This is a genomic window from Variovorax sp. 679, assembly GCF_003952185.1.
In the GTDB taxonomy this organism is placed as follows: domain Bacteria; phylum Pseudomonadota; class Gammaproteobacteria; order Burkholderiales; family Burkholderiaceae_C; genus Variovorax.
Genome location: NZ_RXFS01000018.1, coordinates 1 through 57,671 on the forward strand (window position 1 = coordinate 1; position 57,671 = coordinate 57,671).

The window sequence follows — 57,671 nt, forward strand, 5'->3', positions numbered from 1 at the left end:
CGCGTAGTCCCCTGCGACAGCTGAGTTCGTGATGGCATCGTCGCCGCTCGCTGTTGGATTCCGCCGATCTCTGACCCTAGATTGGAGTAATGGGATGGTCACCCCCTTCTTTGGCATAGGAGGGGGTGACCATCCCATTACTCCAGCCAACACCTCTCCGCATAGGCAATCAGTTCTTGGTCGGCAGAAGTATTCCTAGCCAGATCGGTCGTCGGCCAACAATGACCCGAGCCCTGCCAGCGCCAGTTGTCTTCGCAGATCGTATCCAGATCCCTTTGAGCGACCCATCCCAGGACAGCGAACGCAAGGGATGAATCCGCCCAGCATGCAGGCACATCTCCAGTCCGGCGTGGGCCGAACTCGCACGCGACTTGCCGCCCACTGGCACGCTCGACGGCTTGAACAACATCCAGCACCGAATGCCCCTTGCCGGTTCCCAAGTTGAACGTCCCTAGCCCCCCCCGCCGTTGCATGTGGTCCAGCGCTAGGACATGGGCCTGTGCAATGTCCATCACGTGAACGTAGTCCCGGATCGTTGTGCCGTCCCGCGTTGGGTAGTCGCTACCTTGCACCATGAACGCCTGGCGCAGACCCGCTGCGACCTGACAGGCGGCAGGCACCAGATGCAGAGGTTTCCCGTGTGGGAATTCCCCGATCCAGCCGCTTTCATGCGCACCGGCAGGATTGAAGTACCGCAGCACCGTCACGCTCCACTCCGGGTCTGTCAGGCAAAGTGCCGTCAGCGCCTGTTCCATCACGCGCTTGGCACGACCGTAGGGACTCGCCGGCCTGCACACGGCAGACTCGAGAATGGGACTGGCATCGGGAGAACCGTACACCGTTGCGGACGATGCAAAGATCAAATTCTTCACGCCCGCCGCACGCATCGCCGCGATGAGCGTGAAAGAGCCCACGACGTTGTTCTCGTGACAGGCGATCGGATCGCTCAACGAGTCGCCGAGGACCTTGAGACCACCCAGATGGATCACCCCCTCGATGCGCTCCTCACGAAACAACCGATCCAGCAGCGCGCGGTCGCGCACATCACCTCGGATGCATCGATGGGCTCTGCCGGTGATCCTGCCTAGCCGCTCGACCACGCCCGGATCGGCATTGGCCAGGTTGTCGAGGATCAGCGGCGCATAGCCGCTGGCGCTCAGCGCGACGCAGGTATGGCTACCGATGAAGCCTGCGCCACCAGTGACGAGGATGCAGGAACGCATACGTATGGTCAGTCGATTCGACAGACCGGTGATCTGGCTCGAGGGCGGGCGCGTGGCCCTTCAAACCAGATCACCGGCTTTCCCGTCGTCAGTGCCAGTTGGCCGCAATCACGGTGTTCAGGCTGCCCTGGTAGTCGGACGGTAAGCTGATCTGCCCGGCCGCCGGAGGTGCGAAGCTCGCCATGGCCTGCACGAGGTTGTGCACCTGGCTGTCCAGCAGCACCAGGCCATCACTGGTCTTGAATTGCTCGATATGGTGCTGATCGCCCAGGTACCAGTCCTTGATCGTCATCTTGTCGTCCGCGCCGATGATGCTGACTTCCAGACTGTCGCCAACACGCTGGAACCAAAGCTGGCTGGTCGAGATATCGGCCCCGAACGCCACGACGTCGGTCTTGTCGACAGTGGCGTCGTCCTCGATCACCACATCCGCGCCGCCGCCCCGAGCGAAGAGGTATGTGTCATCTCCCAGTCCGCCTTCGAGCTGGTCATTGCCTGTGCCGCCGTCGAGCACGTCGCCGTCCTCGCCGCCCCGTAGGGTGTCGTCACCCGCCCCGCCCATCAAGGTGTCATAGCCGGAGCCCCCAAACAGAATATCTGAGCCTGCCCGGCCATCGAGCACGTTGTCAGCAGAATTACCCACGAGCGTATTCGCTAGGCTATTGCCAATCGCGTTGATGGCATCCGTTCCTGTGAGCGTCAGATTTTCGAGATTGGCACCGAGGGTGTAGCTCACACTGCTGCGAACCGTGTCGACCCCACCATTGTTGGCCTCGGTGAGCACGTTGTCGGTTGAGTCGACCACATAGGTGTCGTCACCGCTGCCGCCTTGCTGCGGGATGGTGCTCAGCAGCACATCGAGGCTCAACACCTTGCCGTCGGCAAACCGAAAGAGCTCGACACCGGCTGTGGAAAAGTTCGCTTTCGTGACTCCGGCTTGCTGGAGATCCCACTCACTCAGCTCCCACTTGGGCTGGGCTTCCTGGGTGTGATAGTCGATCGACAGGAAATGGCGTCCGTTCTCGAGCAGCTCGAGCGTCCTGTAGCCGTTGTCGGCCTGCTCCAAGTTCCATTGGTAGCTGAGATTGCCCAGTTGCACGCTGCCATCGAACTCCACGGCGTCCTGGTTCGACCGGCTCAGATCGCCGCCGTAAATGGCAAACATGAATGCGCTCGTGTCGGTGCCAAACTCCGCAAGATCACTGATGTGATCGACCCCATCCTGGCTGGCATCGACGATGTAGGTGTCGGCGCCAGCCTGGCCGTCGAGCCAATCGTTGCCGGCTCCTCCGATCAGGATGTCGTTGCCGTCCGACCCGGTCACAGTGTCGTTGCCGTCGCCAGCATCGATCCAGGCACCCAAGCCATGGTCTCTCATGCTGGCAGTCTGAAAACCGATCGAAGCATCTGGCTTTAGGACTGCCCAGTCCCAATTGCGGCTGCGCGCGTTGCCTTGCGCTTGCCCATCCCAGTCGAGAGCAATATCCACCGACTGGAGTTGGATGAAATCGTCGCCACCGCCTGTTTCGATGACGCCTCGGAATGCCTTGGCACCCTGAAATTCGCCTCGAGTCGCACTCTGCACCACATCGGCCCCCTCGGTGCCGGTGATGAGCTGTTGCGTGGCTGTATCGGTGGTGGTGACTTGCGTCTGCTGCTCGGTGATGGTCTGCCAGCCCACAATTCTTGGGGACGTAGTTGACGTGGCTTGGACATTGGGAATGAGCCAGCCAACCAGCCCCAGGCTGTTACCAGCGGAGCCACCGCCGCTGGTGCTTTGAGACGGCCCATACACCGGCTGCGCATTAGCTGGAAGGTCGACATACCCGTTTCCGCTCGAGACGAGGCCAGATATCCCGATGAATCTGCCAGTCACTGGTTGCTGGGTCGCAGTCGACCTCACTTCGGAATAGACGGGGCGCGTCGTCTGTACGAGCGTCGTTGTCGTGCGATTGGACAATGCGAGGTAGTGCTCGTAGTTCAGCGTGACGCCATCCGTCATCTGCACAGAGGACTGCGAGACGGTTGCGGGAACAGCCAGGCCACTGTCGCCGTTGATACCCCATCCAGACCAGTATTGCGACATGGAGCGCAGTTGCATCTGCTGCTGGTCGATGAAGGCTTGCTTGCGTGCTACTGGGGCTTCCGGCGCCGGAGCCGACACCTGCTGAAGGAAGTCAGACACCACCAATGTGCGATCCCCAGTCTGAACGCTCCACTGCTTGGTCATGGCCGCCGTGAAGCCAGTGACATGCACCTGATCGCCTGCGGTGGTCTGGATCACAAGGTCGCCATCACGCCATGAAGCGCTCAATGCGGCCAATTCGAGACCGTCGAAGCGAAGCACACCTTGCTCACCGGTAGTTGGCAGTATCACGTCCAAACCACTGCCGGCCTCGAACACATAGGTGTTGCGGCCAGTGCCGCCAATCAGCAGGTCGCTGCCACTGCCGCCTCGAAGCTGATCGTCACCGTCCAGGCCTCTGAGCTCGTCATTGCCCGCGCCGCCGTCGAGTGTGTCGGCGCCCATGGCCCCGATCAGCCGGTCGTTGCCGATGGTTCCGATCGGCAGAATGGCCTGAACCAGGCTTTGCATGTTCAGCACGGTGCCGTCGGCAAACGTCAGGTCCTTGATCTGCGCTGCGGCCCCCGCATCGATCTCGATCCGGTCGTTGGTGCCATAGGTCAGCAGCAACGCCACGTTGCCCAGGCTGTCGCCGCTCAGGCGCGTGATCTGCAGGCCTTGTGGCTGGATGCCCGCTGCAAAGCGAATGCCATTGCTGCCGCTCGCCTGGGTGCTGTCGGCCAGGATGCGGTCGTAGCCATCCCCGGCATTGAAGAAGAGCAGGTCGGCATCCGCATCGCCGCCGCCGCTGAGCTGCAGGGTGTCGTCGCCCGTGCCGCCCGTGAGCTGGTCCTGGCCGGCGCCACCGTCCAGGAAGTCGCTGCCGGCGCCTCCGCTGAGCGTGTCGTTCCCGGCCAGTCCGGCAATCCTTTCGTTCCATGTCGTGCCAGTGATGACGTCGTCGCCCGACGTACCCTGGATCCATTCACCCTGGGCCAGGATTTCCGCATAGGTGAAGGAACGGCCGTCCGCGAACTCGAACCGGATGTTGTCGAATGTCTCCGATTCGATGACATCGCCCGCATCGCTGCCGACCTGGATCACCACGGAGGCGCTGCCGGTTCTGAGCCGCAGGCTCTCCGGCGTGATTCCTGCGCCGAATACGATGCGGCTGAACACGTCCGCGCCTTGCGCGTCCTTCCTGGCGCTCGTGTCATGGATGCTGTCGAAGCCATCTCCCAGCCCATAGAGGTAGGTGTTGTTGCCGCCGCTGCCCTCGAGCGTGTCATTGCCCAAGCCGCCGCTGAGGGTGGCGTAGCCAGTGGTCGCGACGATCCGGTCATCGCCCTTGCCGCCGAGCAGGTGCTGGTTGCCCTGTGCATCCGTGGCGGTCGCGATGCCTTCGGAGAACTTGCCCATCAACTGGCTGGTGGAGTAGATGCTGCCGTCCGCGAATTGATAGGTATTGCCGGCGCCCGCGACCCCGTTCACGATTCCTACTCGATCGGTATCCGAAGTGTCGATGCGCAGGTTTCCTGAACTGTCATACCGCACCATGAGCGTGCCAGGCTGTGCGCCCTGCAGGATGATCCTGTTGTTCCCTTGGTTATCGTCGATAGCCTCGCTTTCGCCGGCGGCGTTCACTACACCGTCGCCGCTGGCGATGATGTAGGTGTCATCACCTGCACCACCTTTGAGAAAATCGGTGCCGGCGCCCCCAACCAGTGTGTCGTCGCCTTCATCCCCCCAGAGTTCGTCATCGCCCTCGCCACCGAGCAGGTAATCATTGCCACCGCCGCCCATCAAGGTGTCGTTGCCTGCCTGGCCGCTCAGGATGTCGTCGCCATGTGCCTCCAGCGAAACGTTGCCCACTTCGTCATCGCCGAACAGGACGTCGTTGCCCGCGCCACCATCCAGGGTGTCGCGACCACCACCGCCTACGAGTTGGTCGTTACCGTCGCCCCCGTCCAGGTAGTCGTTACCCTGGACATCCAGCGGCGTGACGGCCTCGCTGTCGTCACCCCATAGCAAGTCGTTGCCGGCTCCACCCAGAACTATGTCGTCGCTTCCGCCACCATGGAGTTGATCATCGCCGTCGCCGCCATCCAGGTAGTCCTTACCTTGGTATGTGCTCGGTAGCGCGGTGAAGATGCTGTTGTCGCCCCACAGTCGATCATTCCCAGCGCCGCCGACAAGAATGTCGTCCCGCCCGCCGCCTTCGAGTCGGTCATCGCCATTGCCGCCGTCCAGGTAGTCATTGCCATGGGTACTCCAGAGCGTTCCGCTCTCGTCCTCGTCGGTGTCATCGCCCCAGAGCCAGTCATCGCCGCTGCCCCCAAGCAGTTGGTCCGAGCCCCCTTGGCCGACCAGGACATCGTTGCCCGCTCCGCCGGACAGCATGTCGTCGCCATAGGCATCGGCGGGGGTGAAGGTGACAGAGGAAGCGCGCTCACGAGGATCTCCGTCGCCCCAGATGAAGTCGCTGCCCGCGTCTCCAAACAGCAGATCGGAACCTCCCAGCCCCCTGATATCGTCATCATCGTCACCGCCATGCACGACATCGTCCGCATCGCCGGCGGCGATGTAATCGTTGCCTGCGCCTCCATCGATGATGTTGCCTGTCGTTTCTCCTGTATATACGCCGAACGCACCGACGCCTCCGACCGGGCGCAGATATGCGACGTCATCAGTCCATCGCGGTAGCACGTCTCGGAAGACAGCCCAGGAAAAACCTCGCGAAACCTCCTCCTTGCCGCTAGGCAATGCAGGAGGTGTGAAGTCCACGCTACGAGGAAGTTCGAAATACCCAGCAGCACTGCCATAGATGACGTCGTTGCCATCCCCTCCGAGGACCGTATCGCGTCCGAACCCGGCAAAGATCAGATCATCGCCATCGCCTCCTTCGACACGGTCGTCCCCATCTCCTGCAGAGATTCCGTCGTTACCTCCAAGGCCTTGGATCCGTTCTGAATTGACGGTGCCAACGAGGATATCTGCCGTATCGTCCTGGGCACCATCGCTGGCATAGCCGCTCGGCGTGGTTTGATAGACCCCTCCATCCAGACGCTTGATGAAATCCCCGCGCAGTTCGGTAGTCTCGGCAGATTCAGGCGATGTGGAAGGCAGCGTGATGCCGAGACTCTTGCTTGCGCTCCAGTTGCGCACAATGATGAGATCGGTGCGGTCGGAGAAGGTGATGTACAGGTCGTTGTGATCGCCCTCTGCAGGAACCAGGACGTAGCTGATCTTCTTGTCGTCCGTCTGCCAGATGTTCTCGGCGACTTTCTTGGTGCCGAATCCAGTCACAGTGCCAATGCCTGTGACATCGATCACGCCGTTGCCGTCGCTGTCCTCGATGATGTCTGTGCCCCAACCGGGGGAGAACTTGTAGACATCGAAATCCACTCCTCCGACGAGGGTGTCATTGCCGCTGCCCCCTTCAAGCCAATCGCTGCCAGCGCCGCCTTCAAGGTAGTCGTTGCCGCCTTTGCCATAGAGCTTGTCATTGCCCGCCATGCCATAAAGTGCATCCGATAGCCCGGCGCCTTCGATGACATCGGCGGTCTTGGTGCCAAAGACGATCTGGTGATCACTCAGCGAAATTCCCGTGCCATCAATTGCCAACGTCAAAGGCTGCCCACCAGGGATGTGGGTGGTCAGGTCTACGAAGTCCCAGTTTCCTTGAATGGAGTTGGTGTCCCAATCCTCGTTGTAGGGCTTGGCGCCAACGCGTGCCCCGTCGTCATCGTCGCGCGCGCCATTGACTTCGTATTGGAGCTTCCATGCCAACATGGCAGCCCGGTCCGCCAGATAGCGGTCGGTCATCGTTCCCACACCAGTCTGTGAGTCCAGCAAGTCCAGTGACCCATCGGTGTTGTGACGCGAGTAGTCGACGTCTGTGACAACGAAGCCATTCAGCTCTCTAAGTGCATAGCGCCAAGCGATGTCGGTCTTTGCCTTGGCAACCATCTCGTCACGACTAAGGCTGGCGTCAATAGTGAACTGCGCACCGTCCAGATCCGCAGGCAACGGCGTCGTGATGGTTGAGTTCGCCCCAAAGAACAAGTTGGAGAGGCGATCGACGATGTCGCGACGGCCATTCTTGTCCCGGTCATCCATCAGGTGATACAACTCGGTGGCACCAGTGCCGCCAAAAAGTCCACCAAGCAATGTTGCGCCGAGTATCAAGGCGCCTGAGACCGGGGCAGTCAAGGCCGCGCCGACCGCAGCCAGTGCAGCTACAGCAACCCCGCCAACGGCGGCACCAACGATCGCGCCAATGCCGGAGCCTGTGGCGTCAACCGCCCACTCCTTCATGATCTCGGTAGCCCGCTCTGTGTTGCCTTGAGCTTCCGCCTCCGAAGAGGCTTTGGCAGCCATGACAAAACCCAGAAGACCACCAAGCACACCCAGCTTGTTCAAAGCCTTGGGGACTCCGCTCAGGCTTGCTGCCTTCGCGCCTTCCTCCATGCTTTTGATACCAGCCTGTAGGTTGAGCTTTTGATCGGAGGTAAGCCCATCGATCATCGTGTTGAACGCTGCAAGCTTGACTGGATCTTTAAGGGCTGCTTCTAGGCTATCGGGGTTGAACTTGAGGTAATCAGCCGAGTTCGTCGCGGACAATCCGCTGAAATGAATCTGCTCTAGGGAGTGCGCAGAAATAGCACTCTTGACAGCATCCAGGCCACCAGAAGAATCTCTCAACCGCACCAGATCTATGCGGGACACGCCATCAATGGTCGTGACATTGGAATTCGCAAGCAACGCCGGCAATTCGCTTTTCGCAAAAATACTCATGTCATCTATTTTGCTAGGAGCGATGATGCGAAACTCGCCTTTAGCTTCCGCAACGAACTGGTTCGACGCAAAATCCCAGAGCGAAGACGAGCCGACTCTATTGCCTGCTGGATCTCTCCCACTCTTATATAGATCCGCTTTCTCTTTGATTTGACTCAATTGCTCTGGAGTTGCGTCCTGAAGGACTATTCCCAGTTCGTCTGCCACAGCAGAATTTAATTTGGCATCAAATTCTGGTAGATCCAGCAACTTTCCCACATCGCTGGATAGAAGGTCGTGCACGCCGCTGGGTGCGCTAGTGACGACAGCGTCGGCAATAACTCCAGTTGAAGTCCCATCCGGCATGTTCCCAGTGAACAGAATGTACGTATCGCCCGGATTGGCGTTACTGACAGCGCCAGACGTACGAGCAACCAACTCGAACAACGAGCTAACGGTATGTTTGATCGACGAGTCAGTCAGCTCGAGCTTGGCCGAAAGAAAACTGATGCTCATTGCTGGCTCCCATCAGTCTCGTCGAGATTGAGAGCATAAAGCGGCACGTCGTATTCCGACTGAAGAACCAAGAATGCCGCCTTCAATTCATCAAAAAACTCATCCCGAATAGCTTCTGGCGGCAACTGATCTAGTTTTGCTGTCTCTTTTTGCCCGAACCTCTTAACCCTAAGCTCATAGACAGTTGATTGAAAATGAAAGTAAAAATGTACATAATCTGATCGCGCCCCAACTGTAGGCGCCCTCAGCAAATAACTCCCTCGCCCCCTGTCAATTGCCCAACTAATATCACTGCAATCGAAAAAAAATCCACCGCGCGCGCGCAAACGACTTTGCTTGGTCTCATCTGCATCTGAAAAAATTTTCTCCACGTCATTGCTGGTGATTTTTTCAAGCTTGTACGACATAAATTTCTCCAAGTTACTCAATTCAATCCGGGAAACGCTAGTAAAAATCCATTTTTCTTTTCAAGAGCCCTACACATTGAGCACACCCCCGTCCCTTCGTTTGTTGGCCTGCATGGTCAAGAGGTCACTCTCCTCAGCGTGATACACCGGCGTGGTTCTGGAACGCGCTGAGATTCATCGCGGTTTTTCAACAACCGGTCGTACCCTGCCAGCCCCACCTCAAGGCTGTAGCGCTGCGCATGCTCTCTGGCATTGCGCCCTGTCTGTCGCGAGCGCTCCGTACTTGCCAGACCGTCGAGTACGGTCTGCACGATGCGCCCGGTATCGAAGAAGTCCACCAGTTGGCCAGTCTTGCCATCCTCTATCACCTCGCGCACCGGCGCTGTGTCCGAGGCCACGATCGGCACTCCGCAGGCCATCGCCTCCAGCACCGACCAGCTCAACACGAAGGGATAAGTCAGGTAGACATGGCAGGCTGACACCTGCAGCACGTGCAGGTAGTGCTGGCGGGGCAGGCGGCCAAGAAAATGGGTTCGGCAGGGATCCAGCGTCACTTCCTTCAGCATCCGCTCCCGCCAGTGGGCGGCCCCCTTGGGACGCCGCCCGTAGCTCACCTCGTCGCCGCCGACGATCAGTGCATGACAGCCTGGGTGCGCGCGCTGGATCTTTTCGAGGGCACGCATGAACACGTGGAACCCTCTGTACGGCTCCAGGTTGCGTGCCACGTAGGTGATCACCGGATCCCCCGCCCGGAGCGTCACGCCGCTGGGCGTCGTGAAGGTAGCTCTGAAGTCGGGCCCCAGGGCTTGGGTGTCGATGCCTTCGTGCTGCACCACGATCTTGTCGTGCAGTGCCGCCGGGTAGCGGCTTTTCTGCCAATGCGTGGGGCTAATGGCCGCATCGCATTCGAGAAGATTCAGCGCATGCTGCGCGTTCCACGTGCGCACCCGCGCACGGTCATCCAGGCTGATCGGGAATTCAGGATCGAAACCCACGTCCGCGCCCTCGGCGCTGTAGTACCACTCGCACAGGTGGATCAGGCGAGCATCGGGAAACACATCCCTGGCATAAAGACTCTCGCCCCAGCCCGGATGGGCCAGGATCACGTCGGGCTTGAAGCCACCCTGGCGCATCTCAAGCATGGCCCGCACGGCGCTTTGTCCATGGAGCACGGCGTTCTCGAACTGGTGCAGGTAGGGATGCTGATTCGCACAGCCGGCCCGCGGAAGCGGGTAGCGCACCAATTCCCCGAAACCCTGCAAGCCCGGCGCCCCTTGCCGCCCCAAGGCACGCACCTGCCAACCCGGCCGTGCGGCCCAGGCACGCACGAGGTGGCCGAACTGCCCCGGAAAGTTCTGATGGATGACGAGGATCCGCACTAGGGCACTCCCACGCCTTCGGCATGGGACACACACTGCGTGCCCTGTGCATTGCCCGTCAACTGGTCCAGAAACACGTCCCGCTGGCGATCAAGTTGCTGCTCGTCGTAGCGGCGTGCGATGCACCGGGCCGTGTCAGTCAGCGCCGGGTGGTTCAACACCCAGTCAATGGCCCACCGCAGATTTCCCTTGGCGGCGTGCCATGCGAGGCCGGCCCCTTGCCGCTCGACGCGCCGCGCGAACATCAATTTCTCCATGTCCGTCGGCAGCATGAGTTGAGGCTTCCCTACAAGCAAGGTCGCGTTCAGAAAGCCGGAGGAGCCGTAGTTGATGACCGCATCGGCCCGGCCCAGCACCATCGACAGGTTCTGCGGCTCGCGCGTCACCCGCACCGACGTCCCATCGAATCGGCTGAACTCGCCCTCGGAAGCGTCCGGCCACAGACAAAGAGTTGCCAGTCCCCATGACTGCAGCACCTCCAACACAGCGACCGTCTCCCTGCCTCGCAGGTAGACGAAGACCCGCTTGCCCTTTTCATCTTTCTCTTCGCCTGGCCAGCTCGGCGCACAGGCAGGGGCCGATGACGCAAACGGACCGATGTAGAGGGCATTGGCACGCGCACCGTAAGGATCCGTCTCCGGGATGCCGTCGACCACGACGCTCGGCCAAGCCATGAAGTCGGCCAGACGCAGGCCCGTCGCACCCAAGATCCGCCCCACGCGGGTCACCGTCTGATCCAGTTGCGCGATCTTTTGCGCATTCACCCGCTCCAGATAGGGACCGCGCACGGTCGAATCGAACAACGGGAAGTCGACCGGCGGTGCATCGAAGCCGTTGGTGATCTGCGTTGCGGGAATGCCGGCCACGCAGGCGGCCAGCAGCGCAAGAGGCGCGTAGTCGCACAGGATGGCCGTAGGCTGAACTGCTGCAAACAGCTTCAGCCATCGGGTGACGGCGATTTCAACGGCCAGTGCGTCGTGAAACCCCAGCGCCAGCAACACGTCGGCAAAGGAGGACAGACGCTTCGTTGCTTCCTGGCCGGCTACAGCGACACCAGGGATTGCCGGCTGGGCGAAGGTGGGAGCAACATGAACCGATTCGCCACGGCCGGCAATCATCGGGTGTCCGACGTGCTGCGGAGGAACTGCCCAGGCGACCGTTCCCCCGCGCGTCCTGATCAGGTTGGCGATCTCCGACGAGCGCACCAGATGACCCAGATTCCTGCCGTGCTCCCACGCCACCAGAATGTGTGGGCTGGCGATGCTGTTTGAAGTCATCACCGCTCCCTCAAACTCTCGCTGGTCGCCCGCTGAACCGGGCTGAGCAGGAACTCGATGATTCGCCGCTTGCCCGTCTTGATCTCCGCCGTGAGATTCATCCCCGGGCTGAGCTTGATCGGCCTGCCATCCACATCGATGGTTGTGCTGTTGAGGTTGAGCGTCACCGGGAAGATCGCCCCACGCTTCTCGTCATTGACCGCATCCGCCGTCACCGTCTTCACGGTCGCGTTCACCGTCCCGTAGCGCGTGTACGGAAACGTCTCCAGCTTGATCGCCGCTTCCTGCGTCGGACTCACGAAGCCGATGTCCTTGTTCTCCAGCGTCACCTCGGCCGCCACCTGTGCCCCGTCAGGCACGATCACCATCAGTGGCTGCGCTTCCGTGACCACACCGCCTTCGGTGTGCGTGGCGAGCTGCTGCACCGTGCCCGCCACTGGGGCCTTGAGCGTCGTCAATCGCTCTCGCTGACCCGCCTTGGTCAGGTCCTGCGTGCCTTGCTGCCGCTTGAGCTCAGCCGCGGCTTCCCGTGTCCTCAGGCTGTGCTTGGTCTCGGCGATGTAAGCCACCCTCGTGTTCTCGCTCTCCCTCAGCGCGGCGTTGGCTTCTGCCAATCTCGCTCGCTGCGTCGCCAGATCCCGCTCCATCTCGATGCGCTCGCGCGTGCGATCCTGGTTCGCATGGCTGGACATGAAGCCCTGGTCGGCCAATTGACGGAAGTCGGCCTCCCGCTGCCTGGCGATGGGAAGCGTCGTTTCCAGCTTCGCAACCACCTCGCGCGCGGTCGCGATCTCGGCCTGACGCCGGTTGATCTCCGCTGTCGCCTTGGCCAGCTTGGCCGTGACATCGCTCCATTCGTCGTTCAGTTCCGCGCGGGCTGAACTCAGGTCTTCATCGGTCCAGCCTTGGGGAATCGTCTTGCCCAGATCCGGAGCATGTGGCTCAGCGGCGTTCAACGCCTTCAACAGTGCGCGGGTGCGCATGACCTCGGATTGCACGGACTTCAACAGTTCATTGACGTTGGTCCTGTCGGCCGTGGCCATGGTCGGATCGAGCTCAACCAGCGGTTGACCTGCTTCGACGTGGTCTCCGTCCCTCACCAACACCCGCTTGACCACGCTCACCTCCAGCGGCTGGATGATCTTGGTGCGCTCGCTCACGATGATCTTGCCCGGCGCCACCGCCACGATGTCGACCTGTCCGAAGATGGACCACGCCAGCGCGATGAGGAACAGTGCGATCAACGCATAGGCCAGTCGTCTGGGCGCCGGGTGTACCGGGGTGTCCTGCAGGCTGAGTGCGGCAGGCAGGAAGGCCGCCTCATCGGCCAGGCGCTTCGGACCTGCAAGTTCGTGGCGGTGCTTCCAAGCAGCCTTGAAGATCGCGCCATAGCGGCCCAGCAGCTCGAACACCGGATGGCGCGTGTCTCGCGCGTGTGGTGCGTTGGCCGCAGGAGCAGTGGTGGAGACTTCCGGCGTCATACCGCCACTCCCGATCCAGTCCCTTCGGTCGGATGCCCGCCATCCTGCATGTTCCACAGGTGCGCATAAATGCCCTTAGGCCGACTCAGCAAGCTCTCGTGCGTGCCGCCTTCGACGATCTTGCCCTTGTCCATCACGATGATGCGGTTGGCATGGCGCACTGCAGAGAGGCGGTGGGCGATGATGAAGACCGTGCGCCCCCTGCAGATGTGCGCCATGTTGCGCTGCACGATGGCCTCGCTCTCATAGTCCAGCGCGCTGGTGGCCTCGTCGAAGATCAGGATGCGCGGGTGGGTGAAGAGAGCCCGGGCAATGGCGATGCGCTGGCGCTGCCCGCCCGAGAGGCTTGCCCCCTGCTCGCCGACCATGGTGTCATAGCCCTCGGGCAGCTCGCTGATGAACTCGTGGGCCCCGGCCAGCTGGGCGGCCTGGATCACCGCATCCAGCGGCGCCGCCGGATCGACGATGGCGATGTTCTCGCGCACGCTGCGGTTGAAGAGGGTGTTCTCCTGCAGCACCACGCCCACCTGTCTTCTGAGCTGCGCCGCGTCGATCAGGCTGATGTCGATGCCATCGACCAGCAGGCGTCCTTGTTCTGGGGCGTACAGGCGCTGGATGAGCTTGGTCAGTGTGCTCTTGCCCGAGCCCGAGCGCCCGACGATGCCGATGACTTCGCCGGGGCGCACGTCCAGGCTGACGCCGTTGAGCACGGGCGCCGCTTCGGGACGGTAGCGGAAGGTCAGGTTGTCCAGGGTCACACGGCCCTTGAGGACGGGCAGCTGGGCCGCGGTGCTCGGCGGCACCTCGGTGCGGGTGTTGAGGATGTCGCCAAGCCGGGCCATGGAGATGCCGGTCTGCTGGAAGTCGGTCCACAGTTGAGCCATGCGCATGATGGGTTGCGACACGCGCTGCGCAAACATGTTGAACGCGACGAACTGGCCGACGGTCAGCTCATTGTTCATGACCAGGTGCGCGCCGTACCAGAGGGTGGCGGCGTTGACGAGCTTGCCGATGAGGTTGACGCCTTCATGTGCCCAGCTGGCGAGGTTCTGCGTTCTGAAGCTGGCCGAGATATAAGCCGCGAGCTGGTTGTCCCAACGCCGGCCGAAGGCGGGTTCGAGGGCGGTGGCTTTGACGGTCTGGATGGCGCTGACGGTCTCCACCAGCATGGCCTGGTTCTCCGCGCCGCGTGCGAACTTCTCGTCCAGGCGACGGCGCAGGATGGGCACCACCGCGAGGCTCAGCCCGAAGTACAGCGGCATGCTCGCGAGCACGATCAGGGTGAGCGGCACGCTGTAGAACAGCATGACGGCGATGAAGACAATGGAGAAGACGACGTCCAGCAGCACCGTGAGCGCGTTGCCGGTCAGGAAGCTGCGGATGTTCTCGAGTTCGCGCACGCGGGCGACCGAGTCACCGACGCGCCGGGCCTGGAAGTAGGCCAGGGGCAATTGCACGAGGTGGCGAAACAGGCGTGCGCCAAGCTCGACGTCGATGCGGTTCGTGGTGTGGCTGAAGACGTAGCTGCGCAGGCCATTGAGCAGCGATTCGAAGATGACAACGACCAGCAAGCCGATGACGAGCACATCGAGCGTGGTCATGCCGCGATGCACGAGCACCTTGTCCATGACGACCTGGAAGAAGAGAGGACTGACCAGCGCGAACAGCTGCAGGATGAAGGAGATGAAGAGCACTTCGCCCAGCAGCTTCCTGTGCTTGACGAGGCTGGGGATGAACCAGGAGAAGTCGAATTTGGCGAGTTCGCCTGCGAGGCTCGCGCGGCTGGTGATGAGGATGAGTTCGCCTGTCCAATGCGTGGCGAAGACTTCCAGGGGTTCAATGACGGGACGGCCGTTGGAGGAAGAGGGGTCTTGCAGCAGGACGCGCTGAGTGTCGCACTGGGCCAGGATGACGAAGCGTTCGGCACCATCTTCGCCTCGGAGCACCGCCAATGCGGGCAGTGGCGTCAGGGACAGGCGCTCAAGGGTTGCGCGGGAAGACTTGGCCTTCAGGCCCAGGTGCTTGGCTGCGCGCAGCAACGTGGCAGTGTCGACAGGCTCGGAAGGCGTCAGGCCCAGTTGGTGCGACAGCAGGGATGCGTCGGCTGCGATCTGGTGGAAGCGGGCGATGGTGGACAGCGCCACAAGAGACGGATGCGCAACGGCCCCGGCTTCAGGGGCCTTTTGCGCCGGCGCGCCGACCTCTCCGTGCTGCTGCACGCCCCTCTCCTCCACTCCCATTTGGGAACCCTCGAATGTCGTTATGAAACATCAAGATACCCGAGTAGGAATTGGCTGACAAGCTCGACTTTGCGACGCATTCAACACAGCAAATGAAATGAAAACCAAAGGACTCCAAAAAGAGGGAGAGGTTGGCTGAGTGCAACAAACAGGTGCACATTGATTCGCACCGAATGCGTTCACAAGCACGCTTCAACGTTTGATCGCCCGCATTGATGAAGGCCCAAGGTACCTCGACTATCTTCACTATTCGGGCATCTTGAATCCCACGGAAAGCGCAGCACGCGCTGCGACATGAAGGGTCAATCTACAGGCGCTGGTGCAACGCGATATCGATCAGCAGCGCATGGGCAACTTGCTCGCAGCAGATGCGACGCACGAAACAGCTCCAGCGAAACCTCGATCCGAGCGAAATTGTGGCGTGCTTAGCCGCGCGATAGAGCGCAACAAAAGGTGAGGTGGCAGGGTCTGGACCTGCGCCATCCAAGGTTCCTCAGCGGATTCGCATCTAATGACAGTAGATCTGGGTCCATTCGCATTTATCGACGTTGCTTACACCCACATCGGGCATCCGCATCGCTGACTGACGGCCGTCTCCAGACGGCGTCAATCAACTGGATCACAACGCCTTGAACCGCGAACCTGACTCTGGCACGCAGCCAATCGTTACTTCCTGTTCTAAGCTTGGAACCTCATCGCGCGCTCTCCGATGCCATGTGGCTCGACCGAATGACCGGCGAGGGGCCTAGTTGCAGTTCAGTGCCAGCGTTTTATTGGCGTTGATCTTGTAGTCACAGCGTGCTGTCTTCGCGGGTAGCGCGACGTCCGAGGTCTGGCCGTCGGCATATTTGCAGCGCACCGTGACGGTGCGGCCGGCTTCGTAGATGTAGCCGAGGCTCCAATGCCCGGAGGACTTGCCGGTCTCATCCGGGACCAGGGTCGCCATCTCCTCAGGTTTTCCGTCGAACACGTCAACGAAACGCAACGGTTGGCCGGCGCGTACCGGGCAAACCTCGGCCGACACTGCGGGCACGGCCGAACATGCCACCAGCGAAGTCAGCAACAGTGCGCCGAGGCCCCTAGTCGACAACATAGAAATTGTCTCCATTATTCGAATTGCCGGGCGCTCCCCAGCGTAGCAGTCGAGGACCCACAGCCTTCGGGCTCGGTGGCGTCACATATTGGTCGTAGACGTTGATGCCGGCTGGACTTTGACCGACATAGATGGCGGCATGGCCCTGATAGTGACCTCCGCTGTTGAAGGTCGCGATGACGGTGCCGGGCTGAATGTCCTTGTTGTCCTTGACGGCAGCACCCTTGCGCCAGTTCGTGGTTGCTGGAAGCGCCGGGCAGACCTTCTTCACATAGGAAACACATTGGCCGCAGAGATTGATCCCGGTGGTCTCGCTGGCGCTGGGGACTGTGCCGGATGGTGCAAGGCTTGAGGTCGGGGCACAGGTCCATTTGCCGACCGGCGCACCGGCGTTGTTTTGGTAGTTGCTGGATACGTAAGCCAAGAAAAGACTCCCATGATTGAAGTACCGAGGCGCAATTTAACCGAGGTCATGACGTTCTCTACACGCGACTTCGACAAATGCAAGCTAGCTGGGATTTGCTGTCAGTAAAAGAGCTGCACACCGTGTCGGTCTTGCGATCTCGTGAGGCTGCATGTGAAACCTGCTCACTGTCGATGAGCTGCAAGCAACGTCGAGGAATGCAACTGTCCACTCCCGGCGTGTACGGTAACCCCTTGCGATTCACGAACAGCATTGCTCGGGAAGCGAGGAAGCGGGTCGGCATTCCAAGGGCCTTCGCAAGACGATCTAAAGGTCAGATTTGCGCCACCTTAGTCCCGCGGCGACAACAGGAATTGCCTTCACATCATCTTCTAAACGCATCGCAACGCTCATGTCCCAGTCCCGTCGCATAAAAGTTCTCCATGCTCGGGTTTGAGAGGATGCAGATCCAAATGGCACTTTTCCCGTCGACATACATGCCATCCAGAATGGTCACGAAGGTGAGAGATTTGTCCTTCGGTATCAGCGTCCTCAGGGGATTCTTCTCGATGAACTCTCCAGCATTGCCGACTCGATAGATCTCAGCACCATCCATCTGCGTTGCGAAATGTTTTGAAAGCGCCGGCGGCAGTTTGTGCGAATCGAATTTGTCGTAGGGACTCAGCTCGAGCTTCCCCTTGAATGAAGGGTATTTCAAGTACGACCGGCCGAGACTCGCCTTCATGCCCACAGCCTTGCCATTGTCGGAGCGGGCAATCGCCTTGAGGTCTATCGGCCTGTTCAGGGTCTCAAGGTAAAAGCCCGAAGTAGAGGAGGCCGAAGCAACAGGGAGGATGCAGAAACAAAGAAGAGCAAGCGCTGCGAGACGGCCCGAACCCGGGGAAAAGAAATTTGATCTTCCAATCATGGGGTCACTTTCTCACCTTTGTGCCGTGGTGTGTGGTGATCATCGTGTAGCCGTTGGTGGTATCGCCGGAAAACATACGGGCATCCATGTCCCGGCGGTTCTGGACCCCTCCCATCCAGTTCTTGTTTGCCGTATTGAAATGGGTCTTGAGATAGTCCGGCACAAGGGAATAGCGTCCGCGATTGAGGAGCTCTGACAGGTTTTGCTTGTTCGTATTGGCGGGATTCTGGTTCCCGTTCTCATCGAACAGCGAGGATGCCGATGACGTCAAGGCGCCTGGTCCGCCATTGAAACCAAGATCAAGGATCGCATCGACTTCATACGGGTAAAGCGGAACAAAGACATTGTTTCCGATCTTCTTGCCGCCGTTCTTCTCGATGTCTTCGTCCTGCAAGGCATTCATCTGAGCATCGTCGAGAGGTTGCTTCCAGGCGCCTTGCGTGAATCGGTTGCTCTTGATCTCGGCATCCGTGATCTTGTGGCCGATCCCGATGGTGTCATTGCCGCCTTCGGGCGACGGATACTGGGTTGCGACCCGCCCCTCCGCGGTCTCCAGAATTCCCTTGTACGTCGAGGATGCTTTCCAAGGCTTCCATTTTCTTTGGGTCTTCACGTCGTAGGTGACTTTTTCCGCGACCGGCTTGACCTTGCCGACGCCCTGGCACAACGGCGCCTCGTCCGTGGTATCGGGTGCGGCCGCACGGGTTTCCGGATAGCCATCGGCCGTCTCGCGATGCCCCATGTACAGGTAGACGGTTTCATCCGCATCGTCAGTGAAGTACCGCGAGGTAAAGCCTGCGGTCTCTTCCGACTTCTCGGTTTCCGCGATGGTTCCGAAGATCGTTTCACCCGAATTCTTCAGATGCACCGTGTAGTACATCCCGATGCACAGGCGGTCGTCCACATCCTTCACTCTGAATGCGACGCTGTATGCCTTGGTGGAGTCGCACGCGGCACACACCTTGGGAGGCGCCGCGGGAGCGGCCGCGGCCTTGGCGGCCTTCGCATTGCGGCCGCCTCCGCCTTTCTTCTTCGCGGCGGCGGCGGCCTTCTTCTTTTTCGACATGAGTATCCTGGCGCTGTTGGATGTTGGTTGTTGCGGATCTCGTCGCGAACCTGCATGGCTTTCAAGTCTGCGTGTCTGCGAGTTCGCTCATGAGGTTGTAGATCTTGTCGTCCGGTGTGCCTTGGTCGGGGTCGGAAACGATGTAGTCCAGCACTTCCGGATCCTCGGCAATGCTTCCCCGGCTGTTGAGCAGCATGTAGGCCCAGAACTGCTGGGCGCGCATGGTCGTCAGGCCGAGCGCACGTCCATTCCTTTCGCAGTCGAGAACGAACTTCCCGAGTTGATGGTCATTCATGGCGGCGCAGGCATCGCCCGCCACCTGCCGCAGGTATGACCTGATCTGCACGCGCTGCACATCGGCCATGTTCTCTTTCAGTTCCTGAATCTGTTCCGGCGCGATGCGCAGCTGGCCTCGGGGGACGATGTTGCGGTCTGCAGGTCGGGAAACCGACCGAAGGCCGCCACGGCCGGATGCATGGAACAGGATGTGCTCGCAAGGCCCGAGAATCCGGCTGAGCTGCGGCGTGTCCAGGAGCGGAAGCAGCGAAGCGAGGACTTGCGGATCGCAGTGGCGAAAGAGAACGCTCTCGTACATCAGGCTCTCCCGCCCGGGACTCTCCTGTTCCTCGGGCGGCTCATGGCCTGGGACGGCTTCCTCGGCCGGAATCTGCACCAGGTTCAGGGTTCGCAGGTGTCGGTGCAAGGCGCTCTCGCCGAGTGCGCATGTCCAGATGACGAGAGAGCCGCACGCCGGATCCGAGGCTTCTAGGAGCCGGATCAACTCGGTCTTCCCGGCAATCGATGCCAGCCAGCCGGAGGCGGCCTCGACTTCCTTGTCCGCGTGCTCGAGGAACAGGGACTGGTGATCGATTTCGAGGGTCTTGAGCAGGCCGGGGAGATCTCGGTACCGAGCGCCATCGATCACGGCAAACAGGGGGGTGCGCAGCTGCATCGCGGCATCGACGAGACCCCACGCTGCCGCGGACAGCGCTGGAGGATCGTCGATCTCGCTTTCCACATTCCTAGGCATGGGGTTCCTGCTTCACAAAGGGAACATTGTTGGCGGCCATCTTTCGCAGGCACTGGGCTGGAGGAGGTTTGGATCCTGGAACCAGGACGGGGGTATAGAGCACCGGCCCGGGACCGATCGTGAGCTGGGCTCCGCCGCCCTTGACGATGGTTGTCTGCGGCGCCGTGATGACGACGATGCCGCTCTTGTTCATCTCAAGGCGTGCTTCGCCGACCTGAACCCGAAACGCGTCTTGCGCGTTAATCTCGACGACTTTTCCGGCTGTGATCCCGAATGTCTCGCCGACATCGACCTGCTTGGACTTTCCCACCTGTTCGGTCTGCGAGAGCGCGACGGAGGTGTTCATCGCAGCACCGACGGTGACCTGGTAGCCGAGGCCGACCGTCAGCGCTTTCGCAAGGCCGATGGTTTCGGTCTTGCCCAGTGCCACGTTTTCCGCCTTGACTCCTCCGATACTGACTGTGCGATTTCTGCGGATACGGATGCTTTCGTCATGACCGACTGTCTCGCTGCGGTTGTTGCCTACCTGCACGACCTCATCGTGATCGATGGTCTTGCTGCGATCGTTTCCGACCCAATGGGTTTCGTCGTTCTCAACCTCGATGTCCTGGTCTCGCTCGGCATGCAGCCACACCTGCTCCTGCCCCTTCTTGTCCTCGAAGCGCAGGGCATTGGCATTGGTGTCGTTGCCACCTTCCGAACTGCGCGTGAGCAGACCGCTTTGCGTCGCGTTGGCAGGAAGGCTCCAGGGCGGCATGTTGTCCGCGTTGTAGACGCGGCCCGTCACGATGGGCCGGTCGGGGTCGCCGTTCTCGAAGTCGACGATCACCTCCTGGCCGATGCGCGGAATCTGGATGCCACCGAAGTTGGTGCCGGCCCAAGGCGAGGACACACGCACCCAGCACGAACTGTTCTCGTCCTTCGTGCAGTAGCGGTTCCAGTGGAAGCTCAGCTTCACCCGGCCGTACTCGTCGGTCCAGATCTCTCGCCCGGCCGGACCCGTGACGGTGGCGGTCTGCGGGCCCGTGGTGCGTGGCCTGGGCGCCGGTGGCATCGGTGCGCGAAAGACCTTGCTCGACGGAATCACGTCGAAGTCGACGCGGCACTCGAACTCCTGCTGCGCACTCGCATCGCCGATATCCTGCAACCGCAGATGCGCATCGGTGACAAGGTACTCGCGATTGGATTCGTCTTGCGGATGCCGATCCAGCGTGATCAGGCAGCCCGGCACCACCGCGCGCAGGTTGCCCGAGCCGCTGGCGCGCTCGCCTTGGCCGCCGGTTTCCTCCATGCGCGTGCGCACCAATTGCTCGCCTTCGGACTCGACCACGTAGTCGCCCGGCCAGCCATAGCGTTCCCAACTGTTCTGAGCGGTTTTGCGCGGCATGGCGCTGATCTGCTGCAGCTTGGCCCTGGGGCGTTTGAAATCGAAGTCGTCCGTCACCCAACGGCCGCTTTGCAGCTCCTCGCAGGCGTTGAAGCGGTCGCAGTGCTCCGCGCGCACGGTGTCGTCAGCACCATAGAAGGGAATCTTCTGGTAGCCCGCATCCGCGTACGGCTGATGCGAAGACATGTCGTCGACGATCACCAGCTTGTGGCTGTCTTCGGCGTGCTCGAAGTAATAGTACAGGCCCCATTCGTACATCAGGCGCGCGACGAAGTCGAAGTCGCTCTCGCCGTATTGCACCTGGAACTCGCGCACCGGATAGCTGCGGGTGGCCTTCACTTCATGGGCGAAGTCGTAGCCGGACAGGACCTCGCTGAGGATGTCGAGCACGGTCTTGTGCTGGAAGATGCGGTAGTCGCTCGTGCGCGTTGCCAAGGTGAGCCAGGGCTCGATCACCGCTTCGTAGAGCGCACGGCGGTTTTCCAGGCGCAGGAAGCGCACGCGCGTCACGAGGCCGGAGATGTGACGCTTGCCGTCACCGGATCCGGGGCGCCCGTCGAGCACGATGTGCACCGTGAGCGTCTCGCCCACGAGCTGCTTGATGTTCACGTTGGCGGCCTGCCGCTCGTTGTAGCCAGCCTGCTCGGGCGTGGCGAATGTGAGCGTGTAGCGAAACAGCTTGCTAAGGCCTTCATCGCCTTCAATGGCGATGGGCTCCAGTGCAGGTTGCCCGCCCAGCGTGGGCATGGCGGCACAGGAGGCGGTCAGCACACGGATGGTCCGCGCTGCGCCTGTCGGCATGGCACTCTCCCTGGAATTCGGATCAACACAAGAAAGTCGAGACAACGAACCGGCTTTTGCGGCTCGACGAAACGGAAGCGACTCGCTCCCGTTTCATGCACAAGGAAAGATTAGCTTTCCTTGTTTTCCTTGATGTTCCAGGCCAGAACCGTCTCGGCGCCCTTGCCACCCTTGTCGGTCTGTTCCCAGTACTGCTGCTTCACCTTCGCAGCCTGGAAGGCGTACTGCACGAACACCGCATCCGAACCCTGCTCGGCCGTGTACTGCACCGAGGTGACCAGCACTTCTTCGAGCGTGACTCGCGTGTATTCGATCTGCGAACCGCCAGCCTTGCATACCGACACTTCCACCTTGCTCAGGTGCTTGCCGCTTGCGCAGTTCTTCAGCACGGACGGCGCAGCCTTGTCGATGCGCGCCAGGACCTGCAGGTCGTTGAAGCTGGCCTTGCCGACGCCACCGCCTCCCCCGCTGACCATGTTGCCGGGCTGCGTTGCGCCCCACGCAAACGACTTGATGTCCGTCCACTCTTTGTGGTTCGAGTCCTTCGACTCACCGTTCGCGCCTTCGACGCGCATGAACATATCTACTGCCATGATGATTGACTCACTGTGTGTCCGAAAAAAGAAAGAATGCGGCGATGGCCGCAACATCGGAGTGAGTAGGTCTGACCAACAAACCTCGATTCTGAGATCGAATATTTATCGTTTCCTCCCTACTTTCTTGTAATTGGAAGAACTCTAAAGGCCGGGAGGAAAAGCGGAAAGTGAGCAAACTTACTAACCATCGGTCAACCTCTCTTGGTAATAACCCTCTTGTTTTAGGAGTGAGAGGCAGGTCCGGGCGAATCCGCTCGTGGAGCGTTGGCACGACTCTTTGTTGACGCAATGGATCTGCGCACTCTGTGCCACATGTCCCTGCTCTTCGCCCCCCACGAACCGCGTGTACACGGTATTGGTTCCGGCTGCTCCAGCCCCTGAGTTTTACAAGCGAGCACAACCGGACCTGTCGAATGCGTTAGGACGAACCCTCGTTTGCGCGCTGCGATAGCCTTGATACCCAAAAAATTGGCGCGCCAGGCAGACCAGATTGCGAGCCATGATCGCGGCAGCTATCGGGTTCTGGAACGCCAGTCACGCATGCTCTCGGCGATACCGACAAACCACTCCGGTGCATTGTCAAAATCCTTCAGAAGGTGGTTGTAACGCAAGGCACGCGCATTCCAGGCACGTCGAAAGGTCCCTTCCACATCCGACATCACCCACGCTCCGAGCTGAAGGAGATGAAAACGCTCCAGCGTTGGCCTGACTTCGAAGAGCAGACGCCCCGGCGTCAGGCCAGGGTCATCCACACCCAGCTCGGCCAACAGGTGATCGTGCAGATTCACGTTCGGGTAGGTGCTGCTCAACAGCTTCAGCGTCTGTCGCAGAACCGCAAACTCCGACCAGTCCAGGCCTGGAAGTTCAAGACCTTGCTGTAGGTCGAACAACTCCTGCCGGGACACCAGCCACTCCATGCCCTCGCGACTATAGCCATCGCCCAACACTGGAGGTGCCTCGTCATAACGCGCACCGCAGGCATGGCAACTTCGCATCGGTACTTCGCCGGACGCTTCATCCAGCCCGAAGTCCATCCGGAAGTAGGCCACGGCCTCACCGCACCAGTGACAGCGGTCAGCCGCACCAGCCAGCTGGAAGTCAGCTCATCGGGAAAGGGCTTGTAGCGGACCGGCCAGAGCGATGGCGTCAGTCCGCGCATGGCTTCAGATCGACGGCTGCACGCCTGGTTGAACGCTGCGCCTGCGCTTGGACGGCGGAGTCCAGACCAGGTCGTTGATCAGCGCTTCAGTGATCTGCTCGTCCCCGGTATCGATCGCCTTGACGGCCGCGTTGCGCACGAGCGAGCAGATGTCCCCCAGGGAGTCCTCGGCGCGCTCTTGAATCAGTCGAAGCATGGCTACCGACTTCAGATCGGAAGGCTTTTTCAGCGGGATCCGCTTCTCCATGGTCGCCAGCAACGTGCCCACCTCCTTGGCACTTTTCCATCGAGGCATGTACATCGTCTCGAACCGACTGCCCAGTTGTTCGTCGATCGTCAGTGCGTTCAACGCGTCGTAGGTGCCCGCGGTCACCATGCGCACCTTTGTGTCGTGCGCCAGATTCTTCAGCGCGTTGCGGAACTGCCGCTGTTGCAACTGGTGCCCTTGCAGGGAATTGTTGATCTCGTCGATCAGCAAAACCTTGACGTCGACCTTGCGAAACATGAGCTTGATTTGGGAGTATTTTGCTGGCTCCGGCGCATTCGGCTTGTATGGGACCAGCAATGCATCCAGGATGTTCGTATAGAGCGCGTTGATGTCGGGTTCCGGGGGGCACGTGATCACGACCACGTCGACGATGGAGGTCGGAGCTTCCGGAGAGACGACCGGACTGTGGAGGGACACGAAGCGCTCGAGCACCGTCGACTTCCCACTGTGCGAATCCCCCACAAGCAGAAGGTTTGGCGGGCGCGTGGAAGGCGGGTGAGTGAGCAGGAACTCCATGAATTCCAGCGCCTTCACCGAGGGTGCCAGAGCCATCCACGATCCCATCAAGATCGCATTCCTTCGCTCGACCGCAGACGCATCGATGAGCGTGAGCGCCTCCTTGCCGAGGTGAGGGTACAACGGGTTCGGTGGCGACGGGCTCGGCGTTGACGAGTTCGGCTTCTTGGGCATGCAGTACCTATTCCTCTTCGATCGGGAAGATCTCGTCAGGGTTGTATCCCGCAATCGCGTCCGGCGGCGAAGTAGGCGCCATCTGCGAGGAGCGCGGCAGTTCGACAGACCTGCGTTCACGCGCCTTCTCATGCTCGGCACGCCGTTGCATGTTTTGACGGGCCTTCTTGGTCGTCTCCGCGCTCTCCTGCTCGCGCCTACGCTGCTCCAACACGATGGCCATCACGGCGCGTGTGTCTTCAAGCCTCCCGCCACCATCCTCCTGGATACGCTGTGCAGCGTCATACTCCCATTGGCTGATCCCAGGCGGCAGGCTCGGATCCGCATAGGGAATCCGCACGTACTGCTTCTGGATCGGGTCCCGGAAATAGAGCACGCTGACGTCGCGAGGATCCCGGCCGAAGCGGTGATAGACGCTCGTCTTGGTCTTCGGATCCTTGATATTCACGTACGGCCTCAGGCAGTCGTGGAAATAGACAATGCGATCGATCACCACGCCTTCAGGATGAATGACCCGCTCTTGGAATGGAAGCAGATCGATCCGCAGCTTTTCCGCATCCTGAATTAGGGCCGGTCGTCCTCGCCCTGGTTTGGTCCTCGTGCCCAGGATGCCTTCCTTCCACTTTTGCGCCGGTGGCATGCCCAATGTCGAGTGCTTCTCCAGGTGGTATTTCTCGATGGTCAGATACAGCCATGACTCCAGTTCCGTGAGGGTCATGGTCGCCGTCTTCTCCGAGTCGTATTCACCTCTTTCCTTGGGGTTCGAGAACGTGGCCCCCGGGAGCGCCTTGATCTTGGTGGCTAGCGTACCCATGAAACGCTCGATGATGGCGCCGTACTTGGGATTCTTGACCGGACGGAAATGCGCGTCGATATGGTGCTCCTTGCACCCGAACTCGATCAGCTTGCCTCGGAACTCCTTGGCGTTGTCCATGTGCACGACATCCATGACGCCGTAGTACGGCCAGTCGACCTGGTTCGTCAGACCTAGTTCCTCAAGGCGCTGGCGCTTGGTCAGGATGGCGTTCGTGATGCACAGCCCCGCGGACAAGCTCGACGGCGGATCGAGGGACACATAGAACCCCAGGATGACACGGCTGTAGCAATCGATGAGAACCGTGATCCACGCGCGCCGGATCGCTTTTCGATACTTGTCATCGACAGCGATGATGTCCAGCAGCGTGTGGTCCATCTGCGCGATGGCAAGTGGATAGTCAGCATCCGGCAACTTGTTGCCTCTGCCTGGCGTCTTGTTCGCTTCGAACTTCCTCGCCTCGGCCTCGCCCTTGCGCTTCTTGGCTCGCTTCTTCTCTTCGATTTCGTCGATGCGCGAGCGAATCGTGTTGGGCGCCGGCGGCTTGATGCCTGCGATCGCGCAGTCTGCCTCGATTTTTTCGACCAAGGCCTTCTTGCCGATCCTCTGCCCGGTGAGATAGTGGTTCTTGATGCCGTCCTGGATCACGTGCTCCAGTTCTTCAGAAAGGCGATTCTTTCCTCGCCCGCCGCTCGGCCGGTAAGGAAGCAGGCTCGAGAGCAACTGCGTCTCGTACAGATCGCGCATCAACCGATAGAGGGTCGCCTGCGAAATCTCAAGCTCGGCACAGGCTTGCTCCCGAGCCTCCTTCGAGACCGTCTTCATGACCAGCAGCGGCGTCAGGATCTTGCGGCGATGCTCGGCAATCTCCCAGTCATGCGAGCCCACGTCGTCAAGGCTGACCTGCTCGGCCACCTTGATCTTCTTTCCTCGCCTGAAAACCTCACGAAAACCGAGCTCGTCCAGATCCAGCGTCGCCAGCTCTTCCGTCCCCACTTCTTTCGCCATCACCTTCATCAGGCCGACGAACCGCAGGATGACGAACTCCTTGTCGTCCTCGGTCTTGACGACCATGCCCTCACGCGGCTTTAGCAGGGGAGCGGCTCTATGGCGAGGATCGGTCATGGCTCGGCGCCCGGAACGATCCACGCATCGAGTTCCATGGGAGCGTCCAAATCCAGCAGGATCCTGCGGTGCGCGACACAGCTCCAGAAGTGATGGAGCATTTCTCCGTCCTCGTCTGGATGCGCGTCCAGCAATTCCCCGACGGTGGAGCTTTCTCCTTGCTCGGCCAGCCAGGCAAGGAGCCGACGCGACGCCGCGGCATCCGGTGGATACCTCAGGTAGCCGCGCAGCCATTTAATGTTCTTGAGCCGCTGCTGCGGGAAGTCTTCCTGGCTTTTCGTGATGAAGATCCAACCACGCTCTGCGCAGTACGCTTCGGCAGCCTTGAACTTGGGCGCGTACTTCTCCTTGTTGACCTCCAGGTCCTCTCGGGTCTTGACCTCGGTCAGCTCTGAAGGACGTCCCAGCTCCTTGCGATAGTGGACGAGCACATCGGGCACGTACCCGTTGCGCACACCTTTCACCGGAATTCGCACCGGCTGGACCTCGACACTCAGGATGTCATCGTCAGGGCCCAGCAGGAGAACATAGTCCTTCTCCTGCAGCGACTCGAACTCCTGAAGCTCCTCCGAATGGCGCGTGTGCATGCGCCCCGTCACCACCAGGTAGTTCCTGGGGATCCTTCGTACCGGCATATCTTCTCCCCCGAGAGATGCTCAATATTCTCATATTCTTTTGACGGCGTGAGTTCACGACTCAAGCATCTGGTCGGAACCAAATCTTTCGTGTTAGAAACAAGAACAACGCACTTGACCAGCAGAGCATGTGCCCATTCTTGGAACTCCGGCGCTGAGAGCCATCCTCGCCTCGGAAGACTTAGGGTCCCTGCTCATTCGCCGGAATCACAATGATTGATATCGACCGCTTCTCATTTGATGTCGAGTGTCCCGAATGCCGCTTTGCCACGAAAATCTTTTATCGGGATGCACGACTTAGGGACGTCCTGATTTGCCGTGGCTGCAAGGCGAACATTCAACTGAACGACCATATGAATGAGTGCCGAAAGGTGCGAAGTCAGGTGTCATCTGCTATCGCAGACCTGGAACGTACCGTTGAGAGCTTAGGCAAGACCTTCCGACTCAACTTCTGACTATGGATTCCCACTACCTCCAGCAACAACGGTTCCAACTTCAGAAGCGGGTCCGTCGCCTGAACTCTTGCAACCCCAAGATCTTTCACAGCTCGCTCATCCAGTTCTGGAACTACCTTCAAGCGCAGCCCCTACTCGCTGGGATTCTTGCGCGGCGAAAGGCAGAGGCTCCCGACCATGCTGATGACCTCGCAGCCCTGCAAAACGGGCAAATCCCGATATTCGCTCACGAAAGCGAAGCATCGGCCTTTGTGTTCCGCGTGATCGAACACTGCATTGAGCAACCTCTAGGAGGGGGACTTGGGCCGGAGATCATGATTGGGCGCGGGTTTGTGCGCACCGGGAAGACCGACGAGATGCTGGATGGGTTTCGCGAGCATTTTCTAGAACCGTTTTATGAAAACCTGGATGAATCGCTCGATCAGCAAGCCGCTGTCCTGTCGTTGCTGATCAAATACAAACGCAAAGTGGAGTGGTTCGAGCGAGACATCGCCCATTCACTCGCAGCGGACGGCGAACGAGCACTGGCCAGACACCTCTACGCCTATCTTTTTGATCAAGGTCTGGACTTTCACATCGAGCCGCAGTCAGCCTCCGGCGAAGCAGACCTCGTGTCTCCCGACTTGGTTCTGGACGCGAAGATCTTCGATGGTGATGCCTCTTCGCGTGGTACTCGGTACATCAAACATGGCGTGAATCAACTGATGACCTACACGCGAGATTTCAACCAACTGGTGGGTTATCTCGTGATCTACCGGACCTGTCCCGAAGACTTGCAGTTTCCCTTTGCCGGTAGCGACGTACTGGTCCCGTTCGTCAGCTTCGGAGGCAAGACCCTCTACCTGTTGATCGTGGACATATGCAGTCATGAACGTCCCGCCTCAAAACGCGGTGCACTACGAGCGCACGTGATGGACACACCCGACCTGATTGCAGTTCTAACCGAGGCGACCGTCGAGCAAGCTGATTCCCCAAGGGAGAGCGATGCCCAACCGAGCAACGTATGAGTGTCGCCGCCACCACAAGTAGTCCTGTCACCCAGCAATTTTCGGAGTTCCAGTGATGCAAGAGGCCGCAAACCACCGCAAACGTCACATTTATCTGGAATCTCGACCACAATCGCAAAAATCTCGAAGACACCCAATTTTTCTCATTCACTTCTGAATTTTTCTCATTGACTTCTGAAAATTTCAGATGACGGATGCCGATTTTTCTCACCAACTTCTGGATGCGGTCAGGCGCGCCGGCGCTCGATTGAACAGCGACACAGCGACGACGACACCCGCTGCGGACGACGCACCGCAGCAGGGCAAGCCCCTGCACATCCTCCTGGCGATGTGCTACCTGCTGCATCGCACGGGTGCCGAGATGTTCACCCGTGACCTGGCGATGTGGCTGCGCCGCCGCGGGCACGCCGTCACCATCTTCGCGACGGCCTTCGGCGACATGGCGAACGAACTGCGCTTCGCCTCCATCGCCTGCGTCACCGACCTGGCGGACATGGCGGCGCGGCCGGACATCATCGTCGGCAACACACACCACGAGACGGTTCGCGCCCTGCTGCATTTCCACGATGTGCCGGTCATCACGATCTGCCACGACCGCAGCGACGATCACGGGCGCCCCGCGCAGTTCGCGCAGGTCGTGCGCCATGTGGCGGTCGACGAGAACTGCGCGCAACGGCTGGTGCACGAATTCGGCATCGAACGCGAGCGCATCGAGCTGATCCAGAACGGCGTCGACCTGTCGCGCTTTACCCAGCGCGGCGAACTGCCGCAGCGGCCTCGCACCGCACTCCTCTTCAGCAACTACGCCTCGCACAACGCGCAGCTCGAGGAAATCCGTGCCGCCTGCGTGCAGCGCGGACTGTCGCTGGACGTGATCGGCAGCGGCACCGGCAACCACCTGCCCGATCCGGCCGAGGCGCTCGGCCGCTACGACATCGTCTTCGGCAAGGGCCGCTGCGCCACCGAGGCGCTGTGCACCGGCAACGCGGTGGTTGTGCTCGATCCGGTCTGGGGCATGGGCGAGATGGTGACGGCCGCGACCGTGGCCCATACGCGGCGCTGGAATTTCGGCCGGGCGTTGCTGATCCGGCAGATCACGCGGGAGAGCGTGGGCGCCGAGCTCGACCGCTACGATGCCGAAGATGCAGCCCGGGCCGGCGAATGGATGCGCACGCATGGCAGCCTCGACGCCACGCTGGGTGCGCTCGAAAGCTGCGTGCAGCGCACGGTCCGGCAGCATCCGGTGCTCGAGGTTCCAGCGAACCAGCGGGCGGACGAGATGTCCCGCTACATGCAGGACTGGATCCGGCGCGGCAATCCTTCGGCGGCACAGCTGACCATTGCATCGCTGCACCAGCACGTCGCGGGGCTCCAGCAATCCTTCAACGACCACCAGCACATGTACCAGGCCCGCATCGAAGCGCTGCAGGCCGAGGCACAGCGGCAGGCGGAGCATGCGGCACAGTCGAATGCCCACTGCAGCGCACGGCTGACCGAAGCCGAGCAACAGGCCCGGCGGGCTCAGGCCGAACTCGCCCTGCTCCAGGCGCAACTGCGCGAGGTCTACGCCAGCCGTTCGTGGCGCGTGACCAAACCGCTGCGCCGCATCTCGACCCTCGTCCGTCCGGGCGGGCCGCAAGCATGAAGCCGCTGGTGATCGCAGCCCATTCGGGCCACGAACTGCTGCTGTGGAAGTGGCTGCGCAACGAGCGGCCGGACTTCGTGGTGCTGACCAACGGCGCCGGGTCTACCGGCGTACCGCGGCTCGAGCCGACGGTCGACAACCTCGCGCGCGCTGGCGCGCGCTGGATTCCGGAAGTGGTGCAGCCGGTTGCCGATGCCGACATCTACCGCGCGCTGCTCGAAGGCGATTCGCGCCTTTTCACGCAGTGGGTGAGCACATTGACCGCGCACGTCGTCGAGCAGGGAATCGACTGCATCGTCGCCGACGAAGCGGAAGACTACAACCCGTCGCACGACATGTGCCGCCTGATGGCCAATCAGGTCGCCGCGCACGCGGCGGCACGCGGCCACGAGGTCGTCTCGCTCGGATACCCCACCGTGGGCCATCCCAGCCCGCCGGCGCGGCTGGCGTCCGAGCGCCATGTCATGGTCGAGCTCGACGCGAACGAGCTGCAGGCCAAGCTGGACGACATGCACGGCTATGCGCGCCATTTCGGCGGCCAGCTCGAACAAGAGCTGGCGGGCTTCATCGCCGAATTCGGTACCCAGGCCTACGGCCGCGAATGCCTCTTCGCCGCGCAGCCCACGCGCTACGAGCTGGCGCAGCCGCCCGCGAGCAAACCGGCATTCGAGATCTTCGGCGAAGAACGCGTCGCCGCCGGCGTCTACAAGCACGTGATCCGCGGCTCGCACCTGCAGGCCGTGGCAGACCGGCTGCGCGAGGCCATGCGCTGAGCCGGCACAGCCATCGACGCCTCGATGTCATTCACGGCACTCGCCATCGACGACGACAGTACGGCCACCATCGCTGCGCCCGCAGCTTCGCCCCTGCCCGACGCTCCGCTGGCCCATGCGGTCGTGGGCCTCGGCCGCTTCGGCTGCGTCCATGCCCGCAAGCTCCTCGCCCTGAACGGCTTCCATCTGCGTGCCCTGGTCGACTGCTCGCCGTCGGCCCGCGCTGCCGGCGAGCTTGGGGCGCTGCCGCTGCTTGGCAGCCTGGACGACATTCCGTCGGGCATCGCGTCGGCCACCATCGCCACCAGCGACGATGCGCACGCGGAGGTCGCAATGGCATTGATGCGGCGTGGCTGCCACGTGCTGGTCGAGAAGCCGCTTTGCACCGACCGGAATGACGGTGCCCTGATGATCCGCACCGCGCGCCAATGCGGTGTCACCCTGAGCACCGGGCACATCGAACGCTTCAACCCCGCGTTCGACGACGAAGCGTTCCTGGAGCGGGTGAGGAATGCGGCCGCGAACCATCGCGAGGGTTCGCGTCCGTTCATGCGGTTCCGCCGCCATTCGACCCGAATCGCCACGGCCAGGGACAGCGTGCTCGACCTGATGGTGCACGACCTCGACCTCTTCGCCTGGCTGTGCGCGATTCCCGCCGAAGCACCGCTGGATCTGCTCGCACTGCACATCGATGCGCACGGCGTGCGCGCCCGCGTGCGGCTGGATGCGCTGGTCGCCGAATTCGAGAGCGGCTACGGCAGCCTGCCGGCGGCCCGATTGCAGCTGTGCGACGGCCACCGGGAGCAATGGCTGGATCTGCGCGGCGGAACGCAATCGACGATGGCAGCCGGCACCGACGATGCGCTGGCACGGCAGTACCAGGGCTTCAGGCGCGCCATCCTCGGCCAGCCCAGCCGCATTGCGTCGGGCGCAGACGGCCTGGCCGCCGTCACCCGCGCCTGCCAGATACTGCACGCATGAAGATCCCGCTGTTCCGGCCGGCGGCTTCCGCCGAACCGATGGCGGCTCGCCTGGCCCAGTCTTTCGCCGACGTACTGCGCAGCGGCACGTACATCCTCGGTCCGCAGGTCCAGGCACTGGAGGTGCGGCTGTCGGCATTGCTGCAGGGCCGCGAGACAGTGGCCGTGGGATCGGGCTCCGAAGCGCTGCTGCTGGCCTTCAAGAGCCTCGGCATCGGAAGCGCGGGCGGCGGCGACGCGCTGGACGAAGTCCTGGTGCCGGCCTACACCTTCGTCGCGTGCGCCGAAGCGGTGCTCGCCGCCGGCGCACGTCCGGTCTTCGTCGACAGCGCGCCGGACGACTTCCTGCCGGCGCTCGCGGATTTCCGCAACGCCCGCACGCCCCGCACCCGCGCGATCCTCGCGGTCGGCTTGTTCGGCGATGCGAGCGGCCTGCCTGAGCTGGTCGCCTGGTGCCGCGACGAAAAACTGCTGCTGGTCGAGGACGTGGCGCAGTGCCTCGGTGCCCAGGCCGGCGATGACGCTGCAGCGGGCCATGCCGGCACCTGGGGCGACGCTGCCGCGATGAGCTTCTATCCGACCAAGACCCTCGGTGCCGCCGGTGACGCGGGCGCCCTGGCCTTCAGGAATCCGCTCCACGCCGGCAAGGCCCGGCTGCTGCGCAACCACGGCTACCGCGACGGCCGACATCACTGCCTCGGGCACAACAGCCGCATGGACGAACTGCAGGCCTGCCTGCTTCACGCCGCGCTGGACGACTTCCCGGTGCACCTCGCGCGGCGGCGCGCCATTGCCGCGAGCTACCTGGCAGCATGGTCGGACTTGCCGATGCGTCTGCCGCGGGACTCGGCCGGCCACGCATGGAACTACTTCGTCGTCCAGTTGCCCGACACGCGCGAGCGCGAAGACTTCGCAGCCAAGCTGGCCGCATCGGGCATCGCCACCCGCATCTACTACGAGCAGCCGCTGCACCTGCACGAGGCACTGCGGCCCTGGCACGGCGACCGTGGCGCCTTGCCGAACAGCGAAAGGCTGGCCGGCTGTTCGCTTTCATTGCCGCTCTACCCGATGCTCAGCGACGAGGAAATCGGGTACATCATCGACGCCGTACGGCAAGCCGCCCGCGCCCCGGGCAATCAGCATCCGACGACATGCCAGCCACCGTCCTGACCACGCTGTCGACCCGCCCCGTCCCGGGCCTGGTCGAGAACCACGCGGCCTATGCACGCCGGCATGGCTATGCGCACCACGTCGTCGACAGCACCCACGTATGGGGCCCGCGCCAGCCGGTCTTCTTCCGGTACCACGCGATCTACCACCACCTGGCACGGATCGGGGAAGGCAGCCTGCTGCTGGTGCTCGACCAGTTCGCGGTCGTCTACGAACCCCGTGCGCTGGAAGAGACTTTCGATGGCATCGACGCGCTCGTCAGCGCGCAGCCCGACGACGACACGCTCTGCAACACCAGCATGCTCGTGCTGCGCAACACGGCCGAGGTGCGCGAGAAGGTGCGCCAGTTGGTCGACCATGTCTCCCACTGGGCAGTACGCATCCTGGAAGACGACGAGCAGCCTGAGAACGCGCTGGTGGCGCATGTCTTTCCGCCCCGCCCCTGCAGCCTGGCGCTGCCCAGCGGCGTCTACCCCAACGTGCAGGCCAGCTGGCTCGGCGGCGGCTATCACGACTCCATCCGCAACGTGCGGCCGCTGGTGGCCAGCGACGCGCCCACCTGGCGCCGCGCGGGCCCCGGCAACCGGTGGACGCCGACGCTGGACTACGACTTCCGCGGCGTGCAGAACCTGGTCGACGAGGCCGCCGCGCTGGCCGCCGGCGAACGCCCGCCCTGCCTCGCGCTCGCCGAAGCCGCGCAGCCGGATGGCGACGAGCTGCACCTGAACCCTGGCGCGCGCATCGCCTTCGTGAGCATCTACACGCACCACATCGCGAGCTACGGCCGCATCCACGAAGAGAGCTTCGCGCGCTATTGCCTGCGCCACGGCTATGGCTACCACCTCTACCGCAAGGTGCCGGAGTTCGCGAACGGGCTGACTGGATCGTGGGCCAAGCCGCACGTGATGCGGCGCCACCTCGCGGAGCACGAGTTCCTGCTGTGGGTCGACGCGGACATCGTCGCGATGAACCACTCGCTGCGCATGGAACCTCTGGTCGAGGGACGCGATGCCCTGGTGGGCAACGACCACACCGCGTGGAACATGAATTCCAGCGTAGTCGGCGTGCGCAACACGCCCGCGATGCGTGCACTGGTCGAGGACGTCTGCCAGCAGATCGAGAATGCGCCCGACCGCTCGTCGATCCACGCCAACGGCGGCGACCAGACCTACTTCGCGAACGCGTTCAGGGCGCGCGGCCTCATCACGCAGGCGCAGGTGGTCGATGCGCTGTCGCTCGATGCTCCCGTGATCTACGCGACCAGCGAGAGCCACTTCGTGCATTTCCCCACGCAATACACGCCGCAGCGTGCCGCATCGATGCACGCATGGAACCAGCGCAGCCTCGCGCGCGACGCCGACGGCTAGGGAGTCCGACGCGGCCTATTCACAAGACACCGCGGAACCGGCTTCGCCGGGCCGCAGGTGTCGCCCCCGGCGAGGGGGTTGGCGCAGCGACACGAAGTGCGCGAAGCCTGGGGGAGTTTCACGGTAAATCGAGCCTGTATCCGACCCCGTAGATCGACCGGATCAGCTCCTGCCCACCGCTCGCCGCGTCGAGCTTGCGACGCAGGTTCTTGACGTGGCTGTCGACCACGCGATCGGTCACCGCGCGCTGGTCGGCGTGCACGAAGTCGAGCAGCTTGTCGCGCGACAGCACGCGGCCGCGCGCATCGGCCAGCGCCTTCAGCAGGCGGAACTCGACCGGCGTGAGATCCAGCGGCGCGCCCTGCCACGCGGCCTTGTAGGCCTGCGCATCGATCTGCAGCGGCGACACCTCGCGAGCCGCATAGCCGCTGCGCCGCAGCAGCGCCTTCACGCGCGCGACCACCTCGCGCGGGCTGAACGGGGTCTTGCAGATGTAGTCGTCCGCGCCGATCTCGAGCCCCATGAGCCGGTCGGCCTCCTCGACGCGCGCCGTGAGCATGATCACCGGCACCTCGCTGAACTGCCGCAGTTCGCGGCACACGCTCATGCCGTCCTGCCCGGGCAGCATGACGTCGAGCAGCACCAGGTCGGGCTGCCGGGCCTTCACGGAGGGCACCGCCTCCAGCCCGTTCGCGATCCATTGCGATGTGTAGCCCGATGCTTGCAGGTAGTCGGCGAGCAGCGCGGCCATGCGCGGTTCGTCCTCGACGATCAGGATGTGGGCCGCCGCCGGTGTGTCGTTCGTCGTTGCAGTCGTCATCTTCATGCCCTCGGCAGGCGGATCGCGATCCACATCCCGCCCAGCGGCGAAGCCTTGGCCTCGATGGTTCCGTCGTGCGCCTCCACGATGCTGCGGCAGATGGCCAGCCCGAGCCCCGCGCCGCCGCTGGCGCGGTTGCGCGAAGCCTCGCCGCGGAAGAAGCGCTCGAACAGGCGGGGCAGCAGTGCATCGTCGATGCCCGGGGCGGAGTCCATGAGATCGATCGCGATCATGTCGCCGTCCTCGCGAGCCTCGATACGCAGCGCGCCGCCCGCGTCGGTGTAGCGGCAGGTGTTGAGCACGAGGTTGCTGAAGAGCTGCTGCATGCGGCGCTCGTCGGCGAACACCACGAGCGGCTGCACCGGCAGCACCAGCTCCAGCCGCAGGCCGGCCGAGGCCAGCCGCTCACGGAATGCATCGAGGCTCGGCTCCAGCAGGTCGCGCACGTCGACGTCGGCCTTTCGGTAGGCGAGCGCGCCCACATCCGCCATCGACAGGTCGTAGAGGTCGGTCACCAGCTGGTTGAGCATTCCGACTTCGTGCTGCAGCGAGCGCACGGCCTGCGCGTCGAGGCGGCGCACGCCGTCCTCCATGGCCTCGAGTTCGCCGTGCAGCACGCCCAGCGGCGTGCGAAGTTCGTGCGACACATCGGCCATGAATTCGCGGCGCATCTGCTCGTTGCGCTGCAGCGTGTTGGCGAGCGAATTGAAGTCGCGCGCCAGCTGCCCCACCTCGTCGTGCGAGGCCACGGCCACGCGGCTCGCGTAGTCGCCCGCCGCCAGCCGGTGGGTGGCCGCCGCCACGCGCTTGACGGGCGCCAGCAGCACCCGCGCGATCCACCACGCGATGCCCGCGGCCAGCAGCACGCATAGGCTGCCGATGACCCAGCTCGCGCGCAGCTGGTTCTTCTGGAAGCGCTGGTCGCCGGCCTCGCTCACGCTCTGGAACGGCATCATGACGACCCAACCCACGGTCTTGCCGTCGACCACCACGGCGCGCTCGACGGCGCCCTTGCGCACGTCCCTGAAGCCGATGATCACCCGCCTGTCGACATCGAGCAGCGAGATGCGCAGCACGGCACCGGTCAGGTCGGACACCAGTGCAGGCGAACGTCCCGGCTCGAAGTGTTCGCCCGACGCGGAAGGCGCGGGCCGCATGATCTCGAACCAGGGGCGGGGGTTGTCGCGCAGGAAGTCCCAGCTGCCGTTCAGCCGGTAGGCCGCGGCGGCGTTCGGCACCACGGCGTCGAGCCGCTCCACGCCCTGTTCGTTGAGATAGCCGACGAAGCCGCGCTCGAAGTTCCAGCGCGAGGCAGCGCCCATGGCGACCACGGCCAGCACGGCGGTGGCCAGCACGGCGAGAAAGAGCTTGGTGGTGATGCTGATCTTCATCATGAAGGGCCACAAGATAAGCCAGATGAGGCCCGCGCGGTGCATCGCCGCCCCATGGCCGTGCACGCCGCGGGGACCTCCACATTCGCTCCACATTCCCTGAAGACCATGAGTTCCAACCTGATTGGAACTCCGAACATGATGTCTTCCCGCTTCAACCGCACCGGCCTCGCGTGCGCCCTGGCCATCGGCCTGCTGGGCGCTGTCGCGGGATGCTCCGGCTCTTCTTCCTCTTCTTCCTCTTCTTCCGCACCGCCCCAGGGCCTTCCCGCAGCGCAGGTCGGCGTGGTCACGGTACAGCCCGAGAACCAGCCCGTCACCACCGAACTCTCGGGGCGCACCCGCTCCCGCCTGAGCGCCGAGATCCGCCCGCAGGTGGGCGGCATCGTGCAGCAGCGCCTGTTCGAGGAGGGCGCGCTGGTGAAGGCCGGGCAGGTGCTCTACCAGCTCGACCCCGCCAGCTACAAGGCGGCCTACGCGAGCGCGCAGGCCAGCGTCGCGAAATCGGAAGCGACGGTCAACGCCGCGAAGGTCACGGCGCGCCGCAATGCGGAGCTCGCGAAGATCGAGGCCGTCAGCCAGCAGACCAGCGAAGACAGCCAGGCCACGCTGCAGCAGGCCGAGGCCGAGCTGGGCGTGGCCCGCGCCGCGCTCGACACGGCGCGCATCAACCTCGGCTTCACGCGCATCACGGCGCCCATCGCGGGGCGCATCGAAGCCTCCACGGTCACGCCGGGCGCGCTGGTCACGGCCAGCCAGACCACGGCGCTCACCACGGTGCAGCAGCTCGATCCGGTCTATGTCGACGTGACGCAATCGACCACCGAGCTGCTGCGGCTGCAGCGCGAGCTCGCGGCCGGCACGCTCAAGGGCAGCAGCGACAGGAGCGAAGCCTCGGTGAAGCTGCTGCTGGAGGACGGTACCGCCTACGCCCACGCCGGACGCCTGCAGTTCTCCAGCGTCACCGTGAGCGAAGGCACCGGCGCGGTCACGCTGCGCATCCTGGTGCCGAACCCCGAGCGCACGCTGCTGCCCGGCATGTACGTGCGCGCCGTGCTGGAAGAAGGCGTGGCCGAAGGGGCGCTGCTGGTGCCGCAGCAGGGCGTGACGCGCACGGCCAGCGGCGATGCGTCGGCGCTGGTGGTCACGGCCGACAACAAGGTCGAGAAGCGCTCGCTGAAGGTGTCGCGCGCGGTCGGCAACCGCTGGCAGGTCACCGAGGGCCTGAAGGCCGGCGAGCGCGTGATCGTCGAAGGCTCTCTCAAGGTGAAGGCGGGCGACACGGTGAAGGCCGTGGCGGCTTCCGATGCCACCACGGTGGCCGGCGCCGAAACCGCCGCCACCGCGCGCTGAGGAGCCACCGCACATGGCACGCTTCTTCATAGACCGGCCCATCTTCGCGTGGGTCATCGCCATCGTCATCATGCTGGCCGGCGCGTTGTCGATCAGCACGCTGCCGCTGGAGCAGTACCCCGACATCGCGCCCACCAAGGTGAGCATCAACGCGACCTACACAGGCGCGTCGGCCAAGACCATCGAGGACTCGGTCACGCAGGTGATCGAGCAGAAGATGAAGGGCCTCGACCGGCTGGTCTCGATGTCGTCGAGCAGCACCTCGTCGGGCACCGCGCGCATCGAGCTGACCTTCGAGGCCGGCACCAACGCCGACGTGGCGCAGATGCAGGTGCAGAACAAGCTGCAGCAGGCCGAGTCGCAGCTGCCGCAGTCGGTGCAGAACCAGGGCGTGACGGTCACCAAGTCGGGCACCGACTTCCTGATGATCGTCTCGCTGATCTCGCAGGACGGCAGCGCCTCGGCCACCGACATCGGCGACTACATCTCCAGCAGCCTGCTCGACGTGGTCAGCCGCATCGACGGCGTGGGCGACGTGCAGACGCTGGGCTCGGGCTACGCCATGCGCATCTGGCTCGACCCGGCGAAGCTGCAGAAGTATTCGCTGATGCCCTCGGACGTGACCACCGCGCTCACCAGCCAGAACACCGAGGTCTCGGCCGGCCAGCTCGGCGCATTGCCGGCGGCAACCGGCCAGCGGCTCACCGCGACCATCACCGCGCGCAGCAAGCTGCGCACCGCCGACCAGTTCCGCGAGGTGATCGTGAAGTCCGACAGCAGCAGCGGCGCGATCGTGCGGCTGGGCGACGTCGCGCGCATCGAGCTCGGCAGCGAGAGCTACACCATCAGCTCGCGCTTCGACGGCAAGCCTGCGGCCGCCATGGGCGTGAAGCTGGCCACCGGCGCCAACGCGCTCACGGTGTCGAACGCGGTGAAGGCCAAGCTCGCGGAGCTGTCGCCCTTCTTCCCCAACCAGATGAAGGCGGTGGTCGGCTACGACACCACGCCCTTCGTGCGCATTTCCATCGAGGAAGTGGCCAAGACGCTGGCCGAGGCGATGGTGCTGGTCGTGCTGATCATGTATCTCTTCCTGCAGAACCTGCGCGCCACGCTGGTGCCCGCCATCGCGGTGCCGGTGGTGCTGCTGGGCACCTTCGGCGTGCTGGCGCTGCTGGGCTATTCGATCAACACGCTCACGATGTTCGGCATGGTGCTGGCCATCGGTCTGCTGGTGGACGACGCCATCGTGGTGGTGGAGAACGTCGAGCGACTCATGACCGAGGAAGGGCTCTCGCCCAAGGAGGCCACGCGCAAGTCGATGGGCGAGATCACCGGTGCGCTGGTGGGCATTGCGCTGGTGCTGTCGGCGGTGTTCATTCCGATGGCCTTCTTCGGCGGCTCGACGGGCGTGATCTACCGCCAGTTCTCGGTGACCATCGTCGCGGCCATGCTGCTGTCGGTGCTAGTTGCGCTCACGCTCTCGCCGGCGCTGTGCGCCACGCTGCTCAAGCCCGTGCAGGCCGGCCACCACGAAGAGAAACGCGGCTTCTTCGGCTGGTTCAATCGCAACTTCGAGCGCAACGCCGATCGTTACCGCTCTGGCGTCGGCGGCCTGCTGCGGCGCGGCAAGCGCAGCCTGCTGGTGTACGCGCTGCTGGTGGGCGTGCTGGGCGTGACCTTCATGCGCCTGCCCACGTCGTTCCTGCCCGACGAAGACCAGGGCACGCTGATGGCGCAAGTGAAGCTGCCCGCCAGCGCCACCGACGAGCAGCTGCAGCAGACCATGAAGAGCTTCGAGCAGTACCTCTCCTCGCAGAAGGAGGTCAGCCACTTCATCACGCTGACCGGCCTGAGCGGCGACCAGGCCACGGGCAACGCCTTCATCACGTTGAAGGACTGGAGCGAGCGCGGCGGCAAGGCGCAGGATGCCGCGTCGCTCTCGCGCCGCTTCACCATGGACATGGCCGCGCGCACCAGCAACGCCAACGTGTTCGTGATGCTGCCGCCGGCCGTGCGCGGCCTGGGCTCCAACGCCGGCTTCGACGTGCAGCTGCAGGACCTGGGCGGCATCGGCCACGAGGCGCTGGTGCAGGCGCGCGAGCAATTCCTGGCGCTGGCCCGGAAGGACCCGGCTCTGAGCCAGGTGCGCAGCAACAACCTGGACGACACGCCGCAGTTCGCCATCGACATCGACGACCGCAAGGCCGCGGCGCTGAACCTCTCGACCTCGGACATCAACGACACGCTCTCGAGCGCGATGGGCGGCAGCTACGTGAACGACTTCATCAACAATGGCCGCGTGAAGAAGGTCTACGTGCAGGCCGACGCGCCCTTCCGCATGCAGCCAGACAGCGTCGACAGCTGGCATGTGCGCAACGGCAGCAGCGAGATGGTGCCGTTCTCGGCCTTCGCCAGCAGCCGCTGGACCTACGGCTCGCCGCAGCTGTCGCGCTACAACGGCATGTCGTCCTTCGAGCTGATCGGCGATCCGGCCGCGGGCGTGAGCTCGGGCACGGCGATGGATGCGGTGGAACGCATCATGAAGCAGCTGCCGCAGGGCATCGGCTACGAGTGGGCGGGCAGCTCCTACCAGGAGCGGCTTTCGGGCTCGCAGGCGCCGCTGCTGTACGCAGTGTCGATCCTGTTCGTGTTCCTGTGCCTGGCTGCCCTGTACGAGAGCTGGTCGGTGCCGTTCTCGGTGATGCTGGTGGTGCCGCTGGGCGTGCTGGGCGCGGTGCTGGCGACGAAGCTGGCGGGGCTGTCGAACGACGTGTACTTCCAGGTCGGGCTGCTGGCCACGGTGGGGCTGTCGGCGAAGAACGCGATCCTGATCGTGGAGTTCGCCAAGCAGCTGCAGGACGAAGGCATGGCGCTGGTCGAGGCCACGCTGCAGGCGGTGCGCCTGCGGCTGCGGCCCATCCTGATGACTTCGCTGGCCTTCATGTTCGGCGTGCTGCCACTGGCGCTGAGCACCGGCGCGGGCTCGGGCAGCCGCCGCGCCATCGGCGTGGGCGTGCTGGGCGGCATCGCCACGGCAACCGCGCTGGGCATCTTCTTCGTGCCGCTGTTCTTCGTCGTGATCCGGCGCTTCTTCGCGCAAAGGAAGAAACCCGAAGCGCCCGCTTCCACGCAAACCGCGTTGCCTGAGGCATGAAAGCCATGACATCCGTTCATTTCCGACTCTGTTCCCTTGCCGTCGCCGCGATGCTGGCCGGCTGCGTCAACCTCGCGCCCGTGTACTCGCGGCCCGAGGCGCCGATCCCCTCGAAGTGGACTGCCGCTGCGGACGGCACGGTTCCCGCCACCACCGGCTGGCAGAGCTTCATCACCGACGACCGGCTGCGCCGCACCATCGCACTCGCGCTGGCCAACAACCGCGACTTGCGCGTGGCGGTGCAGAACATCGAGAAGGCGCGCGCGCAGTACGGCGTGCAGCGCGCCGAGCTGTTCCCCAGCGTCTCGGCCACCGCCGGCGGCACGCGCCAGCGCACCTCGGCGGCGACGAGCAGCAGCGGCGAATCGTCCATCGGCAACACCTACACCGCCTCGCTGGGTTTCAGCAGCTACGAGCTCGACCTGTTCGGCCGTGTGCGCAACCTCAACGAGGCCGCGTTGCAAAGCTACCTGTCGACCGAGGCCACGACCCGCAGCACGCAGATCAGCCTGGTGGCGGAGGTCGCATCGGCCTGGCTCACGCTGGCCGCCGACAACGAGCGGCTGAAGCTGGCGCAGGACACGCTCGCGAGCCAGCAGCGCTCCTACGAGCTGACCGGCCGCATGAAGGCGCTGGGTGCCAGCTCGGCGCTGACGCTCGCCCAGGCGCAGACCACGGTGGATTCGGCGCGCGTGGACGTTGCCAGCTACACCGCGCAGGTGGCGCAGGACCGCAACGCGCTCGACCTGCTGGCCGGCGCCACCGTGCCGGACGAGCTGCTGCCGGCCACCGGCATGGCCACCGCCAGTGCGCTGGTCGAGGTGCCCGCCGGCCTGCCATCGACGCTGCTGCAGCAGCGCCCCGACGTGCTGGCAGCGGAACACACGCTGCAGGGCTCGAACGCCGATATCGGCGCGGCGCGCGCGGCCTTCTTCCCGACCATCTCGCTGACCGCGAGCTCGGGCTCGTCGAGCACGGCACTGTCGGGCCTGTTCAAGGGCGGCAACGGCACATGGAGCTTCGCGCCCTCGATCAGCCTGCCGATCTTCAATGCCGGCAGCAACCGCGCCAGCCTCGATTCGGCCAAGGCGCAGCGCGAGATCGACCTCGCCACCTACGAGAAGACGGTGCAGACGGCGTTCAAGGAAGTGGCCGACGCGCTGGCCGTGCGCGGCTCGCTGGGCGAGCAGCTCGCTGCGCAGCAGTCGCTGGTCGATGCCACGCAGAAGAGCTTCACGCTGTCGGAGGCGCTCTATCGCAACGGCAGCTACAGCTATCTCGAAGTGCTGGACGCGCAGCGCTCGCTGTACACGGCGCAGCAGACGCTGATCACGCTGCGCCTCTCGGAGCAGGGCAACCGCATCACGCTCTACAAGGTGATGGGCGGGGGTGGCACGACGCAGCCGGCCTCGGCCGGCTGAAGCGGCTCAACCGCGCGTGGCGTTCTCTTTCATCTTCGCCAGCGCGATCGCGATGGCCGCGCCGCCCAGCGTCTTGATCAACCCCGAGTGCTGCGCGTAGAACTGGCTGACCTCGTCGATCACGCCCGCGTGCTGCTCTTCTGCATGCGCGGCGATCTCGGTCACCTGCGCGGGCGAGAGCTGCGAAGCCTGGTCGGGCGTGATCTGCGTCTGCCCCGGCTGGAGCATGCGTCCGAGCACGCCGCCGGCCAGCGCGGAAGCGGCGGCCGGGCCCAGCGTGGCCAGGATCTGGTTGAGCACGCCGGCCTGCTGCGCCGGCGAAGACTGGCCGAACAGCTTGCCGACCGTGTCGCCGAAAGCCGGCGTCTGGTCCGAGCGCATGGCCGCGGCAAGCCCCGCGCCCAGCTCGCCGGGAGAGGCGTGCTGCGCGACCTGGTCGAGATGGGCTTCGGCATTGTTGTTGCCGATGGCCTGCTGGAGGATGTCGAGTAAACCCATGATGGCGAGCTCCTTGATGATCTGGTCGGATTGCTTCAGCGGGTCACGAGATGCCAGACCCCGAGCAGCACCGCCGCGCCGACCACCGAGGCGATGAAGCCGGCGCCCGCGCCCGCGGCGTACCAACCCAGGGCCTGCCCGGCATAGGTCGCGACCAGCGAGCCGGCAATGCCGAGCACCGCGGTGAGGATGAACCCCATCGAGTTGTTGCCTGGCAGCACGGCGCGCGCCAGAAGCCCGGCGATGAAGCCGATCAGAATCGTCCAGATGATGTGCACGGAAACCCCCTGTTGTTGAACAAACGCCGCCGCCGCATCGCGACGGCGCGCAGGGATCGTGGACCCGGCTTCCTGAGCGGCAACTGACGCGGCGGCGCACCGTCCTGCACCGGCACGGCGTCACCTAGGCGCTGGCCTTGCGCGGCGGGTCCGCTATCCTGCCGGCTGGCCAAGACGAAGCCAGTACCCCAAGGACCGTCCTCTCATGCACTCCGCTGTTCAAGCCTCCATGGAACGCAGCTTCGGCGCCATTGCCGATCTGGTCCGCCTCCACGCACTGCACACACCCGATCACGCCGCGCTCGCGGATGCCTCCCGCACGCTGGACTACCGCGCGCTCGATGCGCTGATGGACCGCATCGCGGCCAGCCTGCAGCGCGACGGGCTCAAGGCGGGCGACGCCATCGCCATCTGCGCCTCGTCGTCGGTGAACTACGCGGCGGTGTTCCTGGGCGCGCTGCGCGCGGGCGTCGCGGTGGCCCCGCTGGCACCCGGCTCCACGCCCGCCAGCCTGGCCCGCATGATCGAGGATGCCGATGCGCGCATCCTGTTCAGCGATGCATCGGCCGCCGAGGTGATCGGGCCCGCGAAGGAAGGCGGCATCCCGCGCGTGGCGCTCGACGGCTCGCAGGTCGGCCGCGACATCGAAGGCTGGCTGGCGCCGGCCGGCGCGCAGCCCGAGGCCGTCGAGGTACAGCCGGGCTGGGCATTCAACATCATCTATTCGTCGGGCACCACCGGCGAGCCCAAGGGCATCGTGCAGGGCCACGGCATGCGCTGGGCCCATGTGCAGCGCGGCGCCAGGTACGAATACGGCCCCGAGACCGTCACGCTGCTGTCGACGCCGCTGTACTCCAACACCACGCTGGTGGTGTTCTTCCCCACGCTGGCCTTCGGCGGCTGCGTGGTGCTGATGCCCAAGTTCGACGCGCTGGGCTACCTGCAGCTGGCGCAGCAGCGCCGCGTGACCCACACCATGCTCGTGCCGGTGCAGTACCAGCGGCTCATGGCGCATCCGCGCTTCGACGAGCACGACCTGTCTTCGTACAGGCACAAGTTCAGCACCAGCGCGCCCTTCAACGCCGCGCTGAAGGCCGACGTGCTCAAGCGCTGGCCCGGCGGGCTGGTCGAGTTCTACGGCATGACCGAGGGCGGCGGCACCTGCATCCTCGAAGCGCACCTGAACCCGACCAAGCTGCACACGGTGGGCCGGCCCGCCGAGGGCAGCGACATCCGCCTGATCGACGAGGAAGGCAACGAGCTGCCGCGCGACAACACCGAAGCGGCCGGCGAGGTGGTTGGCCACTCGGCCGGCATGATGACCGGCTACCACCGCCAGCCCGCGAAGACGCGCGAGGCCGAATGGTTCGACGCCACCGGCAAGCGCTTCATCCGCACCGGCGACGTGGGCCGCTTCGACGCAGACGGCTTCCTCACGCTGTTCGACCGCAAGAAGGACATGATCATCAGCGGCGGCTTCAACATCTACCCGAGCGACCTCGAGGCCGTGCTGCGTGGCCACGCCGCCGTGGCCGACGTGGCGGTGGTCGGCGTGCCGTCGGAGCAATGGGGCGAGACGCCGGTGGCCTTCGTGGTGCGCCGCGAGGGCGATGCCACCGGCGAAGACGAGCTGCTGCAGTGGGCCAACGCCCAGCTCGGCAAGACGCAGCGCCTGGCGCGGCTCGCCTTCATCGACGAGCTGCCGCGCAGCGCGATCGGCAAGGTACTCAAGCGCGAGTTGCGTGAACTCGTCGGCCGCTGATACCGCCGGGGCGGCGACGGCGCCCGACCACGGCGGCGGCGGCAACGGCCTGCTGTGGGTGTTGGTTGCGGTGGCGGTGCTGTTCGCGTTCCTGCGCCCGCGCGCGCCGATGGACTGGCTGCGGCTGGTCGACTGGCAGACGGTGGGCGCGCTCACGGGGCTGCTGGCCATCACGCAGGGCGTGGAGCGCAGCGGCATGCTGCAGTCCGCCGCGCAGCGCCTGCTAGCGCGCACCCACAACCAGCGCAGCCTGGCGATGCTGCTGACGGCCAGCGCGGCATTTCTCTCGGCGCTGGTCACCAACGACGTGAGCCTCTTCCTGCTGGTGCCACTCACGCGCGTGCTCGCCACGCAGGCGCACCTGCCGCTGGCGCGGCTGGTGGTGCTGCAGGCGCTGGCGGTGAACGCGGGCTCGGCGCTCACGCCCATCGGCAATCCGCAGAACCTGTACCTGTGGCACCGCTCGGGCGAGGGCTTCGTCGCCTTCATGGGGATGATGGGGCCGACGGTGGCGGTGATGCTGTTCTGGCTCTTCGTCGCGGTGTGGCTGCTGGTGCCGCGCACGCCCATCGAGCTGAAGCCCGAGGCCGAGGCGGCGCCGGTGCAGCCGCGCATGCTGGCACTGTCGGGCGTGCTGTTCGTCGGCTTCGTGGTCGCGCTGGACCGGCACTGGCTGCTGGCGGGGCTGGGCGTGGTGTTCGGCGTGTTCCTGGTGACGTACCCGCGCGTGCTGCGGGGCATCGACTGGGCGCTGCTCGCGATCATCGCGCTGATGTTCGTGGACCTGCGGCAGCTGGCGGAGCTGCCCGTGGTCGTCGCCCTGCTCGGCCACTGGCCGATCACCGAAGGCTGGCGCGCCTACCTCGCGGCCATCGTCACCTCGCAGTTCATCAGCAACGTGCCGGCCGCCATCCTGCTGGACGGCCACGTGCGCGACCTGCCGGCGCTGGCGGCCGGGGTGAGCGTGGGCGGCTTCGGCTGCGTGCTGGGCTCGCTGGCCAACCTGATCGCGCTGCGGCTCGCAAAGCTGCCGAACGGGCTGCGGGAGTTCCATCGCATCAGCATTCCGTTCCTGCTCGTGTGCGCGGCCTCGGCGCTGCTGCTGCGGCTGGGGTGACAGCAGCGGGGCTGCGGGCAGACAATCGACCTCTCCCTTCCCAGCCTCTTCCCATGCACACGCCCGTCACGCACACCCTGGCCCTGCGCGACTACGGCCACTCGCACGGCAGCCACGCGCACGACCATTTCCAGGTGCTGATCGGCCTCGACGGCGTGCTCGAGATCGAGGTGGAAGGCCGGGGCGCCGGCATTGCCGCCGGCGAGGCGCAGGTGGTCGCGCCGGGCGACCGGCACGATTTCAGCGCGCGCAGGCATGGCGCCGTGTGCCTGGTGCTCGACACCACGCAGCCTGCATGGGCCCGCTGCGCCGAGCGCGCGCCACCCGATTCGCCGCAGCTGCACACGCTCGCGCGCTACCTGGCGCAATGCATGAAGCAGCCGCAGGCTTCGGCCCTTGCCCTGCAGCACGGTCCCGCGCTGCTGCTGGAGGCCTGGAGCCCCGCGCCGGCGTCGCCATCCGATTCGCGCCGCCGCCGTATCGACTGGCCCCTGCTCGCCGACTGGGCACGGGCCCGCTGGCACGAGCCTTTGAGCGTGGCCGACCTGGCCGATGTCGCCTGCCTGAGCCCGAGCCAGTTCGCGCAGCGCTGCCGCGACGAACAGGGCGTGAGCGCGATGCACTGGCTGCGCTCGCTGCGGCTGGCGCATGCACGCGAACTGCGGCTGGGCGGCATGAGCGTGGCGGAGACGGCCCGGCGCACGGGCTACCGCTCGCCATCGGCGCTCACGGCGGCCCTGCGGCGCTGAGGCTTCTTTCGGTTCGAGGACCGTCGTTCCGCGACGACGGACCGTCATTGCGCGACGGCCGCATCGCGTAGCCTCGCCGTCCATGCCATCGACCGCCTACGCCCTGATCGCCATCGCGCTGTGGACCACGCTCGCCTCGCTGGGCACTGCCCTGTCCCACCTGCCGCCCTTCCTGCTGACCGGACTGGCGCTCATCATCGGCAGCGTGCCGAGCTGGCCGCTGGTGCTGCGAGACCGTGCCGCCTGGAAGGTGCCGCCGCGCACGCTGGCGCTGGGCATCTACGGGCTCTTCGGCTATCACTTCCTGCTGTTCATCGCGCTGCGCTACGCACCACCGGTCGAGGCCAACCTGGTCAACTACCTCTGGCCACTGCTGATGGTGGTGCTGGCGCCGGTGCTGCTGCCGGGCGTGTCGCTGCGGCCGCTGCACCTGGTGGCGGGGCTGCTGGGCTTCGCGGGCGCGGCGGCGGCGATCCTCGGGGCGGGCGGCGGCACGATGTCCTTCGACGGTTATCGAGGCTTCCTGCCGGCGCTGGCCTCGGCTTTCGTGTGGGCGAGCTATTCGCTGTGGACGAAGCGCGTGCCGGCCTTCCCGACCTCGGCGATCGGCCTGTTCGGGCTGGTCTCGGGCGCGCTCTCGCTCGTCTGCCACGCGGTGCTGGAGCCCTCGGTGGCGCTGTCGGGCCGCGACTGGCTGCTGCTGGTGCTCTGCGGCCTCGGCCCGCTGGGCGCGGCCTTCTTCGTGTGGGACATGGCGCTCAAGCGCGGCGACGCGCGGCAGATCGGCATCCTGAGCTACCTCACGCCGCTGGGCTCGACGGCGCTGCTGCTGCTCGTGACCGGGCGGCCGCTGACCTGGACCATCGTGCTCGCGGCCTGGCTCATCATCTCGGCGGCGGTCATGGGCACCCGCGCGCGCTGAATCAGGCTGTATCCGAAGCGGCGGCTTCATTTTTTGTGGCTAGAGTGGAGGCTCAGGAAAAAAGGAGCCAACCCACATGGACGACAAGAACAGGGATTTCGAGATCACGCCCAAGCTGGTGTTCGACCTGAACCTGGCGCTGTACCTCGACCTGGTGGCCGCGCTGGAGGGCGCGGGCGCCGTCACCTACCGCCAGATGGCGGCCCGGGTGCTCAACATCAGCATGGATGCCCGCGGCGACGGCGAAAACGGCCTGTCGACGGTGCTCGAAGGCATCGCCCGGGGCTTCGCGGGCCATGGCGACGGCCTGTCGATCGAGCTGCTGAAGGCCGCGCGCAGCCTGCGCGAGGACGACGCGCTGGGCGACATCCCGCTGCGGCCCGACCTGGGCTGAACGCCGGCTACTTGTTACTTGTAGTCGAGGGTGAAGGTGGCGGTGCCGTCCGCGCGCCCCGGCGTCACCTTGTCGGCGGTCTGGTAGTAGCGCGCGGTGTAGGGCAGCACATAGTCGCCGTCCTTCGACGGCCCGACCAGCGCCTCGTCGCCGAACTTGACCGGCAGGCTCTGGTTGTCCACCACCTGGATGCCCACGCCGGTCGCGGTGCCCGTGCCGCCCTGGGTGATCTTCAGCACCCCTTGCACGTTCGACGGGTCCGGCGTGGCGTCCATGCGCAGGTAGACGGTGTTCTGCGCGTTCTGCCCGGCCTTGCAGTTGAGCTTGATGTTGAACTTGCGATCGCCCGCGGTCGTGTCCTTGCCCTTGAAGCTGCTCTGGGGCACCTTGCCGAAATCCACCGTGATGTTGCGCGAGCCCAGGTCCACCGAGCACGAGGGCGTGATGATGGTGATGCCCTCGCCCAGCAGGTTCGTCGTGAGCACCGACTTGCTGTCCGCCACGCTGTAGTACTGCGTGTAGGTGCCCTGGGCCAGCGGGCCGTTGCCCGTCACGGCCGCGATCTTGAAAAGCTCCACCTGGAAGCGGGAAGCCTCGTTGAAGTCGCCGAAATCCGTAGTGGTCGAGCGATCGTGCGGGTAGTAGTTGACCGCGGTCTGGTCGAAGTAGCGCGACAGCCGGATGCCGACGCCGGGCACGTTGGTGGTGTACACGTGGTCGTAGCCCGCCACGGGGGAGCCCTGCAGCATGACGCCCTTGACGTTGCCGCCGCCCGAGCAGGTCCACGGCTTGTTGGTGGTGCCCGTCAGCGGCAGCGGGAAGAGCTGGCTCTTGAACATGGTGCCGACGGCGGCATCGTTCGGGATGATGACCCGGCCCATCGCCATGTTGACGGTCTTCTCGATGTAGCCCGGCGTCACGTAGCAGGCGGCGCGCGCGGCCTGCGCGCCGAGCAGCAGCGCGAGGGCCCCGAGAGCCGGAAAGGCGAGGCGCGCGAACTTCAGCGCTCCGGATGCATGGCTGCGGCTCATTCCGCTCCCTTCGGTTGCACGGCGTCCGGCCCGATGGCGGCGCACTGGCCGTTCAGCTCGCGGATCGGCGGCGGGTTCTTTTCGTCGGGCAGGCTGTAGGGCACGACGCACTGGTCGGCCGGGCCCTGGCCCCATCGCACGGTCAGCCGCCCGCTGTTGCCCGCACCGGTCACGAAGGCCTGGCCCTCGGGGCCGACGATGCCGACCTCCTGGCCCGCCTCGTTCTCGATCTTCGAGCCCAGCGGCAGCACGCGGCCCTTGCGGTCGGTGAGCACCATCAGCAGGCGGAAGCCCACCGAGGTCTCGAACCTGGCGACCACCACGGCGCCGCGCGTGGGCACCACCTCGGTCGCGGCGTTCTTCACTTCCACCGTGTCGCCGAGGTCCCCGGTGCGGATCGCCACGCGGTTGAGCCGGTACGGCGTCATGTTGGGAATGACCGCGTTGCCGGCCCAGTCGGTCGCCACGCCGGGCCGGGACTCGAAGCCCACGCCCTGCGCCTTCGGCGCCTGCACCAGCACAACGGTTTCGCCCAGCGGCTGCGACGCCGTGACGCCGCCGCCATGGAACAGCAGCCCGCCGGCGACGCCGACGGTGCTCTGGCCGTAGCCGCGGCCCTGCGAGTAGCCGAGGTCCAGCCGGCCGACGGACGACAGGTAGCTCGCGCTCGCGCTGGCGCCGCTGCCTGCGCCCTGGTTCGCATTGCTGGCGGTGACGTTGTAGGTCAGGCGGCTGTCGTCGAAGGCCGAGCCGTAGACGCTGGCCTGCTGGTTGAGGCGGCCGGTGCTGTCGCGGTTGACGGCGTACTGCGCGCTGGCGCGGGTGTCGCCCAGCGGGATGCTCAGCGTGAACATCAGCTGGCGCACCGGTGCCCGGTTCAGGCTGGTGGTGTAGTTGTAGTAGACGCTGTAGCCGAACTGCCTGTAGTTGCCCGAGTAGCCGACCTGCACCAGCCTCTCTTTCGCGCTGGTGCCCCAGTAGCTCTGCTGGCGGGCCGACGCGAACACGCTGCCCCAGTCCTTGATCTGCTGCGAGACCTCGAAGCGGATCTCGTTGCGGCGGCTGTTGAAGGACTCGAAGGGCAGCAGGTCCTGCATCTGCACCGCTTCCTGGAAGGTGCGGAAGCCGCTGGTCGAGTAGCGGTAGCCCGCCACGCGGAAGTTGGTGCCCGACGAGAGGATGGCCTTCGAGTAGAGGAAGCGCAGCGACTGCCCGTTGAAGATCCTCTCGCCATTGACCGGGGTCCGGTCGGTGGTGCGCGCGGCCGAGAGGTCGACCGACACCGCGCCGAAGTCCTTCATGTTCTTGCCCAAGCCCACCAGCACCGACTGGTAGATGTTGGCCGCCAGCAGGCCGCCGTAGAGCGTGAACTCGTTGCCCAGGCCGCGTGCCAGCGTCGCCTGCACGAAGGTGGGCTGCGTCAGCGTGGGACGACTTCCGGCGGTCGTGGTGCCGAAGTAGTTGTTGCGGTACTTGCCCACGGTGGCCGAGTAGCGCCAGGTGCCTTCGCGCAGCAGCGTCGGCACTGCGGAGAAGGCCTGGGTGTACTTGATCTCGCGGCCGTCGGCCTCGGTGATGGTGACCTCGATGTCGCCGCTCGAGACGGTCGGGTAGAGGTCGTCGATCACGAACGGACCCGGCGCCACGAAGGTGCTGTAGATCACGTAGCCGTTCTGCCGGACCGTGACGCGCGCGTTGGTCTGCGCCACGCCGCGCACGGTGGGCGCATAGCCCTGCTGGCTGTCGGGCAGCATCGCGTCGTCGGAGGCCAGCTGCACGCCGCGGAAGGGCACGCTGTCGAAGAAGTTGCCGGGCGTGTTGCCGTCGCCGATCAGCAGGCTGCCCTTGATCGGGGCGATGTCGCGCTGCGCATAGGTGCTGATGCCCTGCCAGCGGCTCTGGCCATCGATGCCCCTGTTGTAGGTGGAGTAGTGGCGAAAGCGCCAGTCCTCGTAGTTGAAGCCGGCGCGCAGGCCCGCGAACAGCGTGTTGCGCTGCAGGGTCTTGTTCGTGTCGGCGAAGGGATTGCCGTCGAAGGCGCTCTGCGGCGTCGCGAACGGATTCACGTCGTTGCGGTACTTGTCGCCGCTGTAGCGCGCGAAGTTGAGCTGGTAGTCCAGCATGCCGGCGGTGATGCCCCTGCTCCATTTCTCGGGGCCGACCGCGCCGCGCGCCGAGCGCTTCAGCGCCGCCTGCGGGATGCTCACGAACAGGCGCTGCCTGCCGGCGTCGTAGCTGTACCTGGCTTCAGGACTGATGGCGGAAAGGTCGATGCAGGCGTCGTCGGGTGCATTCACCAGCGCGGCGAACACCGCCACGTTGACGCCCCAGTCGTCGAGCATGCCGCGCGTGATGCAGGGCTCGGCGTCGTTCCTGCCTTCCCTGTCGACGAAGCGGATCTCGGTCTGGCCGGTGCCGCGTTCGTTGAGCGACACGTCGACCATGTACTTGCCCGCGAGCACGCGGTTGCCGAACGAGAAGAGCGACAGGTCGGCGTGGGGCTGGTCGCCGCCGATGTTCAGGAATTCCTCGTTGAAGCTGGAGCCGGCCAGCTGCTGCGACTGCTGCTGCGCGTGGCCGGCCGCACCCAGCGCGCCCAGCATGGCCGCGCACAGGGTGAGCCGGAACGGGGCAGGCAGGCGGCAGCGCATGGCAATCGGCCCTGGCGTCTTCAGCGCTTGGCGCCGTCGGCGGGCGGCGGGGTGACCGTCTCGACCGTCACCGCCACGGGCTCGGCGCCCGCCGGCACCTGCACGCGCTCCTCGGGCGTCTCGCCGCCGTAGTCGTTGAGCGTGGTGTAGCCGACCTGCACCGCCTGCGGCGCCTTCACCGCGCCCAGCGGGTACGTCACTTCGCCGAACGGCGGCACCATGTCGGCGTTGATGAGCTGCTGGCCATTGTTGACGTTCAGCGCGGTGAAGGTCACGTGGTAGGCCGTGGGGTTGGCGATCTTCAGCACCGCGCCCTGCCCCTGCGCGCCGGCACTCACCGCCCACTTGAGCTGGCCGCGCGACTGGTCGGACTTGCCCTGCAGTCCCGAGGGCCGGTAGAACACCTTGATGCGGCTGCGCACCGCGATCTGGAGGACGTTCTCCTCCTTCGACTTCTCGGGGATCTCCTTGACGTTGAGCCAGAACACCGACTCGCGGTCCGCCGGCAGCTCGCCGGCCGTGCGCATGATGCGCAGGATGTTCTCCATGCCCGGATCGAGCCGCGACAGCGGCGGCGTGACGAGCAGCGGGGTCTTGTTCCTGCCTTCACCCGCATCGATCCAGCTCTGCACCACGTAGGGCGAGACGCCGGTGTTCTTCACCGGAATGGAGGCTTCGCGGTCCTTCTCGCCGAGGATCACGCGGGTGCCGCCGAGCATCACGCCCGCGCCGGCCGGCCACTGCAGGCCCAGCATCAGCAGGATGGCGAAAGCCCATCGGAAGCGGTTGTTGCTGCACATAAGAGAAGAAATCCTCGGTCCGGGTCGAACGCATGAAGGACGTGGAACACGCGAACCCGGCGCGACGGCGCGCATTGCGGCGCCATCGGAAAAATGCGGGAAGAAAGGGAATGCCGGCGCCTGCGGGGACGTGGAGTCCGGAGGCGGCGCCGGGCATTGGCGGCATCACCGGCCGGCCCGAAGCGGCGGGCGCTTCGGCGGGCCGTGGATGCCGCGGGACGGCGGCTGCTTACTTGTAGGCGACGGTGAACTGGGCCGTCGCGTTGGCCGGGCCCACCGTCACGGCGGTCTTGGTCGCGATGTAGGCAGCCTGGAACTTCAGCGAGTTGTCGCCCAGGCCCAGGACGTACTGGCCCGATTCCTGACCCAGGGGGATCTTGGTGCCGGCGGAGTCGCCGAGTTCGATCGCCACGCCCGAGGCGGCGCCCACGCCCACCTGGCCGGCATTGGCCAGGCGCAGCAGGGTGGCGTCGGTGTCGGCCGTGCCGGTGAACGTCACGGTCGCGCCCTTGGCGGTGGCGCCGCAGCCCAGCAGGTCGATGGTGAACTTGGCGGGGGTGGCCTTCTTGCCGACCACCGCGGTGCCGGCAGTGGCGCCGTCGAATGCCGTGCGCGAGACCTTGCCCAGCGGCACGGTCATGTTCTGGCTGTTGGGAGAAATCGAGCAGGGTGCGTCGACGATCTCACCGGTGAAATTGATGGTGCCGTCGGCGGCGAAGGCACCTTGCGACAGCAGGCCGACAGCGGCCAGCGCTGCGAACTTGGCGATTACAAACTTCTTCATTTCTTGCGTTCCCTGAGGATTGATGTGGCAGAACTGCGACCTGCTGATGCAAGGCAGGCGCGCAGTCTATGCAGTCGATGAAGCAAGAAGAAGGTGTGTTGTTGCTAGTTAACCGTGGTTGACATTGTTATCAGAACGTACGTGAAATTTACACGGAAGTTAACAAATCGACACTACATTTCGGCAACTTGCAACACCAGCTTGCCGAAGTTCTCGCCCGCGAAGAGCTTGTTGAGCGACTCGGGAAAGGTGTCCAGCCCCTTCACGATGTCTTCCTTGCTCTTCATGCGCCCTTCTTTCAGGTAACCGGCCATCTCGGCGATGGCGATGTGATAGCGGTCGGCGTAGTCGAACACCACGATGCCTTCCATGCGCGCGCGGTTCACCAGCAGGCTCAGGTAGTTCTTCGGACCGGCGGCCGGCATGCTGTTGGCGTTGTTGTACTGGCTGATGGCACCGCAGATGATGATGCGTGCCTTGCGCGCGAGCCGCGCCAGAACCATGTCGAGGATCTCGCCGCCGACGTTGTCGAAGTAGATGTCCACGCCCTTCGGACAATGGGTCTTCAGGCCCTCGCGCACCGCGGCGGCGCCGGCCTTGTAGTCGATGCAGGCGTCGAAGCCCAGCTCCTTCACCACCCAGTCGCACTTGGCTTGGCCGCCGGCGATGCCGACCACGCGGCAGCCCTTGATCTTGGCGAGCTGGCCCACCGTCTGGCCGACGGCGCCGGCCGCGCCGGAAACCACCACCGTCTCGCCGGGCTTGGGCATGCCCACGTCCATCAGGCCGAAGTAGCCGGTCATGCCGGGCATGCCCAGCACGTTGAGCCACTGGGTGATGGTGCCCACGCGCAGGTCGATCTTCACCAGGCCGTTGCGCTTGATCTGGTCCTCGGGGATCAGGATGTATTCCTGCACGCCCAGCGTGCCGTAGACGGTGTCGCCCACCGCGAACTGCGGATTCTTCGAGGCGATGACGCTGCCGACGCCGCCGGCGCGCATCACTTCGTCGATGCCCACGGGCGGGATGTAGCTCTTGGCGTCGTTGAGCCAGCCGCGCATGGCGGGGTCGAGCGACAGCGACAGCGTCTTGACGAGCACGCCGCCCTCGGCCGGCTCGCCGACGGGTTCGGTGGTGAACTTCCAGTTCTCGCGCGTGGCGGTGCCCTCGGGGCGCTTGGCGAGGCGAACCTGGTGGTTGGTGAGTGGGCTGCTCATGGAGTCTCCTTGACCTTGAATGACGGGCATGGCGGGCTCGGCGGGAGTGCCGGCGCCCGGGCGCATGCATCGTAGTCGCGGCCTCCGGCCGGGCTGGTAGCGCAGGTGACAGGCGCGGCCAGGGCCGGCTCGCGCCGGTGGGTCAGGTCAGCCTGACGACGATCTGCAGCCCCGGCTGCGCATTGCGCAAGGTCAGCTTGCCGCCGTGCGCCTCGGCGATCAGCCGGCACAGGTACATGCCGAGGCCGACGCCGCCGGTGGCACGCGCCCGGGCGCCGTCGGTGCGGTAGAAGGGCTCGGTCAGCCGCTCGAGCTGTTCCTCGTCCACGCCCGGACCGTGGTCGCGCACCTCGATCTCCACACCCTGGCTGCTAACGTCGAGCACCGCGCGCAGCGACACGCACGGCGGCCGGGGCGCGTCGGCGCTGTAGCGCAGCGCGTTGTCCAGCAGGTTGCGCACCAGCAGGCGGATGCGCATGCGGTCGACGGCATGCGCCGGCAGGCCCTCGGCCAGGTCGAGGTGCACATGCTGCGCGCCGGGCATCTCGGCAACGATCTCGCGGACCAGCGCCGCCAGGTCGACCGGCTCGCGCTGCAACGCCACATGCGGGCTCGCGAGGCGTTCGCTTTCGAGCAGGTCGCTGATGAGGTCGCGCATCTCGTTGAGGTCGCGCAGCAGCGCCTCGCGCTCGGCCTGGCCCTCGGGCGTGGCCGGCAGCAGCTCGGCGTTGAGGCGGGCGCGCGTGAGCGGCGAGCGCAGCTCGTGGCTCAGCGCCAGCAGCAGCCCGCGCTTGGCGTCGAGCATGGCCTGGATGTCCTCGGCCATGGTGTTGATGCGCTCCGCGAGGTCGCCGAGGTCGTCGTTACGGCGCACAGGAATGGGCTGCGTGAACTCGCCGCGGCCGAAGCGCTGCGCGCCCTCGCGGATGTCGATCAAGGGCCGCAGCAGGCGGCTCACGTAGGCGTACGCCAGCAGCACGCACGACAGCAGCAGGCCGAGCGTGGCCCAGCCGATCACGCGCGGCGCCAGCTGCCAGAGCTTGGGCGACCAGCCGAAGATCACGCGGTGGCCGTCGGCCGTGGGGCGAATGAACCACTTGTCGCCGCCGAACACGTCTTCGCGGTCGTGCATCCAGCCACCGGGGCTGTTCGCGCCGCCTGGATTGGAGTCCCAGTTGACCTTGGGTCCGACGATGCGGATGGTGATGGGCAGCCGCGCCACCAGCGCCTGCGCGCGCGAGACATCGGGCGGCGTGCCGATCTCGGCCACGAGGCGGTCGGCGTAGTCGGTCAGCATCGGCTTGGCGGCTTCGGCCCAGCCGGTGGAGAACGACTTCTTCATGCCGCCCATGAACACCGCCGCCATCACCAGCGCGAGCATCACGAACATCAGCACCAGCCGCACGCGCAGCGAGCGGCGCCAGCGGCGCTTGCCCTGCACCTTCTCGTTCCAGCGCGCGTGCCACTTGGCGTGCCAGTCGCCGCGCGTCATTTCGTCGCGGCACTCCTCGCCGCGCCACCTCATCCTGCGGGACTCTCTGCGGCCGAAATTCATGCAGTCTCGCTGCGTGCCACAGCCAACGCATAGCCGGCGTTGCGCAGCGTCTTGATGCAGTCCAGCGGCTCCAGCTTCTTGCGCAGCCGGCTCACCACGATGTCGACCGCGCGCGTGTAGAGCTCGGCCTCGTGGCCGCGCAGGCGGTTGAGGATGTCGTCGCGGCTGAAGACCTTGCCGGGCTCGGCCGCCAGCAGCGCCAGCAGCTCGAACTCGGTGCCCGTGAGCTCCACGCGCTCGCCGTGGCGCAGCACCTGGCGCCGGTCGAGGTCGATCGAGAGGCCGTCGAACACGCGGTGCTGCGCGCCGTTGGCGGCGGCCTGCGGCGCGCTGCGCTGGCGGCGCAGGATGGTCTGCACGCGCGCCACCAGCTCGCGCGGCTCGAAGGGCTTGGGCACGTAGTCGTCGGCGCCGAGTTCGAGGCCGACCACGCGGTCCATCACCTCGCCGCGGGCGGTGAGCATCACGATGGGAATGTCGCTTTCCTTGCGGATCTCGCGGCAGAGTTCGAAGCCGTCCATCTCGGGCAGCATGACGTCGAGGATGGCCGCGTCGTAAGTGCCTGCGCGCAGCTTGGCCAGGCCGTCGCTCGGGCGCACGGCGCTCTCGAGCGTGCAGCCGAAGCGTGCGAAGTAAGTGGTCAGCGGCGCGGCGAGGTGTTCGTCGTCGTCGATCAGCAGGATGCGCGGCATGGCGGGATTGTGCCTCCGGACAAGGAATTGGCGGATGACTTCGCTGACCATCAGACCTGCCGGCATCGCACCGCCCAGGTCAGGCCCGTCACGAGAACGGAAAGCAGCAGCGCGTGGTAGACCACGTCGGGCACGGTGCGCGGGCCGATGCCCGCGATGATGGTGCCGAGCCCGACCAGCGTGCCCAGCAGAGCGAAGCCCTGGCCGAAGATGGCGGCGCGCCGCGCATTGTGAGGACGCAGCCAGGTCTCGACCGAGGCCAGCACGAGCACGGTGGCGATCACGGCCTCGGCGGTGCGGGCCGCCGTGTGCGCGTGGCCGGGCAC

General features: G+C 64.6%; 44 protein-coding genes (1 of these 44 running past the window's edge). 14 read left to right on the forward strand and 30 right to left on the reverse strand.

Annotation, left to right across the window (positions count from 1 at the left end):
• Window positions 1–137 precede the first annotated feature (137 nt).
• From galE to EJO71_RS31645, 18 genes are all read right to left on the reverse strand, one after another.
• Window positions 138–1,223, reverse strand: coding sequence for a UDP-glucose 4-epimerase GalE (gene galE, locus EJO71_RS31515; RefSeq protein ID WP_125952592.1), 1,086 nt, complete (start codon window positions 1,221–1,223; stop codon window positions 138–140).
• Between the two features lie 88 nt (window positions 1,224–1,311).
• Complete coding sequence (locus EJO71_RS34885; RefSeq protein WP_240651581.1) at window positions 1,312–8,580, reverse strand: calcium-binding protein; 7,269 nt, start codon at window positions 8,578–8,580, stop codon at window positions 1,312–1,314.
• Window positions 8,577–8,987, reverse strand: coding sequence for a hypothetical protein (locus EJO71_RS31570; RefSeq protein WP_125952593.1), 411 nt, complete (start codon window positions 8,985–8,987; stop codon window positions 8,577–8,579). Before EJO71_RS31570 ends, EJO71_RS34885 begins: the two co-directional genes overlap by 4 nt.
• 116 nt (window positions 8,988–9,103) lie before the next feature.
• Window positions 9,104–10,366: a glycosyltransferase family 4 protein gene (locus tag EJO71_RS31575; RefSeq protein WP_125952594.1), complete on the reverse strand. Its 1,263-nt coding sequence runs from the start codon at window positions 10,364–10,366 to the stop codon at window positions 9,104–9,106.
• A complete protein-coding gene (locus EJO71_RS31580; RefSeq protein ID WP_125952595.1) occupies window positions 10,366–11,643 on the reverse strand; it encodes a hypothetical protein in 1,278 nt (425 codons plus the stop codon). The genes EJO71_RS31575 and EJO71_RS31580 overlap by 1 nt, the downstream gene beginning before the upstream one ends.
• Window positions 11,643–13,124: an HlyD family type I secretion periplasmic adaptor subunit gene (locus tag EJO71_RS31585; RefSeq protein ID WP_125952596.1), complete on the reverse strand. Its 1,482-nt coding sequence runs from the start codon at window positions 13,122–13,124 to the stop codon at window positions 11,643–11,645. The genes EJO71_RS31580 and EJO71_RS31585 overlap by 1 nt, the downstream gene beginning before the upstream one ends.
• Window positions 13,121–15,343, reverse strand: a complete 2,223-nt coding sequence (locus EJO71_RS31590) for a type I secretion system permease/ATPase (protein ID WP_276311717.1) — start codon at window positions 15,341–15,343, stop codon at window positions 13,121–13,123. Before EJO71_RS31590 ends, EJO71_RS31585 begins: the two co-directional genes overlap by 4 nt.
• 766 nt (window positions 15,344–16,109) lie before the next feature.
• A complete protein-coding gene (locus EJO71_RS31595; RefSeq protein WP_240651582.1) occupies window positions 16,110–16,427 on the reverse strand; it encodes an STY0301 family protein in 318 nt (105 codons plus the stop codon).
• Window positions 16,428–16,443: 16 nt separating this feature from the next.
• Window positions 16,444–16,881: a BPSL0067 family protein gene (locus EJO71_RS31600; RefSeq protein ID WP_125952598.1), complete on the reverse strand. Its 438-nt coding sequence runs from the start codon at window positions 16,879–16,881 to the stop codon at window positions 16,444–16,446.
• Between the two features lie 364 nt (window positions 16,882–17,245).
• Complete coding sequence (locus tag EJO71_RS31605) at window positions 17,246–17,788, reverse strand: hypothetical protein (RefSeq protein WP_125952599.1); 543 nt, start codon at window positions 17,786–17,788, stop codon at window positions 17,246–17,248.
• A gap of 4 nt (window positions 17,789–17,792) precedes the next feature.
• Window positions 17,793–18,854, reverse strand: a complete 1,062-nt coding sequence (locus EJO71_RS31610) for a hypothetical protein (protein ID WP_125952600.1) — start codon at window positions 18,852–18,854, stop codon at window positions 17,793–17,795.
• A gap of 61 nt (window positions 18,855–18,915) precedes the next feature.
• Window positions 18,916–19,884: a DUF4123 domain-containing protein gene (locus tag EJO71_RS31615; protein ID WP_125952601.1), complete on the reverse strand. Its 969-nt coding sequence runs from the start codon at window positions 19,882–19,884 to the stop codon at window positions 18,916–18,918.
• Window positions 19,877–22,018: a type VI secretion system tip protein TssI/VgrG gene (gene tssI / locus EJO71_RS31620; RefSeq protein ID WP_240651583.1), complete on the reverse strand. Its 2,142-nt coding sequence runs from the start codon at window positions 22,016–22,018 to the stop codon at window positions 19,877–19,879. Before tssI ends, EJO71_RS31615 begins: the two co-directional genes overlap by 8 nt.
• Window positions 22,019–22,182: 164 nt before the next feature.
• Complete coding sequence (locus EJO71_RS31625) at window positions 22,183–22,665, reverse strand: type VI secretion system tube protein Hcp (protein WP_125952602.1); 483 nt, start codon at window positions 22,663–22,665, stop codon at window positions 22,183–22,185.
• 515 nt (window positions 22,666–23,180) lie between these two features.
• Complete coding sequence (locus tag EJO71_RS31630; protein ID WP_125952603.1) at window positions 23,181–23,717, reverse strand: hypothetical protein; 537 nt, start codon at window positions 23,715–23,717, stop codon at window positions 23,181–23,183.
• Window positions 23,718–23,831: 114 nt separating this feature from the next.
• Window positions 23,832–24,785 carry a TniB family NTP-binding protein gene (locus EJO71_RS31635; RefSeq protein ID WP_164546954.1) on the reverse strand — a complete coding sequence of 318 codons (954 nt, stop codon included), beginning with the start codon at window positions 24,783–24,785 and terminating at the stop codon, window positions 23,832–23,834.
• 7 nt (window positions 24,786–24,792) lie between these two features.
• Entirely contained in the window at window positions 24,793–26,673 is a 1,881-nt protein-coding gene (locus EJO71_RS31640) for a DDE-type integrase/transposase/recombinase (RefSeq protein ID WP_164546955.1), read from the reverse strand.
• A 47-nt stretch (window positions 26,674–26,720) separates the two neighbouring features.
• The gene (locus tag EJO71_RS31645; RefSeq protein WP_164546956.1) at window positions 26,721–27,326 is read right to left on the reverse strand and encodes a TnsA endonuclease N-terminal domain-containing protein; all 606 of its coding nucleotides are present in this window, start codon (window positions 27,324–27,326) and stop codon (window positions 26,721–26,723) included.
• A gap of 490 nt (window positions 27,327–27,816) precedes the next feature.
• On the opposite strand from EJO71_RS31645, the gene EJO71_RS31650 reads away from it, so the two are divergent.
• The 6 genes from EJO71_RS31650 to EJO71_RS31675 all read left to right on the forward strand — a co-directional run bounded on the left by EJO71_RS31650 (window position 27,817) and on the right by EJO71_RS31675 (window position 34,756).
• Window positions 27,817–28,821: a hypothetical protein gene (locus EJO71_RS31650; protein WP_125952607.1), complete on the forward strand. Its 1,005-nt coding sequence runs from the start codon at window positions 27,817–27,819 to the stop codon at window positions 28,819–28,821.
• Between the two features lie 247 nt (window positions 28,822–29,068).
• Window positions 29,069–30,466: a glycosyltransferase gene (locus EJO71_RS31655; RefSeq protein WP_240651584.1), complete on the forward strand. Its 1,398-nt coding sequence runs from the start codon at window positions 29,069–29,071 to the stop codon at window positions 30,464–30,466.
• Between the two features lie 8 nt (window positions 30,467–30,474).
• Window positions 30,475–31,239 carry a hypothetical protein gene (locus tag EJO71_RS31660; protein ID WP_240651585.1) on the forward strand — a complete coding sequence of 255 codons (765 nt, stop codon included), beginning with the start codon at window positions 30,475–30,477 and terminating at the stop codon, window positions 31,237–31,239.
• A 24-nt stretch (window positions 31,240–31,263) separates the two neighbouring features.
• On the forward strand, window positions 31,264–32,220 hold the full coding sequence (locus EJO71_RS31665) for a Gfo/Idh/MocA family oxidoreductase (protein WP_125952610.1): 957 nt from the start codon (window positions 31,264–31,266) through the stop codon (window positions 32,218–32,220).
• Window positions 32,217–33,389 carry a DegT/DnrJ/EryC1/StrS family aminotransferase gene (locus EJO71_RS31670; protein WP_125952611.1) on the forward strand — a complete coding sequence of 391 codons (1,173 nt, stop codon included), beginning with the start codon at window positions 32,217–32,219 and terminating at the stop codon, window positions 33,387–33,389. Before EJO71_RS31665 ends, EJO71_RS31670 begins: the two co-directional genes overlap by 4 nt.
• Window positions 33,371–34,756 (forward strand): hypothetical protein, encoded by a 1,386-nt coding sequence (locus EJO71_RS31675; protein WP_125952612.1) that lies wholly within the window; start codon window positions 33,371–33,373, stop codon window positions 34,754–34,756. The genes EJO71_RS31670 and EJO71_RS31675 overlap by 19 nt, the downstream gene beginning before the upstream one ends.
• Window positions 34,757–34,874: 118 nt before the next feature.
• Here the strand turns inward: EJO71_RS31675 and EJO71_RS31685 are convergent, their stop codons facing one another.
• Entirely contained in the window at window positions 34,875–35,576 is a 702-nt protein-coding gene (locus EJO71_RS31685) for a response regulator (RefSeq protein WP_125952646.1), read from the reverse strand.
• 2 nt (window positions 35,577–35,578) lie between these two features.
• Window positions 35,579–36,970, reverse strand: coding sequence for a sensor histidine kinase efflux regulator BaeS (baeS, locus tag EJO71_RS31690; protein ID WP_206169066.1), 1,392 nt, complete (start codon window positions 36,968–36,970; stop codon window positions 35,579–35,581).
• A 138-nt stretch (window positions 36,971–37,108) separates the two neighbouring features.
• On the opposite strand from baeS, the gene EJO71_RS31695 reads away from it, so the two are divergent.
• Genes EJO71_RS31695 through EJO71_RS31705 form a run of 3 tightly spaced genes read left to right on the forward strand, consistent with a single transcriptional unit; the run spans window position 37,109 to window position 42,895 of the window.
• A complete protein-coding gene (locus tag EJO71_RS31695) occupies window positions 37,109–38,320 on the forward strand; it encodes an efflux RND transporter periplasmic adaptor subunit (RefSeq protein ID WP_164546957.1) in 1,212 nt (403 codons plus the stop codon).
• Window positions 38,321–38,333: 13 nt separating this feature from the next.
• Window positions 38,334–41,474 (forward strand): efflux RND transporter permease subunit, encoded by a 3,141-nt coding sequence (locus EJO71_RS31700; RefSeq protein ID WP_125952614.1) that lies wholly within the window; start codon window positions 38,334–38,336, stop codon window positions 41,472–41,474.
• A gap of 5 nt (window positions 41,475–41,479) precedes the next feature.
• The gene (locus EJO71_RS31705) at window positions 41,480–42,895 is read left to right on the forward strand and encodes an efflux transporter outer membrane subunit (RefSeq protein WP_125952615.1); all 1,416 of its coding nucleotides are present in this window, start codon (window positions 41,480–41,482) and stop codon (window positions 42,893–42,895) included.
• Between the two features lie 6 nt (window positions 42,896–42,901).
• Here the strand turns inward: EJO71_RS31705 and EJO71_RS31710 are convergent, their stop codons facing one another.
• Complete coding sequence (locus EJO71_RS31710) at window positions 42,902–43,393, reverse strand: hypothetical protein (RefSeq protein WP_125952616.1); 492 nt, start codon at window positions 43,391–43,393, stop codon at window positions 42,902–42,904.
• Window positions 43,394–43,428: 35 nt separating this feature from the next.
• Complete coding sequence (locus EJO71_RS31715) at window positions 43,429–43,671, reverse strand: GlsB/YeaQ/YmgE family stress response membrane protein (RefSeq protein ID WP_125952617.1); 243 nt, start codon at window positions 43,669–43,671, stop codon at window positions 43,429–43,431.
• Between the two features lie 229 nt (window positions 43,672–43,900).
• Here EJO71_RS31715 and EJO71_RS31720 point away from each other — a divergent pair, with 229 nt between their 5' ends.
• From EJO71_RS31720 to EJO71_RS31740, 5 genes are all read left to right on the forward strand, one after another.
• Entirely contained in the window at window positions 43,901–45,433 is a 1,533-nt protein-coding gene (locus EJO71_RS31720; protein WP_125952648.1) for a class I adenylate-forming enzyme family protein, read from the forward strand.
• The gene (locus EJO71_RS31725; protein ID WP_125952618.1) at window positions 45,414–46,550 is read left to right on the forward strand and encodes an SLC13 family permease; all 1,137 of its coding nucleotides are present in this window, start codon (window positions 45,414–45,416) and stop codon (window positions 46,548–46,550) included. Before EJO71_RS31720 ends, EJO71_RS31725 begins: the two co-directional genes overlap by 20 nt.
• 53 nt (window positions 46,551–46,603) lie before the next feature.
• The gene (locus EJO71_RS31730; protein ID WP_125952619.1) at window positions 46,604–47,299 is read left to right on the forward strand and encodes an AraC family transcriptional regulator; all 696 of its coding nucleotides are present in this window, start codon (window positions 46,604–46,606) and stop codon (window positions 47,297–47,299) included.
• Between the two features lie 82 nt (window positions 47,300–47,381).
• The gene (locus EJO71_RS31735) at window positions 47,382–48,221 is read left to right on the forward strand and encodes a DMT family transporter (protein ID WP_125952620.1); all 840 of its coding nucleotides are present in this window, start codon (window positions 47,382–47,384) and stop codon (window positions 48,219–48,221) included.
• Between the two features lie 76 nt (window positions 48,222–48,297).
• A complete protein-coding gene (locus EJO71_RS31740) occupies window positions 48,298–48,615 on the forward strand; it encodes a hypothetical protein (protein ID WP_125952621.1) in 318 nt (105 codons plus the stop codon).
• Window positions 48,616–48,629: 14 nt separating this feature from the next.
• Here EJO71_RS31740 and EJO71_RS31745 read toward each other — a convergent pair whose 3' ends face one another.
• The 8 genes from EJO71_RS31745 to EJO71_RS31780 all read right to left on the reverse strand — a co-directional run.
• Entirely contained in the window at window positions 48,630–49,646 is a 1,017-nt protein-coding gene (locus EJO71_RS31745; protein WP_125952622.1) for a fimbrial protein, read from the reverse strand.
• On the reverse strand, window positions 49,643–52,297 hold the full coding sequence (locus tag EJO71_RS31750) for a fimbria/pilus outer membrane usher protein (protein ID WP_125952623.1): 2,655 nt from the start codon (window positions 52,295–52,297) through the stop codon (window positions 49,643–49,645). Before EJO71_RS31750 ends, EJO71_RS31745 begins: the two co-directional genes overlap by 4 nt.
• Window positions 52,298–52,317: 20 nt before the next feature.
• Window positions 52,318–53,097 carry a molecular chaperone gene (locus tag EJO71_RS31755; protein ID WP_125952624.1) on the reverse strand — a complete coding sequence of 260 codons (780 nt, stop codon included), beginning with the start codon at window positions 53,095–53,097 and terminating at the stop codon, window positions 52,318–52,320.
• 229 nt (window positions 53,098–53,326) lie between these two features.
• Window positions 53,327–53,881 (reverse strand): fimbrial protein, encoded by a 555-nt coding sequence (locus tag EJO71_RS31760; protein WP_125952625.1) that lies wholly within the window; start codon window positions 53,879–53,881, stop codon window positions 53,327–53,329.
• A gap of 173 nt (window positions 53,882–54,054) precedes the next feature.
• A complete protein-coding gene (locus tag EJO71_RS31765) occupies window positions 54,055–55,098 on the reverse strand; it encodes an NADP-dependent oxidoreductase (protein WP_125952626.1) in 1,044 nt (347 codons plus the stop codon).
• Window positions 55,099–55,240: 142 nt separating this feature from the next.
• Entirely contained in the window at window positions 55,241–56,590 is a 1,350-nt protein-coding gene (locus tag EJO71_RS31770; protein WP_240651862.1) for a HAMP domain-containing sensor histidine kinase, read from the reverse strand.
• A gap of 59 nt (window positions 56,591–56,649) precedes the next feature.
• Window positions 56,650–57,345 carry a response regulator transcription factor gene (locus EJO71_RS31775; protein WP_164546958.1) on the reverse strand — a complete coding sequence of 232 codons (696 nt, stop codon included), beginning with the start codon at window positions 57,343–57,345 and terminating at the stop codon, window positions 56,650–56,652.
• 50 nt (window positions 57,346–57,395) lie between these two features.
• Window positions 57,396–57,671, reverse strand: the 3' portion of a protein-coding gene (locus EJO71_RS31780) for a hypothetical protein (protein WP_125952629.1). The gene runs 117 nt beyond the window's last position; the window shows 276 of its 393 coding nt (coding positions 118–393); the start codon falls outside the window, past its right edge; its stop codon occupies window positions 57,396–57,398.

Excerpts from the sequence above, each read along its gene's own strand:
- EJO71_RS31760 (WP_125952625.1), bottom strand. The coding sequence starts at position 53,881 with ATGAAGAAGTTTGTAATCGCCAAGTTCGCAGCGCTGGCCGCTGTCGGC.
- EJO71_RS31700 (WP_125952614.1), top strand. The coding sequence starts at position 38,334 with ATGGCACGCTTCTTCATAGACCGGCCCATCTTCGCGTGGGTCATCGCC.
- EJO71_RS31740 (WP_125952621.1), top strand. The coding sequence starts at position 48,298 with ATGGACGACAAGAACAGGGATTTCGAGATCACGCCCAAGCTGGTGTTC.
- EJO71_RS31675 (WP_125952612.1), top strand. The coding sequence starts at position 33,371 with ATGCCAGCCACCGTCCTGACCACGCTGTCGACCCGCCCCGTCCCGGGC.
- EJO71_RS31610 (WP_125952600.1), bottom strand. The coding sequence starts at position 18,854 with ATGTCGAAAAAGAAGAAGGCCGCCGCCGCCGCGAAGAAGAAAGGCGGA.
- EJO71_RS31755 (WP_125952624.1), bottom strand. The coding sequence starts at position 53,097 with ATGTGCAGCAACAACCGCTTCCGATGGGCTTTCGCCATCCTGCTGATG.
- baeS (WP_206169066.1), bottom strand. The coding sequence starts at position 36,970 with ATGATGAAGATCAGCATCACCACCAAGCTCTTTCTCGCCGTGCTGGCC.
- EJO71_RS31670 (WP_125952611.1), top strand. The coding sequence starts at position 32,217 with ATGAAGATCCCGCTGTTCCGGCCGGCGGCTTCCGCCGAACCGATGGCG.
- EJO71_RS31635 (WP_164546954.1), bottom strand. The coding sequence starts at position 24,785 with ATGCCCAAGAAGCCGAACTCGTCAACGCCGAGCCCGTCGCCACCGAAC.
- EJO71_RS31665 (WP_125952610.1), top strand. The coding sequence starts at position 31,264 with ATGTCATTCACGGCACTCGCCATCGACGACGACAGTACGGCCACCATC.
- tssI (WP_240651583.1), bottom strand. The coding sequence starts at position 22,018 with ATGCCCACGCTGGGCGGGCAACCTGCACTGGAGCCCATCGCCATTGAA.
- EJO71_RS31685 (WP_125952646.1), bottom strand. The coding sequence starts at position 35,576 with ATGACGACTGCAACGACGAACGACACACCGGCGGCGGCCCACATCCTG.
- EJO71_RS31570 (WP_125952593.1), bottom strand. The coding sequence starts at position 8,987 with ATGTCGTACAAGCTTGAAAAAATCACCAGCAATGACGTGGAGAAAATT.
- EJO71_RS31770 (WP_240651862.1), bottom strand. The coding sequence starts at position 56,590 with ATGACGCGCGGCGACTGGCACGCCAAGTGGCACGCGCGCTGGAACGAG.
- EJO71_RS31640 (WP_164546955.1), bottom strand. The coding sequence starts at position 26,673 with ATGGTCGTCAAGACCGAGGACGACAAGGAGTTCGTCATCCTGCGGTTC.
- EJO71_RS31730 (WP_125952619.1), top strand. The coding sequence starts at position 46,604 with ATGCACACGCCCGTCACGCACACCCTGGCCCTGCGCGACTACGGCCAC.
- EJO71_RS31765 (WP_125952626.1), bottom strand. The coding sequence starts at position 55,098 with ATGAGCAGCCCACTCACCAACCACCAGGTTCGCCTCGCCAAGCGCCCC.
- EJO71_RS31615 (WP_125952601.1), bottom strand. The coding sequence starts at position 19,884 with ATGCCTAGGAATGTGGAAAGCGAGATCGACGATCCTCCAGCGCTGTCC.
- EJO71_RS31735 (WP_125952620.1), top strand. The coding sequence starts at position 47,382 with ATGCCATCGACCGCCTACGCCCTGATCGCCATCGCGCTGTGGACCACG.
- EJO71_RS31750 (WP_125952623.1), bottom strand. The coding sequence starts at position 52,297 with ATGCGCTGCCGCCTGCCTGCCCCGTTCCGGCTCACCCTGTGCGCGGCC.
- EJO71_RS31720 (WP_125952648.1), top strand. The coding sequence starts at position 43,901 with ATGGAACGCAGCTTCGGCGCCATTGCCGATCTGGTCCGCCTCCACGCA.
- EJO71_RS31705 (WP_125952615.1), top strand. The coding sequence starts at position 41,480 with ATGACATCCGTTCATTTCCGACTCTGTTCCCTTGCCGTCGCCGCGATG.
- EJO71_RS31775 (WP_164546958.1), bottom strand. The coding sequence starts at position 57,345 with ATGCCGCGCATCCTGCTGATCGACGACGACGAACACCTCGCCGCGCCG.
- EJO71_RS31710 (WP_125952616.1), bottom strand. The coding sequence starts at position 43,393 with ATGGGTTTACTCGACATCCTCCAGCAGGCCATCGGCAACAACAATGCC.
- EJO71_RS31605 (WP_125952599.1), bottom strand. The coding sequence starts at position 17,788 with ATGATTGGAAGATCAAATTTCTTTTCCCCGGGTTCGGGCCGTCTCGCA.
- EJO71_RS31580 (WP_125952595.1), bottom strand. The coding sequence starts at position 11,643 with ATGACTTCAAACAGCATCGCCAGCCCACACATTCTGGTGGCGTGGGAG.
- galE (WP_125952592.1), bottom strand. The coding sequence starts at position 1,223 with ATGCGTTCCTGCATCCTCGTCACTGGTGGCGCAGGCTTCATCGGTAGC.
- EJO71_RS31650 (WP_125952607.1), top strand. The coding sequence starts at position 27,817 with ATGGATTCCCACTACCTCCAGCAACAACGGTTCCAACTTCAGAAGCGG.
- EJO71_RS31695 (WP_164546957.1), top strand. The coding sequence starts at position 37,109 with ATGTCTTCCCGCTTCAACCGCACCGGCCTCGCGTGCGCCCTGGCCATC.
- EJO71_RS31625 (WP_125952602.1), bottom strand. The coding sequence starts at position 22,665 with ATGGCAGTAGATATGTTCATGCGCGTCGAAGGCGCGAACGGTGAGTCG.
- EJO71_RS34885 (WP_240651581.1), bottom strand. The coding sequence starts at position 8,580 with ATGAGCATCAGTTTTCTTTCGGCCAAGCTCGAGCTGACTGACTCGTCG.
- EJO71_RS31585 (WP_125952596.1), bottom strand. The coding sequence starts at position 13,124 with ATGACGCCGGAAGTCTCCACCACTGCTCCTGCGGCCAACGCACCACAC.
- EJO71_RS31745 (WP_125952622.1), bottom strand. The coding sequence starts at position 49,646 with ATGAGCCGCAGCCATGCATCCGGAGCGCTGAAGTTCGCGCGCCTCGCC.